The organism is Actinomadura sediminis, from assembly GCF_042675525.1.
Lineage (GTDB): Bacteria > Actinomycetota > Actinomycetes > Streptosporangiales > Streptosporangiaceae > Spirillospora > Spirillospora sediminis.
Genome location: NZ_JBHTJA010000032.1, coordinates 1 through 56,189, shown reverse-complemented (window position 1 = coordinate 56,189; position 56,189 = coordinate 1). Strand labels below are relative to the sequence as shown.

Below are 56,189 nucleotides of genomic sequence, written 5' to 3'. Positions count from 1 at the left end.
GGGCCGTGATGTAGGCGGACGGTTACGGCCATGGCGTCGACGCGGTGGCCGAGGCCGCCGGTGCCGGGTGGCTCGGGACGACGAGCGTCGCGGAGGTGGCCGCGCTGCGCGCCGCGGGGTTGCGGGTACCGATCCTGCTGCTCAGCCGCGTCGACCGTCCCCGGTAGGCCGCCCCGCCGGGGACCGGACGTATCGCGGGCGTATCGGAAAACGCATACGCCGCCGCGACGGCCGCCCGGCTTCAGTGGAGGCACGGACCGCCGAGGTCCGCGCCGTGGGCGCCGTGCCCCCGGAAGGCGATCACGAAAAGGGAGCACACCGTGACCGATGGCGGAGAATGGGACCGGCGTTCGCTGCTCCGGGGCGCCGCCGTGGTGGCCGGTGCCGCGGCGACCGCACCCCTGCTGGGCGGGACGGCCGCCGCGCGAACCGGCACCGGTGACGCGGACGCGCTGTTCAGGGCCGGGAAGTTCGAGCAGGCCGCCCGCGCCTACGAGGAGATCCTCAGAGCGGACCCGACGAACGTGCACGCGGCACGGCAGCGCGGCCACGTGGGGCTGCTCGGCAACGAGTTCGCCGCCGCCGAGAAGTATCTGACGAGGGCTCTCGAACTGGCGCCGGGCGACAAGCAGACGAACCAGCTCCTGGGCGACTGCCACACGCGGCAGGACAAGTTCTCCCTCGCCGTGCCGCGCTGGCGGGCGGCCGGCGAGGACGTCTACGCCCGGTGGTTCGCGGCGGTCCGCGGCGAGCCGTACCAGGTCCACGGCGACATCGGCCGGGTGCCGTGGCGGCAGCTCGACCCGCCGATGGTGGAGGCGTCGGTCAACGGCGGACCGCCGAAGAGCTTCATGTTCTACACCCGCGTCCCCTGGCTGGGCCTTTCCGCCGAAGCGGCCGAGGAAGCGGGGCTGAGCGCCGTCACCAGCCAGAAGATCGAGTACGCGGGCCGCACGATATGGCAGTACTTCGGGGTGCTCGACTCCTTCGCGCTTGGCGGCATCGAACTGCGCAACGTCCCCGTGCAGTGGTCGGACGGCGGTGGCGCGCACGCCCAGCCCAACGACGGCATCGTCGGCACGTGGGTCCTGTACCACTTCCTGACCACCATCGACTACGCGGGCAGGTCGCTGATCCTGCGCCGCCCGACGCCCGAGGCGCGCGCCGACGCCGCCCGGACGGGCGCGAAGCCCCTGCCGTTGTGGCTGGCCCGTGAGCACCTGCTGCACAGCCGCGGCAGCGTCGCCGGCTCCGGGCCACGGGTGGTGGCGCTGGACATCGGCGGCGTCGGCGAACAGGTCGCGGGCATGTCCGCGGAAACGGCCAGGCGGCTGCGGATCCGAATCGACCACGACCGCCCGCTGGAGGCTTTCGCCGGCGGGCAGCCGGTCGTGAGCCACCCCTGCTATCCGCGGACGGTCCGGCTCGGCGACGCCGTCGCCGAGCACGCCTACTGCTACGCGGACTCGGGCGGCGGGACCGGCGGCTTCCGGGCCGCCGAGGCGGGCAAGGGCTCGCCCGGCGACTACGGGTTCGACGTGCTGGCCCACTTCTCGCACAGCTTCTACAAGCCGTACAACATCACCCTCGACTTCACCGGCATGAACGTCTACATCGCGCGCGGCGAGGCCGCCTGACCGCCGCGACCGCGGACCGGGACGGGCGGCGGCGAGGTCTTCTCGCCACCGCCCGTTACTCCGGTCGTCCGCCGCCAGGGCCGGGGCGGCTCACCGTGGTGGGATCCCCGGACGGTCGTTCAGCCGATGGGCTCCAGGGTCGGCGGGGCGTCGTCGCTGAACTGGGTGCGGTAGAGGTCGGCGTAGCGGCCGCCCGCGGCGAGCAGCTCGTCGTGGGTGCCGCGCTCGACGATCTCGCCGGCCTCGACCACGAGGATCAGGTCGGCGGCGCGGACGGTCGACAGCCGGTGCGCGATCACCACGGCGGTGCGGCCGTCGAGGGCCTCGGCGAGGGCTTCCTGCACGGCGGCCTCGGACGTCGAGTCCAGGTGGGCGGTCGCCTCGTCGAGGATCACGACCCGCTGCCGGGCCAGCAGCAGCCGGGCGATGGTGAGCCGCTGCCGTTCGCCGCCCGACAGCCGGTAGCCGCGCTCTCCGACGATCGTGTCGAGGCCGTCCGGCAGGCTCTCGATCAGCGTGTCGAGCCGGGCGCGGCGCAGGACCTCCCACAGTTCGCCGTCGGTGGCCTCGGGGCGGGCGAGCAGCAGGTTCTCCCGGATCGACTCGTGGAACAGGTGCCCGTCCTGGGTGACCATGCCGAGCGTCCCGCGGATCGCGGCGAACGACAGGTCGCGGACGTCGACGCCGCCGAGCCGGACGGCGCCCGAGTCGACGTCGTACAGGCGCGGCAGGAGCTGCGCGATGGTGGACTTCCCGGCGCCGGACGAGCCGACGAGCGCGACCATCTGCCCCGGTTCGGCCGTGAACGAGATGCCGTGCAGGACCTCCTGGCCGCCACGGGTGTCGAGGGTCGCGACCTCCTCCAGCGACGCGAGGGACACCTTGTCGGGCGACGGGTAGGCGAAGCGGACGTCGTCGAACTCGATCGACACGGGCCCCTCGGGGACGTCCCGCGCGTCGGGCTTCTCGGCGACGAGCGGCTTCAGGTCCAGCACCTCGAAGACCCGCTCGAAGCTGACCAGCGCGCTCATCACCTCGACGCGGGCGCTGGCCAGGGCGGTCAGCGGCGCGTACAGGCGGGTCAGCAGCAGTGCGAGCGCGACGACGGCGCCGGCGTCCAGGTTGTCGCGCAGCGACAGGTAGCCGCCCAGCCCGTAGACGAGCGCGAGCGCCAACGCGGACACCATCGTCAGCGCGGTGATGAACACGTGCTGCACCATCGCGGTGCGGACGCCGATGTCGCGGACGCGGCGGGCCCGTGCGGCGAACTCGGCGGACTCCCGCGCGGGCCGTCCGAACAGCTTGATCAGGGTCGCGCCGGGCGCGGAGAACCGCTCGGTCATCTGGGTGCTCATCGCCGAGTCGTGCGCGACGGCCTCGCGCTCCAGGCGGGCGAGGCGGCTGCCCATGCGGCGGGCGGGCAGCACGAACAGCGGCAGCAGCACCAGCGCGAGCAGGGTGATCTGCCAGGAGATGCCGACCATCACGCCGAACGTCAGCGCGACCATCACCAGGTTGCTGACGACGCCCGACAGGGTGTCGCTGAACGCGCGCTGCGCGCCGATCACGTCGTTGTTGAGGCGGCTGACCAGCGCGCCCGTGCGGGTGCGGGTGAAGAACGCGACCGGCATCCGCTGGACGTGGTCGAACACGGCGGTGCGCAGGTCGAGGATGAGGCCCTCGCCGATGCGGGCCGACAGCCACCGGTTGGCGAGCCCGAGCCCGCCCTCGGCGACCGCCAGCGCGGCGATCATCCCGGCGAGCCACAGCACGGTGGACGTGTCCGCACGGTCGTTGATCGCGTCCACGACCCGCCCGGCGAGCACGGGCGTCGCGACGGCGAGGACCGCGAGGACCACGCTGAGCAGCAGGAACACGGTGATGGTGCGGCGGTGGGGGCGGGCGAACGCGCCGATGCGGCGCAGCGTCGCCCTATTGAAGGGCCTGCGGTCCTGGGCGTTGGCCGCGTGGTGCAGCGACATCCACGCGGTGACTTCCATGTCCATGCGTTATCCCCGTCATCTGAGATGCTCCGTTGGGAACATCATCAGACCTCAAGAAAACTTGAGGTCAAGCTCGGCCGCCGTGCCCAGTGTCGCGCGGGGGTCCGACAATTCGCGGAGGGACGGTTCATGGACGTCGCGAGGCTGCGGGCCGACACACCGGGATGCGCGGAGGTGACGCACCTCAACAACGCCGGGGCCGCGCTGCCGCCGCGTCCGGTGCTCGAGGCGGTGACCGGCCACCTCGCGCTGGAGGCGGCGATCGGCGGTTACGAGGCCGCGGAACGCGAGGCGTCGGCGATCGAGCGCTTCTACGGCGCGGTCGCGGGCCTCGTCGGCGCCCGCCCGGACGAGATCGCGTACGTGGAGAACGCCACCCGCGCCTGGGACATGGCGTTCTACGCGATCCCGTTCGCCCCGGGCGACCGCATCCTGACGACGTCCGGCGAATACTCCAGCAACGCGATCGCCTACCGGCAGGTCGCCGCCGCGAAGGGCGCGCGGGTCGAGGTCGTCCCGGACGGCCCGGACGGCACGATCTCCCTGGAGGCCCTCGACGCCGAACTGGCGAAGGGCGGCGTCCGGCTGGTGTCGCTCAACCACGTCCCCACCCACAACGGGCTGGTGAACCCGGCCGCCGAAGTCGGACGCCGCTGCGCCGAGCACGGCGTCCTCTACCTGCTGGACGCCTGCCAGTCGGTGGGGCAGCTCGCCGTGGACGTCCGCGAGATCGGCTGCGACATGATGTCGGCGACCGGCCGCAAGTTCCTGCGCGGCCCCCGCGGCACCGGGTTCCTGTACGTCCGGCGGGAGATCGTCGCCGCCCTCGAACCGCCGTTCCTGGACCTGCGGGCGGCCGAGTGGCGCGCCCCCGACTACGAGCCCCGCCCGGACGCCCGCCGCTTCGAGACCTGGGAACGGTTCACCGCCGGGCAGCTCGGCCTCGCCGCCGCCGCCGACTACGCGTCCGCGCTCGGCATGGACGAGATCGAGAAGCGGGTCACGTCCCTCGCCGCGACCCTCCGCGGCGAGCTGAGCGCCCGTCCCGGCACGTCCGTCCTGGACCGGGGAACGCACCGGTCGGGGATCGTGACCTTCACCGTGGACGGGCACGAACCCGAAGCGATCAAGCAGGCGGCCCGGGAACGGGGGATCAACGTGAACGTCACCAGCCCCGCCGCCCACGGCTACGCCCCGGACGCCGTCCCCGAGGCCGTCCGGGCGTCCGTCCACTACTACAACACCGAGGAGGAGATCGACCGCCTGCTGGCGGCCCTCCCCTGAACACGGACGCGCCCGGCGGGGGCCTTCCGCCTCCCGCCGGGCGCGCGCCTGGCGACCTCAGGTGTTCGGACGCGCCGCGCTGATGTCGGCGAGCGCCGAAGCGGAGTCCTTCTCCACGGCCAGGTCGCCGATGGACACGATGCCCACCGGCCGGCCGTCCTCCACGACGGGCAGCCGCCGGACCGCCCGCTCGCGCATGATCTGCGCGGCCCTGTCCACCGAGTCGTCCGGGCCGATCGTCGCGGTGGCGCTGCTCGCCAGCCCGCCGATCTTGATCTCCTTCGGGTCGCCGCCGGCGGCGAGCCCCCGTACCACCAGGTCGCGGTCGGTGACGAGGCCCTTCATGTCGTCGCCCTCCGCGACCAGCACGGCGCCGATGTCCTCGTCGCGCATCGCACGGGCCACGGTGACGATGTCGAGCTCCGGCGACACCGACGTCGGCGAACCGGTCATGATGTCGCGAATCTTCCTGGCCATCCCTTTACTCCTCGAACCTCGCGGGTACCCGGGACGATTCGGCCCCTACCCGTGAGAACCGGGCTCACTCATCCCGTCCTGAGCTGGGCGAACAGCTCCTCCGCGCGCTTCCCGTCCACGACCAGCCGATTGGGGTCGGCGGGCGCCCGCACCACCGGCACGGTCTCCAGCCGGACGTCGTCCGCCCCGACCCCGCCCATGCCGTCCGCGAGCTCCAGCAGCCCCCTCGCGTCCAATCCCGGCTCCGTCTCGGCCGCCCCCGCGACCGCCGCCGCGAACCTCGCGAACGTCACCGGGTCCCTCCGCAGCTCCGCGACCCGCGCCGCCAGCGCCGCCAGGAACTTCTGCTGCCGCTCGATCCGCGCCAGATCCGCGCCGTCCCCGAACCCGTACCGGGCCCGCACGTAGGCGAGGGCCTGCCGCCCGTCCAGCCGCTGCCTGCCCGCCGGCAGCGACAGCCCCGCCCTCGGGTCGTCGATCGCCTGCGGGACCGTCACCTCGACACCGCCGAGCGCATCGACGATCCCCCGGAACCCCTCGAACCCGACCGTCACCGAACGGTCGATCCCGACGCCCGTCAGCGCCTCGACCGTCCGCACGGTGCACGCGGCGCCCCCCGCGGAGAACGCCGAGTTGATCAGCGCCCGGCGGCCGCCCCCGCACTCCGGGACGTCCACCAGCAGGTCGCGGGGGAAGCTCACCACGCGGACCGCCCCCCGGCCCTTCGGGACGTGCGCCATCATCAGCGTGTCCGACCGCGCCTCGTCGCCGCCCCGCCCGTCGGATCCGATCAGCAGCACGTTGAACCCGTCCGCCGTCCCCCGCTCCGCCACGGCCGCCTTCCCTCCGTCGCGCAGCAGCACCGGCACCAGCACCGCCGCCGCCGTCACCGCCGCCACCACGCCGAGCAGCGCCCACCGGCCCGGACGCCTCCGCCGCCCGCCGGCCCGCAGCAGCCGCTCCCGTTGCCGCACCAGCGCCGCCGGCGGCTCGTGCTCCAGTTCCCGGCCGAGGCCGCGGATCAGCTCCATGTCGTCCACGGTCACTCCTCCTCGTGCATCGGGTTGGTGTCGCCGAGCGCCGCGCGCACCTTGCGCCGCGCCCGGTGCAGCCGCGACCGGACCGTTCCGACCGGCACGCCCAAGGCGTCCCCGACCTGCTCGTACGTGAAGTCGGCCCACGCCACCAGCAGCAGCACGTCCCGGTCCTTGCGCGGCAGCGCCGCCAGCGCCGCGGCCAGCGCCGGACGCACCGCCGACGCCGTCACCCCCTCCGCGACCCGCTCCGCGGGCCCCTCCGCGGGCCCGTCCACCGGGCTGCGCCGCAGCGCCCGGTATCGTGCCGCCTCCGCCCGGTGGTGCCGCGCGACCAGCTTCGTCGCGATCCCGAACAGCCACGGCCGCGCGTCCGGCCGGGCCAGGTCGTAGCGGTGCCGGGCGCCGAACGCGGCCAGGAACGTGTCCCCCACCACGTCCTCCGCCGCCTGCGGCCCGAGCCGCCGGGACACGTACCGGTAGAGCATCGCGGAGTAGCGATCGAAAAGCGCCGCGAACGATTCCGGCTCGGTGAGCGAAGACTCTATGAGCTCACTGTCGATCATCGGAGCCGCTGGAGGTGCGGTCATCGTGGCAACCATGGCATGTGCGCCGGCCTTCCCGTGCGGGGGCTCTGTCGGGCACGTCTCTCCGCGTCGCCGCAAAGGAGTTCACGGTTCTCGATCACTAATTTGTAACGCGTCCGAACCATCCCGCTCGTCCGGGCATCCTCATCACTGCACGGGGGCATCGGCGATCGGCCGCTCCACCCGCACGCCGGAACACAACTCGAAGAGGAGCGGCTCGTGACCGAGACCCCGGACGCGCCGGAGACCGCCGAACCGGCCGACCGCGCGCCCGCCCGCACGCCCACGGCGGAGTTCCGCGTCCCGGACGTCACGGAGACCCGCGACGACATCGCCGTCCGCCGCCCCGAGGCCGCGACCACCCGGGCCGAGCGCCTCCCCGCACCGCCCGAGGACGGCGACACCAAGGCACCCGACGACCCGGCCGCCGGGGACGACGGGGACGACGGGGCGAGCGCCGCCGACGAGCCGTCCGAGGACGACGACCGTCCGGACGCGTCCGAAGCGCGGGACGACGCGCCACCGGCCGACGACACCCCCGCCGCCGAGACGTCCGACCACGGCGAGACCGACGCCCGCACCAGCGACGGCCGGGCGGCCCCGCATGCGCCGAGCGAGCCCGAGCCGGGCACGCCCGTCCCCGGCGGGGGGACGCCACCGGCATCCGACGCGCCCGCTTCACAGCGCGAGGACACACGGGAGGTACCGGACGACCACGGCGATGAGGCGAACGCGCAGCGCCAGGCCGCGCCGGGCAACCCCGCGCGGCCCGCCTCCGCCCCGTCCGAGGACGACGCGGCCACCGAACATCAAGGAACGCGCCAAACGCAGAGCAAGCCCAGGGAAAGCACCCCCGACACGTCCGAACCCCACGGCGAGACGCCGCCGGGCGACGACCGTCCCGGTGGGACCGCGGCAGACGCGCGACACCAGGCACCCTCGCGCCGAACGGACGAACCGGGGCCGCAGAACGCCGGTCCGGGACGTGCCGAGCCGACGCCGCACGAATCCGGGGAAAGCACCCCCGACGCGTCCGGGTCCCACGGCGAGACGCCGCCGGGGGACGACCGTCCGGGCGGCGATGCGGCGGACGGACGGCAGCAGCAGCGGCCGCGCCGGCCGAGCGCGCCGAGGGGCCCCGCGAACATGCCCGCGCCGCAGGCACCGAGCGATCCCGAACGGCGTGGCCCCCGCGGCGACGCGGCGGGCGCGTGGCAGCAGGCGCCGCGCCGACCGGACGAGGCAGAGGCCGACCAGCGCGCAACCGGCACAGGCGGCCGGACGACAAACGACCCCGGGCACGGCGGCCCCGACACCGCCACACCCCCCGCCCCGAAGCCCCCCGCGCACGACCGCCCCGGCGGCGACAGGGCCGGCACGTGGCGGCAGGCGCCGCCGCGCCGACCGGACGAGGGCGAGCGGCACGCGTCCAGAACAGGCGGCCGGACGGCATCGGACGCCCCCGGCAATGCGACCGCCGCACAACACCAGGCACCACCGCAGGCGCCGAGCGACCCGCAGCACAGCGGCCCCGACACCGCCACACCCCGCACCCCGAAGCCCCCCGCGCACGACCGTCCCGGCGGCGACAGGGCCGGCACGTGGCGGCAGGCGCCGCCGCGCCGACCGGACGAGGGCGAGCGGCACGCGCCGGGTGAGTCCGGGGAGCGTGCCGCCGACGCGGCCGCGCCGCACGGCGAGGCGTCGGCGCGTGGGCGTCCCGGCGAGGGTGCGGTGGGCGTGCGGGAGCCGGGGGTGCCGGAGGCCGGGCGGACGTTCGTGGACGTGCCCGCGCCGGTGGCGTCGCCCCCGTACCGGGGGGACGTGCACGACGGGGAGGGCGGTCTCGTCCGGTTCGTCGGGTTCGAGCCGGTCGGGGACGCGACGCGGCAGGACGTGCCGCGGATCGCGGAGGCGCCGGAGGGCCCGGAGGACGAGCGGGCGGGGCGGCGCGTGTGGCCGTGGGCGCTGGTCGCGGTGCTCGTGGTGGTGATGGCGGTCGTGACGGCGCAGCTGGTGCGGCCGGTGCCGGCGCCGGAGCTGCGGCTGACGATCGCGGCGGAGCACACGTTCCCGGGGGCGGCGCCGCAGTTGCCGTGGCCGGGGTCGGGGCAGTCGGCGGTGTTCGTCGAGGGGCTCGGCATGATGGGGACGTCCGGCGACGCCGTGCCCGCGCCGACGGCGAGCGTCGCGAAGGTGATGACCGCGTACGTGTACCTGCGGGATCATCCGCTGCGGCCGGGCGAGCCGGGGCCGACGCTGGCGGTGTCGCCGGAGGGGGTCGCGGAGATGCCGATGCGCCGGCAGCGGGGCGAGTCGCTGCTGGGGATCACGCAGGGGCAGCGGCTGACGCAGCGGAAGGCCCTCGAGGCACTGATGATCATCTCCGCGAACGATGTGGCGCACGAGCTGGCGAAGTGGGACTCGGGCAGCGTGCAGGCGTTCGTGGCGAAGATGAACGCGGCGGCCCGTGAGCTGGGGATGACGAACACGACGTACACCGACCCCAGCGGCTACGACGCGGGGACGGTGAGCACCGCGGCGGACCAGGTGAAGCTGCTGCGGGCCGCGATGGACGTGCCGGCGTTCGCGGAGATCGTCAACCAGCGGACGTACGTGCCCGCGAACGGCGGGCCCGTTCGGCAGGGCGGGAACTTCCTGCTCGGCCAGTTCGGGGTCGTCGGGGGCAAGACGGGGTTCACGGACGCGGCGGGCGGGAACTTCGTGTTCGCGGCGCGCAAGGACGTGGCGGGGGTCCCGACGCTGATCGTCGGTGCGGTGATGGGGCAGCGGACGGCGAGCGCGGCGGGTGCGGTGTCGGCGGCGGGCGGGCTGGTGCAGGCGGCCGAGGGGGCGTTGACGGCGGCGACGCTCGCTCAGGCGGGGGCCCGGGTCGCGGTGGTCGACGACGGGCTCGGCGGGACGACGCCGGTGCGGGCGGCGGCCGCGGTGACGGTCGTCGGGTGGCCGGGGCTGACCGTGGACGTCGCCGCGCAGGGCGATCCGCCCGCGGAGGCCGCGGCGGGCGAGGAGACGGGCACGCTGACGGCGGGCGCCGCGGAGGTGCCGTTGCGGTTCGGGGACGCCTATGACGGCCCGTCCCTGGTCGATCGGCTGACGAGGCTGGAGTAGCCGGGGCCGTCAGGCGCGGTGGACGGAGAAGCGGGTGAAGAGGGCGGCGAAGGCGGCCCCGTCGGTCTCGACCGTGATTCCGGACAGGCCGGCCGGGAGGGGGTCGGGGTCCACGATGTCGAGGGTCTTGACGCCGTCCACCCAGAACACGAGGCGGACGCCGCGTTCGACCGTCTTGCACAGCGCCTTGAGCTCGTGGCGGGCGCGGTCCTTCGGCCGGACGCGCGCGGAGCCGAGCGACGACGTCTCCGCCTTGCCGTATCGGCTGATCTCCGTCCTGCCGTCGGGCGACAGCATGAAGCCGTAGCCGACGGTGGAGGCCGCGGCGTCGTCGTTGCGGCACGTGACGCCGGCCTGGGAGGCGGCCGGGGCGGCCCCCTGGAAACCGACCCGTGCCGTGATCAGCATGTCCGCGAGGGGCGCGTGCGACGCCTCTATCGTCGACCCGGATCCGGCGGGGTGCCGTACTCGTATCCGGCGGGGACGTAGCGGATCTCCTCGTCCTCCGTCCATGCGCGGCTGCTCGCGGGGAGCGTGGCCTCGTGGACGAAGTCGGTCTCGTGGACGAGGTTCCGGGCCGGGGGCGGGCTGTCGTAAGCGTCGGGCGGGGAGGTGGAGGCGGCCGTGCCCACCCCCGGCGATGAGGACGCGTTGCCCTCTTCGGAGCCCGCCGCCTGCAGGGCGATCACGCCGGCGAGCGCCATCGCGAGGGCCGCCGTGACCGCGACGGCGGCGCCGGCCGCGAGCACGCCCGGGTGCCGCCAGAGGCGCGGCGGCTCCCGCCGCCCCCGGCCGACGGTGGGCGGAGCGGGCGGCGGTCCGGAGGGCGGCCCCGGAGGGCGGACCGGACGGCGGAGCGAACGACGGGACGGCCGCCGGGGCGGGGCGGACGTCGCCGTCCGGGCTGACGAGCAGGTCGATCAGCTCGCGCGCGGTGGGCCGCAGCGCGGGGTCCTTGGCGAGGCAGCGGGCGATGACGGGACGCAGCGCCGGGGGCACGCCGTCGAGCCGCGGCTCCCCGTTGGCGATGCGGTTCATCAGCGCGGCGAAGGTGGGGCCGGATCCGAAGGGCGGCGTCCCGGTGGCCGCGTAGACGACGGTGCCGGCCCAGGCGAAGACGTCGGACCGCTCGGTCGGCGGCCGGCCGTCGATCCATTCGGGCGCGAAGTAGGCCGGGGTGCCGACCATCTGGGTGTTGGTCTCGGCGTCGATGGCGCGCGCGATGCCGAAGTCGACGACGCGGGGGCCGTCCGGGCCGAGGAGGACGTTCGCCGGTTTCAGGTCGCGGTGGACGATCCCGGCGGAGTGGATCGCGGCGAGCGCGCTGGCGGTGTTGACGGCGAGCCGGACGAGCGCGCCGCCGTGCAGCGGGCCGTCCTCCTGCACCCGTTGCGCCAGCGAGGGGCCGTCGATGTACTCGCTGACGACGTAGGGCCGGTCGCCGCGCGTCGACGAGTCGAGCACCGCCGCGGTGCAGAAGGGGGCGACGCGGCGGGCGGACTCCATCTCGCGGAGGAATCGCGTGCGGGCCGCCGGGTCGGACGTCTTGAGGACCTTGACCGCGACGCGCTGCCCCGTCTCGTCCTCGCCGAGGTAGACCACTCCCTGGCCGCCCTCGCCGAGGCGTCCGGCCAGACGGTAGGGCCCGATCGAGGCCGGGTCGTCGGCGCGGAGCGGAGATGCGGCCATGGACATCCTTCCAAGCCCCGCGCGCAAGGCGGATCACGACGAAACTGCTTCCCCGCCCGCATGATGCCACAGCGGTATCGCCCGGTTGGCCCGCTTCCGAACGGCGACCATCCCGGTTCAGGCCGGTTCGTTCTGGTTCAGGCCGATTCGCCCGACCCGCCCGCCGGTCATGCGTACAGCGCCGACAGGTACCTGACCAGCAGGGCCTCCCGGGTGCCGGGCGGCAGGGCGTCGAGGACGGTGTTCACGACGGCCATGCCGCCGGACGGCCCGGCGCCGGCGGACGCGAGCAGTTCGGCGAACTCCGCGTCGGTGAGGGCGTCGAGGTCCAGGCCCGCGATGGCGTCCACGAGCCCGTCCGGGACGGGCGGAGGCCCCGCGGCGCGGGCGGCCTTCGCGGCGGCGGCGAGCGCGTCGAGGAGCGCGCCGGGGTCCGACACCCCGGTGATCGTGAAGTGCAGGTTGGCGGGGATGCCGCGGTAGGAGAGCTGGGGCTGGAAGAACCAGCCGCGGGCGCGGGCCTCGTCGGCGAGGACGAACACGTCGAGTCCGGGGTCGGCGGAGGCGACGGCGACGAGCGGCACGATCGGCGAGCCGAGGACGCGCAGGCCGTCGGGGAGCCCGGCGGCGATGCGCTCGGCCGCGTCCATCGCGCGGACGGCGAGGTCGCGGTAGCCTGCGGCGCCGACGGCGTGGAGGGTGGCCCAGGCGGCGCCGAGGGGGCCCGCGCTCTTGCTCGACTGGACGCCGGAGTTGATGACCGTGTAGCCGGGCCATTCGGCGGACGCGAAGTAGGCGCGGCGGCGCAGGGCCGGGTCGGCGAACAGGACGACGGACGCGCCCTTGGGCGCGTAGCCGTACTTGTGCAGGTCGCACGACAGCGAGGTGACGCCCGGGACGGAGAGGTCGAACGGCGGCACGGGCCGTCCGGCGTCGCGCAGCCACGGCAGGACCCAGCCGCCCACGCAGGCGTCCACGTGGCAGAGGACGCCCGCGGCGGACGCGATCGCGGCGATCTCGGGGATCGGGTCCATGACGCCCTGCGGGTAGGACGGCGCGGACGCGACGACGAGGACGGTGCGCGGGGTGACGGCCGCGGCGATCGCCGAGGGGTCGGCGCGGAACCCGTCGTCCACGGGGACGGGCACGGCTTCGAGGCCGAGGTAGTGCGCCGCCTTGTGGAAGGCGGGGTGCGCGGTGACGGGCAGGACGATCTGCGGTCTCCCCTCGACCGGACGGGCGTCGCGCGCGGCCTTCACCGCGAGCATGATCGACTCGGTGCCGCCGCTGGTGAACACGCCGGTGCCGCCGCCGAGCCGGTCGGCGACGGCGCCGACGACCTCGCGTTCGAGGGCGACGATGCTGGGGAACGCGGTGGGGTCGAGGCAGTTGACCTCGAGCATCTCCCGGTAGGCGGCGGCGGCGAGGTCGTGCACGGCGTCGCGCCCGGTGTCGTAGACGTACGCGGTGACCTTGCCGCCGCGGACGGGCAGGTCGGCGGCGCGGAGGGCGGCGAGCCGGTCGAGCAGTTCGGGGGCGGGGCGGCCGTCCTCAGGGAGCGTCATGCGGGTTCCTTGCGGTGTGGGCGGCGGCGAGCCGCCGGTAGGCGAGCAGCGGCGGGACGCTGAGCAGCAGCAGGGCGGCGGGGACGAGCGTGAACCCGGCGGCGAGGCCGGTGAGCGCGGAGTCCGGCTGGACGACCGGGGTGTCGAAGTCGGACGAGCGGAACGAGCAGGCCGCGAGGATCAGCGCGAACACGCCGGGTCCGAGGGCGAGCGCGCCGGTCTCGGCGGCCGTCCACAGGCCGGTGAACGCGCCGGACTGGGCGTGCCCGGTGCGTCCGGCGTCGGCGTGGACGGTCTCGGGCAGCAGCGCGAGCGGCAGGAACTGGGTGGCCGCGTAGCAGACGCCGACGGCGGCGCCGACCGCGAGCACGGCGGCCGCCGAGGCGACCAGCGGGAACAGGACGGCGACGAGGACGGCGAACGCGACGAGCGCGGCGACGTAGCAGGCGACGGCCCCGTACCGGCGGGCGAGGAGCCGCCACATCGGTACCGCGACCGCGCTCGGCGCGACCATGCAGACGAACATCGCGGACGTGAGCGCGTAGTCGTCGAGCCGGTAGGTCGCGACGTAGGGGGCGCCCGCGAGCATGATCGCGACAGCGAGGGTGTGCAGGACGTACGCGGTGAGCAGCGCGAAGAACGGGCGGTTGCCGCGGGCGGTGCGGAGCGCGGCGCGCAGGCCGAGCGCGTGCGGGCCGGGGCTGGACGGGATCCAGCGGGTGGCGAGGGTGCTGCCGAGCAGGGCGGCGGCCATGACGGCGCCGACGGTGAGCCCCATCAGCGCGTGCCCGGCGCGGCCGCCGCCGGCGGCGTCGGTGATGGCGGGGGCGAGGCCGCCCGCGACGAGGATGCCGACGGTGAGGCAGACGACGCGCCAGGCCATCGCCCGGCCGCGTTCGGCGGGGTCGGCCGAGATCTCGGCGGGCAGCGCCACGTAGGGGACCTGGAAGCAGGCGAAGGCGCTCGCGGCGAGGAGGAACGCGAGGCCCGCCCAGGCGGCGGCGAATCCGGGCGAGTCGACGGGGACGGCGAACATCGCGGCGAACAGGACGGGCAGCGTGCAGGCGCCGGCCGTCAGCAGCCGGGTGCGGCGTCCCGTCCGGACGGCCTCACGGTCGCTGGCGGCGCCCACGACCGGGTTCAGCAGGACGTCCCAGGCTTTCGGCAGGACGAGGACGGCGCCGGCGACGGCCGCGCCGACGCCGAGCACGTCGGTCAGGTAGTAGAGCAGGAGCAGCCCGGGGACGGCCGAGAACACGCCCGTCCCGACCGAGCCGACGCCGTAGCCGAACAGGCGCGCGCGTGTCAGCGGGACGGCGGTCGCCGTCGCCGCCGGGGCGGTCACCGCGCGTCCCCGGGCAGCCCCAGGGCGGACGCGACGAGCCGGTGCAGGTGGGCGCGGAACCGCGCGAGCTCGGCGGCGTCGTCCATGCCGCGGCGGCGGCCGTCCGTGTCGAGGACGCCGCCGCGCGCGAACCCGTGCGTCGCCCAGATGACCGTCCAGACGGCGTACTCGACGTCCACGCCGTCGTCGACGACGTCGCGGACGGCGTCCACGACGAGGTCCATGAGCGGCCGGACGTAGAGGCTCTCGAGGTGGGCGACGTCGGCGGCGTCCGACAGCCACCGGTGCATCCACAGCGCCGGGATCGCCGGGTTCGCCGCGCAGAAGTCGACGTACCGGTCGACGAGCCCGAGCAGCGCGGCCCCGCCGGCGCCTCCGGGCGGGGCGTCCCGGCGGAGGTCGGCGACGGCCGTTTCGAGGGCGGCGCGTTCGGCCTGGTGGGCGCGTTCCATGACGGCCAGGTACAGGTCCCGCTTGCCGCCGACGTGGTAGGCGACCGTGGCGATGTTGAGCCCGGCCGCCTCGGCGATGAGCCGGGTGGAGGTGCCGTCGTAGCCGAGGGCCGCGAACAGCCGGGTGGCGACGTCGAGGATGCGCTCCCGGCCGGAGTCGCTGGTCATGCGCCGACGGTAGCCCCCCGGCCCGCCTTGGTCAATCGCTTGATGGAGAGGGTGCGGTGAGCCAGACGGTCAGCGCCATCTCCATCTCCAGCCGCGCCTCCGGCTCGTACAGGCGCTCGCCGAACAGCTCCTCGAGCTGGTGCAGCCGGTACCGGACGGTCTGCGGGTGGACGTGCAGGCGGGTGGCGACCTCGGTCGCGTTGAACCCGTTCTGCAGGCACGACAGCAGCGTGCGCATCAGCCGCTCGCGGTGCCGGGGCCGGACGGACCGCAGCGGCGCGAGCCGCAGGTCCGCGACCGCGCGGACCAGTTCCTCGTCCTTGAACACCACCAGCGCCGGCATGTGGTCGGCGCAGCGGATCAGCCGGTCGGACGGCAGGATGCCGCGGCGCGCGAGCGGCAGCGCCTCCCGCGCCCAGCGCAGCGACTTCGCGGCGTCCTCGGTGCGGACGGTCGGGCCCATCGCGGCCACCCAGTTGCGCAGCGCCGTCTCCAGCATCCTGCCGCGCCCCGGCCCCTCCGGGTCGGGCACCAGCAGGCACGGTTCGCGGCGGTTCACGTCGGACAGGACGTCCGGCGGCAGCGACGGGTGCGAGAACGGCTGCCGGCCCCGCTCGTACAGGACGACCGCCGCGACCGTGCGCGGCACCCGCCACTGCGCCAGCCGCGCCAGGTCGGCGACCGCCTGGGACGACGCGGGCGGCTCGGCGAGCAGCATGTCGAGCAGCCGGCGGCGGCGGTGCTCCAGCTCGCCCGCCTCCTGCTCGCGGGCCTTGGTGTAGCCCTCGGTGGCCGCGCGGGCGATCTCGTCCAGGAACGCGAAGATCGCCTCGGCGAGCGACGCGAGGGTGTGCCGCGACATGTTGTACTGCTCGGACTCCGCCGCCAGCCGCCGCCACGCGACGCGCGCGCCGAGCCGCATCGACGTCTGCAGGATGTCGAGGCTGCGGCCCTCCCGGGCCTCCGCCCAGCCGATCTCCCGGTAGACGGCCGCGACCTGCTCCCACGAGCTGTTCGGGTCCATGATCAGGTCGACGAACTGGCGCAGCGCGCCCTCCACCGCGAGCCGGACGAGCCGCGCGTACTCCTCGTCCTGCGGGCGGGAGTACTCGGGGATCCCGGCGAGGATCTCCTCGATCATCTCTTCGGCCAGCGCGTCCAGGTGCGGCCGGAAGATCTCCGAAAGCTCGCTGGGCACGCCCGCCCAGGGTTTGAGCGGCGAGCGCTCCTCCAGGGTCGTGGTCACGGTTCCACCTCCCGCCCCCACGGTGTCTAGGGGACGCTCCGGAAGCTACCGATCACACGCGGCGCGGGCTTTACCGTCGGCGACGCAATGCGTCGCGAGGGTTGTCACCCCGATGACAATCGGCCCGGCCGCAGGGCCCCGTTCGGGCGCCCCGATCGGCCCGCGCGCGCTATTCGCCGCCCGTCCCGTCCGCCGCCGCGGGCGGTTGCCCCGCGAGCGCCCCCGCGAGCACGAGCCGTCCCGACGTGCGGACGATCGCCGCGACCTCGTCCGCCGGGCGGTGCAGCGACGCGACGCTGACGAGCGCGGCGAGCAGCACGTGCCCGAGCACGACCTCGACGTCCTCGCGCTGCGGCACCGGGTCGCCGATCGCCGCCGACAGCCGGTCCCGCAGGAACAGGAACACCACGTTGCGGGAGTCGTCGACGCTCGAGTCGTCCGCCGTCACCGCCTGGATGATCGCCGAGGTGAGGGTGACGTTGGCGGCCGCGACGTGCACGATCCGCTCCAGCAGCGCGGTGAGCCGCTCCACCGGCGTGTCCCCGACCGCGAGCGCGTCGATGTCGTCGGTGACCCGGTGCGCCCAGGTCGCGGCGACCTCGGTGAGCAGGTGGTCCTTCGTGGCGAAGTAGCGGTAGACGGTGGCGCGCGCGACGCCCGCGCGGTCCGCGACGTCGTGCATGGTGACGGCCGCGTACCCGCCCTCCACCGCCAGGTTCCACGCCGCGTCGATCAGCCGCTCCCGCCGCGCCTGCTGGTCCTTGGTCAGCGTCCGCGTGACGGTGAACCGCACATCCGCGCTCACAACGCCTCCTCGCCGAGATCGCCCCCATTGTTCCGCAGATCACCCCCTGCCGCGATCACCGGCCTCCGTCCGCGGCGCGAACCGGGGCCCGGGATCGCCCCCACCGGCGGGACCTCGCGATCCGGCGTGCCGGGGACGGCCGCGGCCGGACGGCGCCCCGCGCGCCGCCCGGCCGTCCGGCGTCAGTTCCCGCAGCGGAAGATGCCCCACCTCAGGCGGCCGTGCTCGCCGCCGTCGATCCAGTTCCGCAGGCCGGTCTTCATGTGCTCGAGGTAGTCCGCGCTGATCTTCCGCGAGATCTCCGCCTCGCGCGCCTCGGTCTCCCGCAGCACCCGCCCGTAGTGCGTGACGAGGTGCCGGGTGAGGTCCTCGAACTCGACCGACAGGCCGAGCCGGGCCAGCTCCCGCCGGTAGAAGCCGGGCGAGCCCATCGTGTCGAGATGCAGCCGGTCGAGGATGGGACGCAGCGCGTCGCGCGCGCAGCCGTCGGCCGCCATCGGGTCGGTGAAGACGAACTCGCCGCCCGGCTTGAGGACCCGGACGATCTCCTCCAGCGCCCGGATGCGGTCGCCGCCGTGCAGCAGCGCGTCCTGCGACCACACGACGTGGAAGGCGTTGTCGTTGAACGGCAGTTCCTCGAACGAGCCGTCGACCACGTCGATCAGTTCGTCGAGTCCCTGCTCCTTGTTCGCCGCGCGGTTGCGCGCGTTCTCGACCTCGCTGAGGTTGAGGCACGTGACCTTGCAGCCGTGGGTGCGGGCGAGGTACCGGGCCGAGCCGCCGAACCCGGCGCCGACGTCCAGGACGTGGACGTCCGGGGTCAGGTTCAGGCCCGCCGCCATCCGCTCGACCGTCCGGCCGCTCGCCGCGTCGATCGTGTCGCCGTCCTCGTAGACGCCGACGTGGATGTGCTGCCCGCCCCACACCGAGTGGTAGAACGCGTCGGCGTCGTCGGAGTTGTAGTAGTCCCGCGCGGTGCTGACCGCGGGCGAGTAGGAGCCGCTCACATCATCTTCCCGGTACGTTTTCTCCGCCACGTGAATGAAGAAGTCGGGGTCGGCCTCGTGGTAGGTCTTCTGGAAGTCCCCGAACGTGTCGACCCGCTGGAAGCCGACCTCGCGCATGAGCCGCCGCATGTAGTTCTTCCGCAGCGGGAACATGTTGAGGGCGTACTCGCTCCCGTCCGGGAAGCGGTACCGGAACCGCGCGAGGCCCTCGTCGACGTACTCGGGCTCGGCGGTGACCTCCTCGCCGCAGTAGTAGTACGAGTGCGTGCTGCTGAACCCGTCGTCCAGGATCGAGTCGTAGTTGCGCTGGTCGATGATCAGCACGCCGTCGTGCTTGAGCATGGCGTAGAACTCCGCCAGCGCCTTGCGCCTGTCACGTTCCGAGAACAGGTGCGTGAACGAGTTCCCCAGGCAGATGACGGCGTCGAACTCGCCGTGCACGTCCCGGTTCAGGTAGCGCCAGTCGGCCTGCACCACCTTGAGGACGTACTGGCCGTAGGCGAAGCCGTTCTCGAACGCCTTCCGCAGCATCTCCTGGCTGCCGTCGGCGCTGACCGTGTCGAAGCCCTCCTGCACGAGCCGCACCGAGTGGAACCCGGTGCCCGTGGCGACGTCCAGCACCCGCTTGACGCCCCGTGCCTTCAACTGGTCGATGAAGAAGGTGCCCTCGCTCTCGTAGCGCCTTCTCCAGTCGATGAGTTCGTCCCACTTCTCCACGAAGCCGTGGACGTACTCCTTCTCGTAGTGGTTGGTGTCGCGGACCTCGGTCGGATTGTCGCCGAAATCTTGACGCTGAATCGGTCTGCCTCCCTGTGCGCGGCCCCGATACGACTGTGAGCGACTAGCTGGACACGTACCGTCGTCACGTTCGGCATGCCGACCACCACATTCAGTGACAGCCAGCCACGAACGTGACATTCAGGGCGAACGTTAGCCCTGCGCACAGGTTTCTATAAGGGGGTCCCGAGGTACTTTTCACTAACACGGCGTGTGATCAGCGCAACATCGGCCGATCACCGCGCGGACGCCGGCCGCCCCGCGGCCGGCGTCCGCGCACCCTCCGGGCGTCCTCGGGCGGCCGGCGCTCACCGCGCGGTGAGCCGCACCACCGGGTACTCCCGGTCGCTCTTGGCCTGGTACTTCGCGATGCGCGGCTGCGCGGCGGCGATGACCCGCCACGCCGCCTCGCGTTCGGCGCCCTCCAGCCGCTCCGGCGTCACCGGGACGGCGCCCCGGCCGGCCACTTCGATCGTCGCCCGGTCCGGGTTCGCCATCAGGTTGGCGAACCAGTCCGGGTGCCGGTTCCCGCCGCCCGACGCGACGACGAGCCGCGCGTCCCCGTCGGGGAACCACGCCACCGGCGTCTCCCGGGGCTCCCCGCTGCGCCGCCCCACGGTGTTCAGGATCAGCACGTCCATCCCCATGGTCCGGCCGCGCCCGCGCCGGATCTTGCGGGTCACGCGGGCGTTCGCCTTGTGCTGCATCCACCGCGACACCGCCCCCGGACCGTCGCTCCTGCCTCCCGCCATCGTCCCGCTCCCGCCGCTCGGCTTCTCCTCCATGCCCAGAACGGTAGGCACGGGCCGGTCATGGGCACTTCTCGATTCCTGACCGATCCGACCACGAGACCCCGGACGGCGCGTCCAGCGCGGGGGCCGCAGCCCGCCCGCGCGCCCCCACGGTGCGGCGCGGACCCGCCCGGACGGCGCGCGCATGCCCCCCGTGTCGCAGGGCAGGAATCGGGCCTATGAGCGATGCCGACGCCGTGGAGACGACACGGCGGCCGCTTCCGCCGCGCCCGGACAGCCCGGCGCTGGCCCGGAGGTTCGTGCGCGGCCGTCTGGCCGGGAAGGTCCCCCCGGACACCGTGGACACCGCCGTGCTCGTGATCAGCGAGCTGGTGACGAACGCGGTCCTGCACGCGCGGACCGGGATCCAGGTGGCGGTCCGGGCGGTCGGCGGCGGCGTCCACGCCCGGGTCACCGACCGCGCACCGCATCGCGGGCTCGTGCCGGGGCGCCGCCACCCCTACACCGACACCGGCCGCGGCCTGTACGTGATCGAGCGGCTCACGGACCGGTACGGGGTCGACACCGGCGAACGGGGCAAGACGGTGTGGTTCGAGCTGGGCGACCCCCGCGCCCCCGCGCCCGCCCCGTCCGGCTGGGGGCCTCCCGACCCGCCCGACGGGGCCCGCCGCACCGTGACGCTCGCCGACGTGCCGTGGGAGCTGTGCATGGCCGACCGGCAGCATCGGCACGCGATCCTGCGCGAACTCCTGCTCGCCGCGGCGTCCGGCGACCCCCTCGGAGTCGGCCCGGACGCCCTCCACACCGCCCACGACGCGAACAACATGCTGAGCGCCTGCCTCGCGGCGGCGGACCGGGGCCCCGACGCCGACATCCGCACGGTCGCCCTGTCCGTCCCCGCGGACGCCGCACCGGCGCTCGGCACGCTCCGCGACGTCCTCGACGCCGCCGAGGACGCCACCCGGACGGAGGCCCTGCTGAGCCGTCCCGCCCTCCCCCAGAGCACCGCCCTGCAGAAGTGGCTGCTCGACGAGGTCATCGGCCAGCTCGACGAGGACCGGCCCCCCACCGCGTGGACGGTGGCGTCCCGGGACCCGACCCCGCTGCCCTGGGACGCCGACCAGGTGCGGGAGAGCAGGCTCCCGACCGTCGCCACCGACGACCGGAACCGCATCACCGCCGTGAACGAGGCGGCCGCGGACCTGCTCGGCTGGGACGCCGGCGACCTCGTCGGCCGGCGGCTCACCGTCCTCATCCCCGAGCACCTGCGCGACCGGCACATCGCCGCGTTCACGTCCCTGCTGCTCACCGGCCGGCCCCGCATCCTGGGCCGGCCGGTGCCCCTGCCGGCCCTGCACCGCGACGGCAGCACCGTCCCCGTCCGCCTGCTCATCCAGAGCCAGGAGAAGGACGACGGGCGCACCGTCTTCGTCGCCCACCTCATCCCCCGGACCACCGCGTCCCCGCCCGAGGCCCCGGACGGCGGCGACACCCGGTGGCCGGAGGAACCCCGCGAGCCCGCGAGACGCGCGCGCCGCCCGACCATGGACCTGTCGCCCATCGAACGGCTCTCCCTGCTGACCGACAGCGAGCGGGCGCTGAGCAGCGCCCAGGACCTGGTGCAGGGCCTCCGCCAGGTCGGCCGGATGCTGACCCGGCGGCTGGTGGACTGGTGCGCGGTGGACCTGCTCGACGAGCACGGCGAGGTCGAACGCGTCCTCGTCGTCCACCACGACCCCGCCCTGCCGTCCCCCGCCGCCTACGAGGGCCGCTTCCCCCCGCTCACGCACACCGCGCGCGGCCCGCTCGCGCGGGCGCTGCGCGGCGCGGGCCCGCTCGTCCTCACCGACGCCACCGCCTACGGCGACGGCCCGCTCGACGCCCGGTACGCCGAGCTGTTCGACCGGCTCGGCGCCGGCAAGGCCGTCATCACCCCGCTCCGCGCCCGCCGCGACGTCCTCGGCGCCGTCACCCTCGGCCGCCTCAGCCCCGACCTGCCCACGCAGGCCGAACTGGAGTTCGTCCAGGACCTCGCCCACGGGATCGCCCTCGGCGTGGAGAACGCCCGCCTGTACGACCAGGCCCGCAAGGTCGCCGAACGCCTCCAGCAGTCACTGCTCCCGCCGCTGCCCGCCGCCGAACACCTGGAACTCGCCGCACGCTACGCGCCGTCCACCATCACCGCGCAGGCCGGGGGCGACTGGTACGACGGCTTCGTCCTCCCGAACGGCGACCTCGCCCTCGCCATCGGCGACGTCGCGGGCCACGACATCGACGCCACCGCCACCATGAGCCGGCTCAGCGGCATGCTGCGCGGCGCCGCCGTCGTCTGCCGGGAACCCCCCGAGGAGGTCCTGCACCACCTCGACATCGCGAACCGCCTCCTCGCGGAGGAGGCGACCGCGACCTGCATCTACGCGGTCGTCAAGGGGGCCGGGGCGGACTGCGTGCTCGTCCACTCCTCCGCGGGCCACCCCCCGCCGCTGCTCACCACGCCCGACGGCGCCACCCGCTACCTCGACGGCGGCTCCGGCCTCATGCTCGGTACCGGCGTCGACCTGCCGCGCCCCTCGGCCCGCACCCCGCTGCCCCCGCACTCGACCGTCCTGCTGTACACCGACGGCCTCATCGAACGCCGCGACGAACCCATCGACGCGTCCCTCCAACGGCTCCGCGAGCACGCCGGCGCCCTCGCCCGCGCCCCCCTCGGCGTCTTCTGCGACGAACTCCTCATCCGCCTCGGCGCCGACGGCACCGACGACATCGCCCTCATCGCCCTCCGCCCCACCCCGTAGCCGCCACGGCCCCGGCCTCAGCGGAACGGCCGCTCCCGGCGCCGCCCGGTGAGGAGCGAGCGGCCGAACGCGTAGGCGAACACGGCGGACAGCACCCCCAGAAGCCCGCAGAAGACGTCGACGAGGACGATCGCGACGATCGTGCCTGCCGCACCCGCGGACCGTCCGAACGCCCGGTCCGGCTCCGTGCGCAGCCGGCTCTCGTAGCCGGGGACGAACCGCGCCTTCTCCGTGCGCCCCACCGTGCAGCCGTCCGACACCTCCACGCGAAGGTCCGTGCGGACCGGGCCACCGCCGGCCGGCAGGAACGTGCCGACGCACTGCCGCGCGCTCGTCCGGTGCCCGCTCCCGCGCCTCTCGCCGGTCACCGTCAAGGTGCCCGGCTCCCCCGCCCAGCCGTAGGCCGCACCCACGGACCGTCCGCCGTACCAGGAGATCTCGTAGACGATGCTGAAGAAGAAGTAACCCAGCAGCACGGAGATCACCAGCCCGGCGACCTTCACCCCGCGTTCGATGACACTCTCCTCCTCAGGCCCTCACCATGCGACGTGCCCGAAGGGCACCGGGTTCCGGCGGACCCGGACAGTGGGCGGCACCGGCCCACCCGACCTCACGCACCGATTCACCCCCCGGGCTGCGGGCCGTCCGGCTCGTCCTCGCGCACCGCGCACGAGCTCGTCCACAAAGGGTCTCCGCCGGTGAGGTGCTCCTCATAGAGGGCGACCTTGTGGGCGATGAGGGCGAGGCAGTGGTTCAGCTCGTCGATCTGGGCGATCACGCGGTCTCGGTGGCGCCGCATGAGCGCGAGTCGTTCGGGGGCGGTGGAGTCGCCCTCCCGGACGAGTGCCGCGTAGTCGCGGATCAGCGGCAGGGGCATGCCGGAGGCACGGAGCCGGATGCACAGGTAGAGCCAGTCCAGGTCGTCCTGGGTGTAGACCCGGCGCCCGCCGACGCGGCGCACGGGACCGAGAAAGACCCCCTCCTTCTCGTAGAAACGGAGGGTGTGAACGCTGAGGCCGGTGCGTTCGGCGGCCTCGCCGATGCTGAACGTGCGTCGCGGCATGGCCCGAGCCTACGAACTTGAGCTAGAGCCGACTCTAGGATCTAGCGTCCACCGCATGACCGACACTCCTGTCACCCTCATCACCGGCGGCTCGAGCGGGATCGGGGCGGCCGCCGCGCGCCTGCTGCTGGACCGCGGCCACCGGGTCGCCGTCACCGGACGCGACCGCGCACGGCTCGACCGTTTCGCCGAGACCTGCGCGGACGCGTCCGCGCTGCTGACGTTCGCCGCGGACGCCGCGGACCCCGAGGCGGTCCGGTCGGCGGTCGACGCGACCGTCGCAGAGTTCGGGCGGCTCGACACGGTCGTCGCCAACGCGGGGATCGCCGGCCACGACGGCGTCGTCGACGGTGACCCGTCCCGCTGGCGGGAAATGGTGCTGACGAACGTCCTCGGCCCCGCGCTGCTGATCCGGGCGTCGGTGGAGCACCTGAAGGCGACGCGCGGGCGAATCGTCCTCGTCGGAAGCGTCGCCGGGTTCGTCAACACCCCCGGCAACCTTTACGGCGCCACCAAGTGGGCGGTGACGGGACTCGCCGAGAACACCCGCCGCGCGGTGACCGCCGACGGCGTGGGCGTCACGCTGATCGCGCCGGGACGTGTGGAGACACCCTTCTGGGACGGACTCGGCCGACTGCCCGAAGGTCCTCTCCTGACCGCCGAACAGACCGCCGACTCGATCGTGTGGGCCGTCTCCCAACCACCCGGCGTGGACGTCAACACCGTCGTGGTCCGCCCAGTCGGCCAACCCGTCTGACCCGCTGCCCGCCGGGCCGAGTGGCGACCCGCGCCCGCTCCTCACGCGGCTCGGCGCCGCCCTCTGTACCACCCCGTGAGAAACACCGTGGCCGCTAACGGCCGTTACGGTATGAACCTGCCCGAACCGGGTGCGACGCACCGGCGGGCGTGCGCGGCGGACGGTGAAGGCGGGGTGGCGAGACGGTGGACGGGATCGCCGGAGGCCGGGCGTGGCGACGGGTCCTCGCGGCGGTGATCGGCACGCTGCTCCTGCTCACCGCCTGGCAGGCGGTCGAGGCGTGGCGCGCCGTGCAGGCCCACGGCGACTGGCGGAACAGCCGGGCGTGCTCCGCCGCAGCGGGCCCGGAGTGCCGGGAGACGGTGCCCGCGCGAGTGGCGGGACGCGAGAAGGACGTCCGCCTGCGATCGGTCCACTACCGGCTGCACCTCCGCGTGACCTCGGACGCCGCCGCCGGAGACCGCGAAGGCACCGGCCGCGTGTACCGGGTGCGGGTGCTGGACGACGACGCCTGGGAGCGCGCCGCGCCGGGCGACCGCGCGGAACTCGTGCGCTGGCGCGGTGAGATCCGCGCACTACGGCTGGATCCCGGTGGCCCGCGGCAGGAGATCGTCCAGACCCCGCGCCATCCCTCCCGGCTGCCGGCGTTCCCGACCGGGCTGGCCGTCCTCATCGGCGGTTTCGCCGCGACCCTGGCCTGGCTCATGGTGGCGTACGGCCGCAGGACCGCCGGCGGAGTCCCGCGCGGGATCACCTCCCGGGGAGATGCGACGTGGTATCCCCTGGTGCCGGCGGCCTCGCTGCTGGTCGGCACCGCACTCGCCGGCACCGGCGGCGCCCTCGCGGGCCGGACCAACGGATGGCAGGCTCCCGACCCCCCGCAGATCCTGCTGTACGCGGCCGTGGCGGCAGCCGCGTGCGTCCCCATGCTCACACTGGTGTGGCTATGGCAGCGCAGGACCTTCCGGAAGGCGTACACCTCGCCGCGCACACCGCGGACCGAGCGCACCGTACGGGCGGTGGTGTGGGGCGACGACGACTTCCACCGGCCCGGTTACGACGGCCTCCTCATCGGCCCGGATGGGGTCCTGGCCAGCACCCCCTCCCCCGGTGTCCGGGTCGCCCCGCACCCGCTCCCCCGGGACCTGGCCCTCGACCGCATCCGGGGCCCGCGCCCCGGCGACCACGTCGGCATCGCCGACTCCGTCCAGATCGTGGCGGACTGCCGGACCCCGGACGGCCGCGCCCTCCACATCGGCGCCGACCACACGGACATGCGCTGGATCCACGGCGCCCTCCGCGCGGGAGAACGGCACGACCTCTGAACGCCCCGCCCGCCAGTCGGGCGCGGGCCGTCCGCACCGGCGCCGTTCAAGCCACTCCAGTGGCCCGTGTCCCGCAGCCCCGATCGCGTCCTCCAACGCACCCGCCCCCGTCCCGTCACATGCAGACGCCTCAGGACGATCGTTGTGCAGACCTTCGGCACCGGTCGCTGAGCGGCGCTCGAGGCCGCCCCTGGAACCTCTATCATTCCGAGGTGACCGGATTTGACGATCTTGAAGCGTTCGAGGGGCTGGGCGCCTCCGCGCTGCCCGCACGTCAGCAGCGGATCCTGGTCACCATTCGGGACTGGGTGGTCAGGTACGGGTACCCCCCGAGCACGCGCCAGATCGGTGACGCCGTCGGCCTGCGGTCCACGTCGTCGGTCTCACGGCATCTGGCGAGCCTGGAGGAGAAGGGGTTCCTGCGGCGCGGCGCGTCGGTCTCCCGGCCGATCGACGTGCGGGCGTTCCTGCGCGAGGGCCCGGAGGAGAAGCCCGACGAGGCGGTGACCGTCCCCATGGTCGGCCACATCGCCGCGGGCACTCCCATCACGGCCGAAGAGCACGTCGACGACACGCTGTCGCTGCCCCGCGAGCTCACCGGGCGTGGCACCGTGTTCGGCCTGCGGGTGCGCGGTGACTCGATGGTCGACGCCGCGATCTGCGACGGCGACATCGTCGTCGTCCGGCAGCAGCCCGAAGCCCACTCGGGGCAGATCGTCGCGGCGATGCTCGACGGCGAGGCCACCGTCAAGGTGTACCGGCGCCGCGACGGCCGCGTCCTGCTCGAACCGCGCAACCCCCGCTACGACGTCATCGACGGAGACGGCGCCGTCATCCTGGGCATCGTCGTGTCCGTGCTCCGCAGCATCTGACCGTCCGCCGCGACCGGGGCCGACCTCGCGGAGCGGCCGTCGGGGCGGCCCGGGCACAGATTCGAGGGCGGCCGGGGAGCCCGCCGCCGGGATTGGCTTGAAACCGGCGCTCGTCGGCCGAACGACCGCTCACGCGCCGGCGGGCGAGGCGGCGATGCTCGGAGGAACGCCAACGGCACCCCGCATCGATCCGACGAACGGAGCATGTAATGCAGCTGACCAGGCAGGCCATCGTCGGCGCCTTCGCGGTCCCGGCCCTGGCCTTGGGAGCGGGGCTGCTGACCGCCGGCCCCGCCGGCGCCGATTCCACGCGTTGCAAGAGGTTCTACGTCTCCGGCGGCTGGGGGTGCTACCAGTCGAAGGGCGACATCGTCCGGGTTCACGACACCAAGTGGGACGGCAGCGCGGTCCGCGTGGTGTGGCGCACCGCCGACGGCCGCAAGGGCAGGTGCTGGGACCCGGACAGCGAGGGCGACGCGAGGAAGTGCAACTACAACTTCAAGGAGACCTACAAGGGGCGGGACAACCTGATCACGTACCAGGTCCAGGCCGTCGACGGCGGCGAGGTCTGGGACACCAGCGGCTGGCAGGGCGTCTCCACCTGACGCGCCATGGAGGGGGCCGCCGAACGCGGCGGCCCCCTCCGCCGTCCCCCGGCCGCTACGGCCGCACGACCGCGTAAGGAGAACACCCCGCGCACGGTTCGCCACGGCCGTGCCGGGCGGCGGCTGTTCTGGCCGGCCAGACCGTCCATGAGGGAGGTGCGGACACGCGCTGGAGAAGCTGTTCGCGCTGGCGGTGGTGACGCATCAGTACATGGAGCAGGAGCTGACCGACCGCGGGTTGTCGAGGGCGCGAGCGACGGTCCTGTGGAACCTGCGCCACGGCGAGCCCATGACCCAGCGGGCGCCGGCCGAGGCGATCAGCGTGTCGCCGCGCAACGTGACCGGGCTGGTGGACGCGCTGGAGGCCGACGGCTTCGTGGCACGAGCTCCCCACCCAAGCGACCGCCGCGCCACGCTGGTGCCGCTGACCGGCAAGGGCGACGCCGCCATGAACGGTTTGCGCGGCGAATACGACCAGGGCGCTGCCAGGCCGTTCGATGGGGTGGCCACGGCCGACCGCGTGCCCGGCCCGGTCACGGGGATCCTGGTCGCCCGGGTCATGGTCTTACGCGAATCGCAGTACGGGTCCATGATCCCTTCGGGCTGGATATGGCTAACGTCACTCCGCAGGGGCCACCGGACGACCGTCCGGCCCGGTGGCGGCGTGCGGCCAGAGCGCGGACTCGTCCCGTCTCAACCTCGACACCTCCTCCATGCGGTCGCCCGGGATGACGACCTGGGTCACATCGACGGCCTTCTCGTCCTTCGCGCTGTAGCTGATGCGGGCGATCTCCCAGACGGGAAGCTCGGCGGGAATCAGCAGCAGCTTGGTCTCCTGGACGGTCGGCATCCGCACCCGGCGCCGTTCAAGCCACTCCAGTGGCCCGTGTCCCGCGGCCTCGATCGCATCGATCCACGCACCCGGCCCCGTCCCGAACGGCTCCGCGACCTCGGGCACCTCACTGCTGATCCTTGGATGAATCCAGGTCGTCGAGATCTGGAAGGCCGGTTCCCCCTCCGGCCCCGTCACACGCAGACGCCTCATGACCGTCGCGCCGACCGGCACGTTCAGCATGTGGGCGAACCGCGGGTCCTCGATCGGAGCCTCGCCGACCTCGGGCTCGACATGGTGCACCCAAAGTTCGTTCCCCATCGCCGCCGGGAAGCTGTACCCGGCCGCGAACTCCCGCCCGTCCCGCACATGCCGCGTATTCCGCCGAACCACTGCGGTACGCATGATCACCCTGCGCAACTTTTTCTTCTTTCATCGAATCAACCTGATGCCATCATGCTGCCGAATTGGCACGGTTGCATGAGCTCTTGTAAACGCCAGGCAACCCGACCGGCGTCACCAGCAGACCCGTTTCCTCCAGCACCTCCCGCTGCACTGCGGCATTGATGCCTTCGTCCTGCTCAAGGATCCCGCCGGGAGCCTCCCAGCACCCGTTGTCCCGACGCTGCACGAGGAGGGCGCGGCCCCTTTCGTCCACAACGACCCCGGCGGCACTGACCGAGTGACGACGTCCGGCATGGCGCGCCACGTCACCAGAGGTCGAAGGGACGCACCTGGACGCCCTTGCTCAGCCAGGGCTCCGGGGACTCACCGGACGAGAGACGTTCGAGCCAGCGGAGCTGCTCGACGAAGTACGCGTGGGATGACGTTCCCTCACCGAACGCGATGATCGGCCCGTGCGTGCCCCGGCGACCGTGCCCGTACATCATCACGCGCACTACGCCGTCGATCTCCTCCATCGCGAACGAGCATGGGAAGTTGAACAGGAAGAGCCTCAAACGCGGCGCCCGGTCCGAGGCCGCTCGAAGTGGGCGGAGGATTTCCCGGACGTAGCGTTCCGGGTCCTCCATCGCAGCGTCTGCCGGTTCGATGCGGTACCTGTCCTTACGCGAATCGCAGTACGGGTCCATGACGTAGACGTTGACGTCCATCGTCCGCGCCTTCTCCTCCAAAACCGGCAGGACGGCGTCGCTCACATAGAACGACCTGGTCAACCCGAAGAGGTTGACGCGTTCGCGCGCCCCCAAAAGCCGGTCGACGAGATCTCGCTCCGACTCCTCGCTGGTGAACGGGAACGCGTCGATGATCCCTTCGCGCTGGATGTGGCCGACATCGCCGGGACTGTGGTCGGTGCCGAACCCGAGGCGGTCCGGCCTCGTCCGGTACAGGCGGCAGAAGTACTCGATCCGCTCGTCGCTCGGGCGCCGGTCTCCCAACTCCCAGCGGCAGAGCACGGACGCGTCGATGTGCGGCGGCTGCAGGCCGTCAGCCTCGTACAGGGCGTCGAGCCGGGCGGACACCTCGCTGCGGTCGTAGCCGCTCGCCAACCGCCACGCCTCCAACGGTGTGACGTCCGGGAGGCTCCGAACGACCTTCTCGGCGATCGCTTCCGTCGTCAGGCCACGACGGATGCCGTCCAAGCGGATCTCGCCGGCCGCCCGCTCCATCTGTCGACGCCGCTGCGCATTTTCCCTGGTCGTGGCCATACTTCCCTCTTGATTGTCGTTGCACGTCAATCAGATTGACGTGGATTGCCATAGCAGTTGTTGTCACTCAACGGCAATCATCTCGAGTGTAGGCGCCCCGCGAAGCGATGAGAAGGAGACAGCCGTGATGAGCCGCGACCAGCCGACGAACAACCGGAACGCTGAATGAGTACCGGGACAGCGACCTCACGCCCACTGAATTTGACCTGCCTCGCCACGCACACAACTCCTGGATATGTCCGGACGCTCGCGACATTTCGGCTCAACGAGTGGGGGTTGCTCGGGATCGCGGACGACGTGCAGCTCGTCACCAACGCGCTGCGGTGCACGCCGGACCGGGAGATCCGGGTCCGGCTCACGCGAGAGCCCGGCTCGGTACTGCTGGGTGTGTGGGACTCCTCGGACGAGCTGCCGATCGCCAAGCGCACCGCGGAGTCCACGTTGGACGACCTCGTCCCCGATCCGCTGGCCCTTGACGCCGGGCATGGCGCCGGTACCGGCGGCCGAGGGCTGCCGATCGTCGAGGCCCTGTCGACTCGATGCGGCGTGGATCGGACCCGTCCGCACGGCAAGTGGGTGTGGTCACGGATCTCGGCCTGAATCAGCACATCGTCCGATCACCGGAAGGTGGACACCATGGGACGCGTACGTCCGCTGGGCGTTCGTGGGGAGTGGCGCGGGCCGAACTGGACCACGCGTCGAAACCGCGCCGCCGTCGTCCGGCATCTCGATCTGCTCGCGGTCGCGCTGAAGCCGAAGGGCTATCGGTGCATCAAGTTGTACCGAGCCGACCAGTTCCCCGTTCCGCTCTCGCTGTTGTGGGTCTTCGCATGCGGAACGGACAACGCCGTGGGGGTGGCTGTGGGCGTCCGGGCCATACCCGGAAACGCGTGGGGCTACTACGAGGCAACCCGTGGCAGGCACGGCTATCTGTCCCCCTGTGGCGACTCGAAGACGGCGGCCGAGCAGGTCGACTCCATTCTCAAACACCGGATGTTCCCGGGCTCCTGGTGAGCCTCGAATAGGAGGAAGTTCGCGATGAATGACAGTCCTCTGGTCAACCCGGGTGACCGGTTCCCGCTCGGGCTTCCCGGGCATGTCGTGCCGATCAGTCCGGCGACGCCCACGGAGGCCGACCGTCCATGGGGGCTGGACCGGGCGGTGCCGCCTGTTCCCGTCCAGGCCATGGGCAAGCACGGGAAGCCCACCGGCACCAGAAAGGTTCCCCGGGCGACCACGTACACCGACGACAGCGTCACCCGGAAGGACACCGTCACCGAGACGGTGACCGACTGATGTCCAGACCGGTAGTGCTCATGCTCGCCGAGCAGGACGACGCCGAAGCCGTCTACGTCGCTGACGCGTTGGTGCTGCGCGGTGCGCGGGTGGTGTGGTTCGACACCGCGTGGTTCCCCGCTCGTGCGGACATGACCGTCCGTCTCACGAAGAATGGTTGGCGCGGGGAGATCGCCTGCCCTGACGACGCCATCCTGCTGGACGACGTTCTGGCGGTGTACTACCGCCAGTCCCAGCCGTTCTCCTTTCCGGAGACGTTGAGCGAACCGGAGCGGCGGTTCGCGTCCGTGGAGGCTCGGTTCGGGTTCGGCGGGTTGTTCATGTCCCTCCCGACCCGCTGGGTTTCGCACCCGGCGCGGCTGGCCGACGCCGAGTACCGTCCGCTCCAGATGGCGACGGCGGCACGATGCGGGTTCCGCGTCCCGGCGAGCATCATCACGAACCGTCCCGACGACGCCCGTGGCTTCGCTCGTTCGGGTCCGGGCGTCGTGTACAAGGCGACGATGCACAAGCTGATCAGCGAGGACGCGCAGGTCAAGCTGATCTACACGACGCCCGTCACCTCGGACGAGATCGACGATCGGGTCGCCACCACGCTGCACCTCTTCCAGACGAACGTCCGCAAGTCGCATGACGTGCGGGTGGTCGCCACTGGCGACGGGCAAGTGCACGGGATCGCCATCCGCACGGACGATCCGTCCGGACGCCAGGATTTCCGGGTGGCGTACGACTCGCTGACGTACGAGGTCACCGACGTTCCCCGGGACGTGGCCGGCGCGTGCCGCGCCTACCTGCGGGCACTCCGTCTGGAGCTTGGTGTTTTCGACTTCGCCGCTACCGATGACGGTGCATGGTGGTTCCTCGAGTGCGGACCCGGCTCCCAGTGGGCCTGGCTTGAGGACGAGACCGGGGCTCCCATCGCGAACTCGATCGCCGACACGCTACTTGGAGCGGCCGTATGACCAGCGCCCTCGATGGCTGGCGTGTCCACGCCGCCGCCCTCGCCGATCGGCTCGTGCGGCAAGACGTCGTCACGGACTCGGCGTGGCGTGAGGTCGTCGCGTCGGTGCCTCGGCATGCGTTCGTCCCCGCGTTCTACGACGACGCGTCCGAACTCGTCCGCACCGGTGATCCTCGGTGGCTCGATGCCGTCTACAGCGACGACACGCTGGTGACGCAGCGCAAGGAGCATCCCGAGCAGCCCGGGTTCGCGTGGTCCACGAGTTCGACCACGCGGCCGAGCCTGATGCTCCGGATGCTGGAGCTTCTCGTCGTCTCCGACGGCATGACCGTCCTCGAGATCGGCACCGGGACCGGATACAACGCGGCCTTGCTGTCCGAACGGCTCGGGTCGGAGAACGTCACGTCGATCGACATCGACCCGGAGCTGATCGAGGCCGCTCGGGGACGACTGGCCGATGCGGGGTACGTCCCTCGTCTCGCGGCGCGTGACGGCGCGCTGGGATGCCCGGGGCGGGCTCCGTACGACCGGGTCATCGCGACCGTCGCCTTCGAGCGCGTCCCGTATGCGTGGGTCGAGCAGGTTCGTCCGGGCGGGGTCGTCCTGGCCGACGTCCGTCCACGGGGCATGACCTGGGCAGGAGCGCTCGCGCGGCTCACCGTGGGCGGGGACGGGACGGCGAGCGGGCCGCTCGTGAGCTGCACCTGGGGATTCATGTCCGCGCGTCCCGACGTATCACGACCTGGCGCACCGGAGGCGGTCCACATCGACGCGACGTCCGTCCGGAGCAGGACGAGCGAGGTCGGCGCGGACGCGCTGAACACGCCGGGCCTGTCGCTGCTGATCTGGCAGCGGCTACCGGGTATCAACGCCTTTCCCGACACCGACCGCACGCGGATCACGACGCCGGACGGCTCGTGGGCGAGGGCGTCCGCGAGCCGTCCGGCGGACATCGAGTACGGCGGGCCCACGGACATCTGGACACGGGTCGAGGAAGCACACGCCTGGTGGATCGGGCACGGGCGACCCGGTGCCGAGGAGTTCGGGCTCATCGTCGGGCCGGACGGGCAGTGTCTCGAACTTCGGTCGGTGGACGGCCGTAGTTGTGCGCTTGGGGATTTGGGATAGTCGGCGAGTGGTCAAAGTGTGGGTCGTCGTGGCGGTCGGGGCCGTGTTCGGTGCGGTGACTTCGTTGGTGAACGCGTTGTCGAGCCCCTACACCGCCGTGGGCGCGCCGGTCGCCGACACGTTCGTCGGGCCGATGCTGGAGTTCGTGAGCCTGGTCTTGGGCGTCGGGTGGTCGTGGGCGGCGCTCGCCGTGGGGGTCGGGTGGCTCGCGCGGCGGCCTCTGGCCGGGGCTCTCGCTGGGGCGGGGGCTCTGGTCGCGGCCACTGCGGCGTACTACGTGCTCGATCCGGTGCTCCGCGAGGAGCCGTTCGGATTGCACGCGGGCGAGCTGGTGTACTGGGCCGTCGCCAGTGCCGTGTTCGGTCCGCTGCTGGGCGCGCTCGGGAGCCGCATCGGACGGCCCGGGCCCCTCGGGCTTCTCGCGGGGCTGGTCGTCCCCGCGGGTGCGGCCCTGGAGATGCTCGTGTTCCGTGCGCCGCATCCGCTCGTGCCGCTGTCGGCCGCGGAGCAGGTCGCGCGGTGGAGCGTGGTCGCGGCCGCCGTGGCGGTCGCGGGCGTCCTGGTCGTGCGGCGGTTCGCGCGGTTGTGAGCCCGTCCGGGTTCGCCGGACGGGCCACGACGGCGGTCAGGTCGCCAGGGCCCGGCGGCGCTCGGCCCACTCGAGGGAGTGCCGGATGGCGTCCTCAATCGTGTACTCGGGCTTCCAGCGGAGCAGGTCCCACGCCTTGTCCGGACGGACGAACGCGCCGACGACGTCGCCGGGGCGTGCGGGCGCGTCCTCGGCGCGGAACGCGTCGCCGACGACCTCGCGGAAGGCGGTGACGAGTTCGCGGACGGTGGTGCCGCCGCCGGTGCCGAGGTTGATCACCTCGTAGCCGGGGTGGTCGGACAGCGGCGGGACGACCGTGTCGAAGCGGGTCGCGGCCTCGTGGAAGGCGCGGGCGATGTCCCACACGTGGATGTAGTCGCGGACGGCGGTGCCGTCGCGGGTCTCCCAGTCCACGCCCGTGATCTTGAAGGGGACGCCGAGTTCGTAGGATTCGATCATCTTGCCGAGGGCGTGGGTGGGCTTGCTGCTCTGGAGGCCGGAGCGGAGCCGGGGGTCCGCGCCGATGGGGTTGAGGTAGCGGAGCGAGATGACGCGGAGGCCGTGGGCCCGGCAGAGGTCCCCCAGGAGCAGTTCGGCCATCATCTTCGAGCGCGTGTAGGGGTTCTGCGGGTCGAGGGCCGACGTCTCCGAGACCGACAGGTCCGGTTCGGGCCGGTACATGCCCGCGGTCGACGCGAAGATCATCCGGTCGGCGCCGTTGCGGATCAGGTGGCCGGCGAGGTCGAGGGTCTTGGTGAGGTTGACCCGGTAGTAGCGCTGCGGGTCCCGCATGGAGTCGGGGACGACGATGAGCGCCGCGCAGTGCACGGTGGCGATGATGTCGGGGTGCTCGCGGAAGATCGCGTCGACGAGGTCCCCGTCGCCGATGTCGCCCCGGTAGAAGATCTTTCCCTCGGTGAACTCCGGCCGCCCGGTGACGAGGCTGTCGAGCACGACGGGCGTCACCCCGTGTTCGGCGAAGACCGACGCGATCGTGCTGCCGATGAAGCCGGCTCCCCCGGTGATCAGGACTTTCATATGGCGTTCCCCTGAAGCCAGTGCCTGGACACGCACAGAATCCGCAGGGTGACCGAGGCGGTCAACGCCGGTGTCCGAGTCCGGACGGGCGTGAACCGGGGCGGGGCGCCGGGCGTCCGCGCACGGTTCCTGTTCCGGGGCGGCGAAGGTACAGCGTTTGGGGGATCCGGACGGGCGCCGGAGGCGGCATGGTCGTGGGATGCGACCCATCCGCGTCCTCATCGTGGACGATCACACGCTGTTCGCCGAGGCGCTCGCGGCCCGGCTGGGCCGGGAGCCGGATCTGGTGATCCTGCCGATCGCGGCCGACGCCCGGCGGGCGCTGGCGCTGACCGCGACCGAACGCCCGCACGTGGTGGTGCTGGACATGACGCTCGGTGCGGAGAGCGGCCTGGACGTGCTCGACCGGTTGCGGGAGTCGCATCCGGACGTGCGGGTGGTGGTGCTGACGGCGATGAGCGAGCTCGACGTGCTGGTGCAGGCGGTGCGGCGGGGCGCGGTGGGGTGGCTGTCGAAGACGGAGGGCGCGGAGCTGGTGGCGCGGGTGATCCGGTCGGCGGCGCGGCGGGGCGGGTGGATCCCGCCGGACGTGCTGGGCGAGGTGCTGCGCCGGCTGGCGGGCGGGGCCGAGGAGGAGCGGCTGCCGGAGCTGACGCCGCGGGAGCGGGAGGTCCTGCAGTGCATGGTGGACGGCCTGGGCCGTGCGGAGATCGCGGAGCGGCTGGGGCTGTCGGCGAACACGGTGCGGACGCACACGCAGAACCTGCTGGCGAAGCTCGGGATGCATTCGGCGCTGGAGGCGATCACGCTCGCGATGCGGGCGGGGATGCGGCCGCGGGACTGATGCAAACGGCGTAGACCGGGGTCGTCTTTTGGGCGATTTCGCGCGGTTACGACGTTCTTACGCTCGGCCTGACGAGGGCGGAGGGAAGATCGTGGAACTCGACGAGGTCGCCGCGCGGGTGGGTCGCCGTTACTGGGCGCTCCTGCTGGTCCTGACCGTGGTCCCCGTGCTGGTCGTGGGGTACGTGATGAACGGGCGCGAGCCGCCCGCGGTCGCGCAGACCCGGATCGAGGCGAGCGGCAGCGTGACCGACGCGGCCGTCGGGGACGCGGGCGTCAGCATCGTGGTCAGCCAGGTGACGGCGTACGCGACGAGCCGGAACCTGCTGACGGCGGTGCTGAAGGAGCAGAAGATCGACCGGTCGCCGCGGGAGCTGGCGAAGAGGATCGAGGTGACGGGCCTCGGCACGGCGACGATCGTGGAGCTCTCGGTCGAGGACGCCGACCCGGAGACGGCGCGGAAGCTGGCGGACGCGATCGGCGGCGCGGTGGTCGGGCAGATCAACGAGTCGAACCGGGGCGCGCTGAACGAGCGGATCGACGAGATCAACGACCGGGTCCGGGACCTGGAGGAGAAGCTCGCGCCGCTGGCGCGGGAGGCGTCGGGGCCGGTGCCCGACGTGGGCGCGATGAACGAGCGGGAGCGCGTCCAGGCGGAGCTGACGGATCTGCGGTCGAGCCGGGCGGAGCTGACGTCGGAGCTGACGACGGCGGGTTCGGCGTCGGTGGTGCAGCCGGCGGTGATCGCGCCGGAGTCGGACCCGATGGTGATGCTGGCGGCGATCGCGGGGCTGGTCGGGCTGGTGCTGGCGATCCTGGTCGCGGTGACGGCGGAGATGCTGCGGCCGACGGTGCCGGGGCAGCGCCGGGTGGCGCGGCGGCTCGGCGTGCCGCTGCTGGGCCGGACGGATCGCGGGCCCGAGGGGCTGGCGGATCTCGGGCGGCGCACGCGGCTGGCGGCCCGGCGGGCGGGCGTCGCGCAGATCACGCTGGTCGGGGCGCCCGGCCCGCTGCCCGCCGAGCTGGTGTCGACGGTCGCGTCGGCGGTGTACGGGGACGAGACGAAGCTGGTGGAGGCCCGTCCGGACGAGCCGCGGCCGGAGGACGGGGGCGGGGACGGGCCGGCGGTGAACAGCGGCGGGCCCGGCGCGAAGCGGACGAGCACGTCGGTGGTGCGGGCGGGCACCGCGGTGATGGCGACGAAGCCGGGCGACGTCGCGCGGCGGACGCCGGTGCCGTCGCGGGAGCCGTGCCACGTGCACGCGTTCGAGGACGTCGACCCGGCCGCGGCGGCGGCCGCCGGGGTCGTCGTCGTGGTCGGCCCGGTCACCGCGGTGTCGGGGCTGGAGACGGTGCGTGACCTGGTGGCGGCGTCGGGGTGGCCGCTGCTGGGGGTCGTCGGTACCCGGAAGATCAAGAGGTAGGGCTGATGAGTTCCGTTCCCTTCACCGTTCCGTCGCTGGCCGGAGAGGTCTCCGACGCCGTCGTCAAGGTCCTGGACTCGGGGTGGATCACCACGGGTCCGCAGACGAGCCAGTTCGAGCAGGAGTTCGCCGACTACCTGGGCGCGGCGCATGTCGTGGCGGTGGCGTCGTGCACGAGCGGGCTGGAGTTGTCGCTGCGCGCGCTCGGGCTGCCGCCGGGGTCGGCCGTGCTGACGCCGAGCCTCACGTTCTGCGGGGCGATCAACGCGATCCTGCACGCGGGGCACCGTCCGGTGCTGGTGGACGTCGAGGAGGACACGCTCGTCCCGGGTGCGGGGACGGTCGCGGCGGCGGCGGGCCGGGTGGACGCGGCGGCGATGGTCGTGCAGAACCAGGGCGGCTATCCCGTGGACGTCGCGGCGCTCGCCGACGCGGCGGGGCTCGACCGGACGCGGGTCGTCGAGGACGCGGCGCACGGGCCGGGCGCGGCGCGGGACGGGGCGCCGGTGGGTTCCGCGTCGTTCGCGGCGTGCTTCAGCTTCTACGCGACGAAGAACATGCCGATCGGCGAGGGCGGGGCGGTCGCGTCGAGCGACCGGGAGTTCGCCGACCGGGTGCGGGCGATGCGGCTGCACGGGATGTCGAAGGACTCGTGGCGCCGCTACCTGCCGGGCGGGAGCTGGCGCTACGACGTGCGGGCCGTGGGGCTGAAGGCGAACATGACGGACGTCCAGGCGGCGATCGGGCGGGCGCAGCTCGCGGCGCTGCCCGGCTGGCAGCGGCGCCGCGCGGAGATCGTCGCCGCGTACGACGCGGCCCTCGCGGGGCTGCCGGGGCTGACGCTGCCGCAGCGGGACCTCGCCGGGATCACGCACGCGTGGCACCTGTACCAGGTGCGGGTGCCCGACCGGGACGCGGTGAGCGCCGAACTGGAGGAGGCCGGGGTCGCGACGTCCGTCCATTTCATCCCGGCGCACCGGATGACGGCGTACCGGGAGATCCTGGGCGCCGAGGAGTGCGCGTCGGTGCCGGTGACCGAGCGGATCGCCGGGGAGCTGCTGTCGCTGCCGCTGTACCCGGGGCTGACGGCCGACCAGGTGGACCGGGTGGTGTCGGCGCTGACCGGGGCGCTGCGGAGCCGGGGCTGACCGTGCGTCGTTTCCTGCCGCGCCGCCGTCCGGCCCCCGCCGTCCCGGAGCCCGCCGGCCCGATGGCGCTGCTGCTCGGACGGGACGAGGTCGTGCTGGCGGGCCCGCGCGGGCGGCGGCTGGTGCGTGGCCGGCGGGTGCTGGTGACGGGGGCGTGCGGGCCGGTCGGGGCGGCGCTGTGCCGGCGGGTCGGGCGGTACGGCCCGGCGGCGCTGTGCCTGGTCGACACCGACGGCGGGGGGCTGGACCGGCTCGGCCGCGAGTTCGCCGGGCTGCCGGACGGGACGGTGACGGTCGCGCGGGCCGGGGTGCGCGACGCGGCCCGCGTCGACCGGGTGGTCGCGATGGCCCGCCCGGAGCTGCTGTTCCACACGGCCGGGCGGCGGGACCTGGCGGCGGTCGAACGGGACCCGTGCGGGGGCGTCGCGGACAACGTCCTCGGCACCCGGCACGCGGTCGACAGCGCGGTGCGGCACGGGGTGGAGCGGCTGGTGCTGGTGTCGTCGGAGCTGGCCGCCGACCCGACGTCGGTGCTGGGCGCGACGCTGCGGCTCGCGGAGCTGCTGCCGCGCGCGGCGACGGGCGGCCCGACGTGCTTCGCGGCGGTCCGCGTCGGCAGCGTGCTGGACGGCGGCCCGCCGCTGCGGCGGCTGGCCCGGCGGATCTCGGCGGGCGAGGCGGTGACCGTCCCGCATCCGGCGGCGGCGCGGAACCTCATGACGGTGGAGGAGGCGGCGGGGCTGCTGCTGGAGGCGGCGGCGCTCGCGGAGGAGGCGGAGACGTTCGCGCTGGACGTCGGCCGTCCCGTCCCGGTCGTGGACCTGGTGCACCGGTACGCCGAGCAGTTGCGGCTGCCGGAGGTGACGATCCGGTTCAGCGGTCTCGGGCCCGGCGAGAAGCTCGCGGAGAAGGCGTTCGCCGACTCCGAACGCCGGCTCCCGACCGTCCACCCGAAGATCTGGGCGACCCGGCCCGCCCCGCCACCGGCCGGGCTTCCCGCCCTGCTGGACGCCCTGGAGGCCGCGGCGGGCGCGGGCGACGCGCGCCGCGTGCGGCTGCTGCTGCGTCGGCTGCTGCCGGAGTACCGCCCCTCGTCTGCTGTGAGGTGCCCGTGAGCACGGACCGGAAGCTGCGCGTGGCCACGGTGATCACCCGGTTCAACGGGGGCGCCGGGCAGGTCGCGCTGAACGGGATGCTGGCGCTGCCGGACGGCGCCTACGAGCGCGCGATCGTCACCGGCGGCGTCGGCATCGACAGCCGGGCGTCCGGGAGCGGCCGGGGCGGGGTGCTGTACGGGGACGAGGCGGTCGCGAACGCGGCGGCCGGCGACCTGACGCCCCGCGCGCACACGGCCGGGATGGAGATCGTGCAGGTGGGGCCGCTGGTCCCGCAGATCTCGCCGCGCGACGACGTGGCGGCGCTGCGGACGCTCGAGGCGGTGCTGCGCGAGGGCCGCTTCGACGTCGTCCACACGCACAGCGCGAAGGGCGGCGTGATCGGGCGGGTCGCGGCGGCGCGGGCGGGTGTGCCGCGCATCGTCCACACCTGGCACGGGTTCCCGTTCAACGAGTTCCAGTCGTGGGCGCGGCGCCGCACGTATATAGGTCTGGAGCGGATCGCGGCGAAGCGGACGGACGCGTTCCTCGCGATCGGGTCCGAGACGGTGACGACGGCGCTGCGGCTGGGCCTGACGACGCCGGAGCGGGTGCGGCTGTCGTGGCCCGCGGTGGACGTCGCGGCCTACGCGGCGGCGCCGGGCTCGCGGGCGCGGGCGCGGCGGCGGCTCGACCTGCCGCTCGGGGTGAAGGTCGTCGGGTCGGTGGGGCGGCTGACGTTCCAGAAGGGCCCGGAGGTCTTCGCGGAGGCGATCGCGCGGCTGCCGGGCGACGTGTTCGGGCTGTGGGTCGGCGGCGGGCCGATGGCGGACGAGCTGGAGCGGCTGACCGAGCGGCTCGGGATCGGCGAGCGGATGCGCTGGCTCGGGCACCGCGACGACGTCGCGGCGGTGCTGCCCGCGTTCGACGTGCTGGCGATGGCGTCCCGCTGGGAGGGGCTGCCGTGCGTGCTGGTCGAGGCGATCGGCGCGGGGATCCCGCTGGTCGCGACGGCCGTCCCGTCCAACCAGGACCTGGTGCTGGCCGGGGAGACGGGGATGCTGGCCCCGCCGGAGGACCCGGCGGGGCTGGCGGCGGCGGTCACGGTCCTGCTGGACGATCCGGTCGCCGCCGCCCGGATGGCGGCGCGGGCCCGCGACCGGGTCGGCGACTGGTTCTCCCCCGCGCATCTCGGGACCGTGCTGGACGAGACCTACCGAGGGGGCTCGCGGCGGCCATGACCACGATCACCGAACGGCCGCCCGTGCGGGCGGCGCCGGACGGCGGCGGCCCGGCCCCGCTGCGGAACCGGTGGCGGCCGGAGGCGGTGCTGCTGTCCCTCGGGATCGCGTCGCTGCCGATGCTGATGCCGGCGGGGCTGCCGCCCGGGCCCGGCAACACCGGGCTGCCCGACCTCGCCCTCGTCGTCCTGACGGTCGCGACGCTGCTGTGGGCGGGCACCCGGAGGGTGCCGGTGCGGTGGCCGTTCCTGCTGCCGACCCTGCTGACGATCATCGCGGGCGGCGTCGCGGCGTACGTGAACCAGGCCGGTCTGCTCACCCTCGCCAAGGACCTGTTCGTCCTGTTCTGGGGCGTGTGCGTCGCGAACCTCGGCCGCGACCCCCGGCTGCTGCGGGTCGCCCTCCGCGCGTTCACCGGCTTCGGGACGTGCTACGCGATCGTGATGATCGCCGGGTTCGTCCTCGGCGTCGACGCGCTGTCGGGCAAGCAGCCGGACGGCATGCGCGCCATGTTCACGTTCGGCGACGCGAACTACGCGTCGAACTGGTTCATCTGCGTGTTCTTCATCGTGCGGGCCACGCGGACGCCGCGCACCGCCTGGAAGCGGTACGCGGTGCTGGGGGTCCTGCTGGTCGCCGAGCTGCTCACCGGATCCAACGGCGGCCTGCTGTCGCTGCTCGTCGCGCTCGTCCTCGGGCACCTGTTCCGGCTGTTCCGCGAGGGCCGCGCGTACCGGGCGGCGGCCACCGGCTGCCTCGCCGCGGTCGTCGCGGGCGGCGCCGCCGCGGTCGTCACGACCGTCGACATCGAGCCGCTCCTGCACCGGATCAGCGCGGTCCACCCGGTGCTGCGCGACTCGATCGGACGGACGACCGACTCGAGCACCGCGACGCGCGGCACCGTGTTCGCCACGACCGCCGACATGCTCGCCGAGCAGCCGCACCCGTGGGGCATCGGGCCCGGCGAGACCGTGAACGCGATGATGGACCGGCAGGAGACGTACGTCCGCGAGGCGCACAACGACTACATCGCCTCGACGCTCGAACGCGGGTTCCTCGGCGGCGTCGCGCTGATCGCGCTGGTGTTCGCGCTGCTGCTGGCGTGCGCGCGGATCGGGCGGCGCGGCGCGCTGACGGGCGAGTACGCCCGGCTCGTCCCCCGTCCGGAGCTGTTCGGCGCGCTCGTCGCCGTCTTCCTGATCTCCGGGATGTTCTACGAGACGCTGCACTACCGGCATGGGTGGGCGGTCTTCGGGCTGATCGCGGCCCTGCACCTGTTCGGGCGGCGGGAGTCCGCGGACCGTCCGCTCGCCGCGGTCGGGGACGGCCGATGACCGACACCCGCAGGCCCGACCCCGCCGTCCCGCCCGAGCCCGTCCCGCCCGAGCCCGGCCCGGCCGGTCCCGGCCCGGAGGCGGGACGGCTGCGGCGGCGGCTCGTCGCGCTCGTCGCGGGCAACATGGCCGGACGGGTCGGGGCGCTCGCGTCGCTCGGCGTCGCGACGGTGATGGTCGCGCGGATCGGCGGGCCCGCGCTCGTCGGCGCGTTCACGCTCGTCCGGATCCTGCCGGGACTGCTCTGCCAGCTCTCCTCGGCGGGCCTCCCGGGCGCCGCCCCGTACTTCCTCGCGCGCGACGCCGAGGACCAGCGCCGCGTCCGTCCGACACTCGCCGCGCTCACGGTGCTCGGCGCGGTCGCCGCGGGCGCCGGCTGGCTGCTGCTCAGCCCGGCGGTCCACGCGGTGTTCTTCCAGACGTTCGGATTCTGGATCACGCTCGCCGCCGCCGCGCCCGCGTTCACGCAGACGTTCGTGTCGGTCGGCAAGGGCCTGCTGCAGGGCACCGGCGACCAGGCGGGCGCGAGCCTCGCCATCGCCGTCGAGGAGTTCGTGTTCCTGCCGATCTACGGGATCATCCTCATCGGCTGGTACGGGCCGGGCGCGCTGATCACCGGGCTGGTGCTCGCGGACGTCGCCGCCGCCGCGTGGATCGTCCGGCGGCTCGCCCGCGGCGGGTTCTTCGCGGGCTGGGGGCGGCCCGACGCGCGGCTCGGCCGCCGCATCGCCGGATACGGCCTGCGCGGATACGTCGGGCAGCTCATCGACCTGCTCCAGCTCCGGTTCGACATGGCGCTGCTCGGCGCGATCGCCGGGCCGAGCGTCCTCGGCGTCTACACGGTCGCGAGCAAGTTCGCCGAGCTCGTGCAGCTCCCGGGCCTCGCCGTGAACTACGTCCTCTATCCCGACTTCGCCAAGGACGACCGGGCGACCGCCGCGCGGCGCACCGCCCGCCTCGTCCTGCCCGTGCTCGGCGTGTCCGCGCTGGCCGCGCTGCCGCTCGCGCTCGTCGCGGGGACGGCGCTGCCATGGGTCTTCGGCGACGTGTTCGACGACGCGGTGGTCCCCACCCACATCCGCCTCGCGGGCGTCGTCACCTTCGGCGTGACCGGCCTGGTCATGGCCTACCTGTACGGGGTCGGGCGGCCCGGCGCCGCGTCCACCGGGCAGGCGATCGGCCTGGTGGTCGTGGTGGTGCTCGGGGTGCTGCTGATCCCGTCGCACGGAGCCACGGGCGCCGCGATCGCCACGTCCGTCTCCTTCGTCGCCACCACCGCCGCGCTGCTGCTCTGGTTCCGGCACGTCAGGGATCTGGACGCCCGGGACCGGCGGGCGGCCGCAGAGAAGGGGTGATCGCATGTCCGAGGACCGCACCGACCTGCCGAGCAGGCCCGTCGAGCCGTCCGGCGGCGTCGCGCCGTCCCGGCCCCGTCGGGTACTGGACGTCGCCGGCGCCGCCGCCGGGCTGCTGCTGCTCGCCGTCCCGCTGCTGCTGATCTACCTGCTCGTCCGGCTGTCGAGCCGGGGGCCCGGGGTGTTCCGGCAGACCCGCGTCGGCCAGGGCGGGCGCCCGTTCACGATGTACAAGTTCCGGACGATGCGGCAGGGCGTCGGCGGGCTCACGGTGACCGCGACGTGCGACCCGCGGCTGACCCGGATCGGGAAGCTGCTGCGGGAGTGGTCGCTGGACGAGCTGCCGCAGCTCGTGAACGTCCTGCGCGGGCAGATGACGCTGGTCGGGCCGCGCCCGGAGACCTACGACCTCGCCGTGCACTACGACGCGCGCTGCCGGTGGATCTTCGACCACCGGCCGGGGCTGACCGGCCTGTCGGAGGTGCGGTTCCGCGACTTCGACGTGCTGCCGCCCGGTGAGGAGGTCGACCTCGTCAACTACATCCGCGAGATCGTGCCCGCGCGGGTCGCGGTCGATGCGGTCTACCTGCGGGACCCGTCGATGCGGGCGACGTTCCGGGCCCTGTGGGACACCGTCCGGCACGTCCTCGGGTTCACGCCGCCGCCGCTCCGGGTCGGGGCGGACGGCGCCGTCGAGGAGGTCCCGGAGGGCGGGCGGCCGCGCGCGGTGCCCCCGCCGGACGACCGGACGCCTGAGCCGCTCGCGGACCCCGCCCGGCGGCCCGCCGAGCCGTTCGCGGAGCCCGCGGAGGAACCGGGGCCCGCGGCATGACCCGTCCGCCGAAGCAGGGGCCCCGCGGAGCGGAGGCGGCACGAGCGGAGGCGGCACGAGCGGAGGCAGCGGGTCGCTCGGGGCGGTGCGGGCGGTCGCCCCCGCCCTGACCCCGCTCGAACGACCGTTGAACGATCTCGGGGGGAGAACCGGATGGACGTGCGGTACAAGATCGGCGCCGCCGTGGTCGCGGCCGCGGTGGCAACGGCCGGGCTGCTGCTCGGGGCGCGCGCGATGGACCGCTACGAGCCCTACACCGGGCCGCCCGCGACGCCCGGCACACCGCCGGCGGACGCGGACCCGACCCGCCGCATCGCGCTGAACACCGAACCCGCCGACTACCCGCGGCTGCGGGAACTCGGCTACGACCTGGTGGACATCCGCCCGGACCCGTCGCTCGTCGCCGGGATCCCGCACGGCATGCAGGCGATGATGTGGGTCGGCAACTTCCACTGCGGCGACTTCACGCTCGGCTACGACGCGTTCACCCGCGCCGTCCGGACGTACGGGCGCGACCCGCGCGTCTACGGCTGGTACCTGTCGGACGAGCCGAACACGGGCGAGTGCCCGGAGGTCGCCGGGGAGATCGAGCGGCGCGCCGACTTCCTCGAGGAGCACGCGCCCGGGCAGGTGTCCTTTATCTCGCTGACCGACTTCCCGATGGGGCCGGTGACGCCGCGGAAGGTGAACGTCGACATCGTCGGCCTCGACCCGTACCCGTGCCGGGGGGCGGTCGAGCCGAAGCAGAAGTGCGACATCGGAGCGATCGACCGGATGGTCCGGATGGCGGACCGGGCGGGCGTCCCGCGCGGGCGGGTCGCGCCCGTCCTGCAGGCGTTCGGGCAGGAGTGCTCGTCCGGCGACAAGCAGTACTGGCTGCCCACCGAGGACCAGTTCCGCGCGCTGCTGCGCCGCTGGGACCGGCTCGTCCCCGCCCCCGCGCTGGAGATCACCTACACGTGGGGCCGGCAGGAGGAGTGGGCGTGCCCCACGCTCGCGGACGCGTCCGGCGGCGAGCACCCCGACCTGCAGAGCATCGTCAAGGCGCGCAACACGGGCCGCCCGTGAGTCCTACGGAGCGGCCGCGGGGGCGCCGTTGGTGTCCGTCACCGCTCCCTCGGGCGCGTTGCTCGGCAGCGGAACCTCGACGGAGCCGATCGTCACGGCCGCCCATTCCATGAGGCCGATGACGACCACGAGTCCGACGATGAGCAGGCCGAGCCTGGTGCGGTTGAAGCCGCGCACCTTATCACCCCTCAAACGATCACCGATAGCACCACAATAGTGGCAAATCCGGGTCCGGATGCTCACTCCGGTGAGCATCCGGACCCGTCCCTCGACGCGGGCCCCGGGGCGGAAGGGGGCCGGGGGCGCGCGAGCGGGCCGTCAGCCGATCCGGCGGCTGGTCAGGTTCGCGGCGCGGGCGTTGACGCACTCGCCGGTCGCCAGGTCGAACGCGAAGTTGTGCGCGAGGCAGTGCACCCGCCCGTCCCGGACGATCGCGCCGACCGCCAGGTCCTCGCCCGCGTGCGGGCAGTACCGGGGGATGTCGTAGCGGCCGCCGTCCCACTCCACGGTGATCCGCTCGCTCCAGTCGCGTCCCGTCTCGTACGCCTCGACGGCCTGCAGCGCGGGCGCGTTCGCGTGCTTGAGCAGCCCCACGAGGTGGTCGTTGTAGACGTCCGGGTCCCGGTACAGGCTGAGCCGGAACGAGATCAGCAGGTCCTCCCACGCCATCCTGCCCGACAGGACCGCCTCGACCCAGCGGCCCGCCGTCGTGATCCGGTAGTGCGGGCGGACGTCCGCGCCGGCCTCGGCGACCGACACCCCCGCCGGGGACAGGTTCACGTCCCACGTCCCGCCGTTCGGGCCGGTCACCTCGAACCGCACCACCATCGCGATCTGTTCCAGGAAGTAGTCGCTGAGCCCGCCCAGGTACTTGAAGTGGGCGGCGAACCGGTCGAACAGGCCCGGCTCCGGCTCGGGGTTCTCGGCGAACACCCGGGCGACGTACGGGGCGCGGTCGGCCGCGTACCGCTCCAGGTACTCGGCGCGGTCGGCGTCCGCGAACGAGAACTCCGCCGACACCGGGTCCCGGACGATCTCGCCGGTGCCGAGGTCGAGGGAGTCGCCCGGCTTGAAGTGGTCGAACCGCTGCGCCGGCAGGTGCTCGCGCAGCCACACCGTCGCCGCCTCGGGGTCGCAGAACGCGCCGTCCTTCTGGTCCAGGACCCGGTTCAGCGGCGCGACCTCGGCGTCCAGGAAGCAGGGCGGGCCGGCGAACGGGACGGCCAGCTCCGGCGCGGTCTGCCGGACGAGCCGCTGCACCGACCGCAGCTTCGACACCCGCTTGCTCATCGAGATCTCCGCCATCTCGGCGGCCGGGTACTCGTAGCAGATCGGATGCCAGGACGCCCCGGACGCCTGCAGGGCCATGACGTCCAGCCGGTCCCCCGCCATGTGCTTCGCCCGGCGCGCCTGCGCCGCGGTGAGCCGGGCGTCGTTGCCGTGCAGCACCGACCGTCCGTCCACGACGAACAGGAAAGCGGCGTCATGACACATCGGCGATAGTTCCGGAATCACGGTCATCCAGGACCCACGGGAGTCGAGCGGAAATTTCTCCCACGGTGCTATCTCTATTACCGGACGGTCGCCCGCGACCGCCGCCATCCGTTCACGGAACGCCGGTCCCGGGTAGCGCGGAATGAGGATTCGGGTCCGCGCCGGTAGCCGGCCGATGACCCACGGGTCGAAATGATCTAGATGCTCGTGCGAGATCGCGACCCAGTCGGCGTCCAGGAACCGGTCGGCGTCCAAGTGATCGTTTCTCGGATACTGGTGCCAGGCCCCGAGAAACGCCCCGGTCGGCGCGAGCCAGGGGTCCGCGAGCAGGCGGAACGCCCGGGCCTCCAGCGAGACGCCCGCATGTCCGAGAAAAGTGACCGTCGGCATACCGCGACTGTCCCTCCGCCGCCGCCCCGCCGCACCCGGCGTAATGCGCAATACGGCTACGCCGTAGGCATGACGGAAATGTCAGACGAGTAAGCGACAATCCTTCCGAGACGCCGAACCAATGTCCCGCGTTCACCGACAGATGTGCATGACCACTACCGGTCAGCTACAGGACGGTTGCGGCCAAATTACTGGACACCACGCGTACACCGGGTGACCGTCGATACGGTGCTGGTGATAACGGACGGGGGTCCTTCATGAACGACGGGCGGTCGCGGGCGATTCCGCTGGACGCGCCCGCGGGCGCCGCCACGCTCACCGGCGCGCAGGTCCGGGAGTTCGTCTCCCGCTCCGCGCGCCCGCGCGCGGCGTCGTCCGCCGAGGGCGACGCGCTGTGGCGGCGACGCCTGCGGCACGACATCCGGCACGAACTGGGGACGATCATCATGCTGGCCTCGGCCGTCGCCGTGGCCGACGACATCGGCGACGCCAGCCGCGCCCGCGTCGAGCAGCTGCTCGGCGAGACCCGCTGGCTCGACCACCTGCTGCGCCGGCTCGACGGGGACGACGACGACCACCTCCCCGGCCCCGAGCGCGTCCGCGTCGATGAGCTCACCGCCGAGGTCGTCACCGGGATCAAGCTCTCCACCACCCGAGAGGTCTGCTACGACGGCGGCGAGGCGTGGGCCCACATCGACCCGGTCGCCCTGTGGCGCGCCGTCCGCAACGTCCTCGACAACGCGTGCCGCGTCGCCCGGAGCCGCGTCGACGTGCACGTCACGGCCGACCAGCGCCGGGTCACCGTCCAGGTCGACGACGACGGCCCCGGCTTCGGCGCCGCCGGCACCGCGGCCCGCGGGCTGGCGTCCCTCGGCCTCGGCATCGTCCACGACCTCATCTCCGGGTACGGCGGCGGCCTCGAGATCCGCACCTGCGAGATGGGCGGCGCCCGCGTCCGCCTGCTGCTCCCCGCCGCCCCCGACCCGGACGACTGGCGGCCCCACCCGTGAGAGTGCTGATCTGCGACGACCACGCCGTCTTCGCCGACTCGCTGTCGCTCGTCCTCGCCGACGCCGGGCACACCGTCGTGGGCGTGACCTACTCCCCCGCCGACGCGCTGCCGCTGCTGCGCGCCGGCGGGGCCGACATCTGCCTCATCGACCTGCGGTTCCCGACCGGCACCGCGCTCGACTGGATGCCGCGGCTGCGCACCGCCGCGCCGCACACCCGCTTCGTCGTCCTGACCGGCTTCCTCGAACACCCGGTCCTGGACGCGGGCGTCGCGGCGGGCGTCCGCGGCTTCGCGCACAAGGGGCAGCAGGCCGGCGACGTCCTCGACGTGCTGCGCCGCGTCGCCGCGGGCGAGACCGTCGTCGACCAGGGCCTCGGCCGCCCCGGCGCCCGCCCCCGCGGCGACGCCCAACGCGTCGCCCGGTTCCTCACTCCCCGCGAACGGGAGGTCCTCACCCGGCTGGCCCGGGGCGAGTCCACCCAGGCCCTCGCGAAGGCCATGGGCGTCACCCGCAGCACCGCGCGCAGCCACGTCCAGAGCGTCCTGAGCAAACTCGGCGTCCACTCGCAGCGCGAAGCCGTCATCGAGGCCGCCCGCCACGGCCTCGTCAGCGTCGAGACCGGGGAGTGGATCGCGGGCTGAACGCGACCGGGGCCCTCCGGCACTTCCGCGATGCGGTGTCCGTTGGACCCGGCACGCACGCACCGGCGGACGGGAACCCATGACCGACACGACAGACCGACCGACCCGGCTCATCGACCTGGACGCGGGACGGGTGGAGTACCGGCTGGACGAGCGCGGGCCCGCGACCGTCCTGATGCTGCACGGCGGCCACATGCGCGCCGGGATCGCCCTGGGCGAGCGGGTGTTCGCCGACGCCGGGCACACGGTCCTGGCCGTCTCGCGCCCCGGCTACGGCCGCACGCCGCTGTCCACCGGGACGACGCCGGACCGGTTCGCCGACGTGCTGGCCGGCCTGTGCGCGCGGCTCGGCATCGGCTCCCTGGCGGCCGTGGTGGGCCAGTCGGCGGGCGGGCCCACCGCCCTGGCACTGGCCGCGCGCCACCCCGAACTGGTCGAGCGGCTCGTCCTGGAGAGCGCGGTCGGCCCGCTGCCGTGGCCCGCCCGGCGCACCCGGCTCGCCGCCGCCGCGGCCTTCCATCCCCGGACCGAAGCGGCCACCTGGTCGCTGGTCCGCGCGCTCGTCCGCCGCGCCCCCGGTCTCGTCCTCCGGGGGCTGCTGGCCGACCTGAGCGCCCGCCGCCCGGCCGAGGTGCTCGCCGCCCTGGACGGCCCCGCCCGGGCCGCCCTGCTGGGGCTGTTCGGACGCATGCGCTCGGGGTCGGGGTTCGGCAACGACGTGCGCGTCATGTCCGCCCCGGACGGCGCCCGCCGCAGGGCCGCCCAGGCGGCCGGGCTGCGCCGCCCGACCCTGGTGATCGCCTCGCCCGACGACGGGTCGGTGCCGTACGCCCACGCCCGGTCCCTGGCCGACGCCGTCCCGGACGCGCGGCTCGTGGCCAGTGCCGCGCCGAGCCACCTCATCTGGTTCGGCGACGCCTACCGCGACACGGCGACCGCCATCACCGATTTCCTCACCGGGCCCCGCGGCACGGGAGCGGACCGGGTACGCCCGGGGGCGTGACCGTGCTCCACCGGACGCCGCGGCCGCGCACCTGCCGTGGGTCGCGGGTCAGCCGTCGTGGGCGGGGAGCTCCACGGTCACCGTCAGGCCGCCTTCCGCGCGGGGGGAGGCCGTCGCCCGGCCGGCGTGGGCTTCGGCGATGGCGCGCACGATGGACAGGCCGAGCCCGCTGCCGCGGTCGGAACCGAGGCGGTCGCCGTGCAGGCGGCGGAACGGCTCGAAGATGTTCTGGACCTCGTAGGCGGGCACCGGCGGGCCCGTGTTGGCGACCAGCAGCTCGATGCGGTCGTCGCGCCTGCGGGTGGTCGCCCAGAGCTCGCCGCCCGCCCGGTTGTGGCGCAGGCCGTTGTCGACGAGGTTCTGCACCAGGCGTTCGAGCAGGATCGCGTTTCCCGCCGTCGGCGCGCCGTCCAGGAGGCGATGGACCGTGACGTCCTTGGCCGCCGCCTCTTCCTGCGAGCGGTCGAGGGCGTGCTCGACCACGTCCATGAGGTCCAGGGGGCTCCCGTCGAGGACGGTGCGCTCGCCCTCCGCGAGGGCGAGGAGCCCTTCGATCAGCCCGGCGACTACGCGGAGACGGTCCTCTACGACGTGTTCGTCCGGAGTTTCTCCTGGTCGAGGTCCGGCTACCCGCACCCCTGGACGGAGTCCTTCTACCATTTCCCGAGCGCGTCGCGGCCCGACGCCGACTTCCCGCTCATCGGCGGCGGAACGTCGTCCGGCGCCGCCCGCCGCTACGAACACGGACCCGCGGGGACGCGGGTCGTCGAACCGTACGCCGCGCCGCTGCGCTGGTACCAGCGCAACGTCCGCGTGCCCGGTACGGTCCTCGGGCTCGTCACCGCCGCCGGCGCGGCGGGGCTGCTGCGGCGCCGCACAAGGTCCCTCGATGCGGGGCTCCTGTGGACGACCGGATTCGCGCTCCTGGCGATCCCGCCCGCCAGTACGGACTTCGACTACCGCTACCTGCTGCCGGCGACTCCCCTGCTGTGCACGGCCGCCGTCCTGGCATGGCGACCGCGGGCCGGACACGGCGGACCGGGCACGCCCGGACGCACACCCGTGCCGGGCGTCCGGGGGACGCGGTCGGGCCGGGGTTCGGTACGCCCGGGGGCGTAGGCGGGGTGTCTCCCGGCAGGCGACGTGGGGGCGGGGGCGCTGACCTACTGTTCGATACATGAGCACTCAGCCGCACGCGCCGGCGCGGGGGCAGTGGCCGCGGCCGAGGGAGTGGCCGGTGTGGGTCGTCCCCGTGTTCCTGGCGTTCTTCCAGGTCATGGGGTCGCTCGGGGCGCAGCAGGAGCCGCCGGAGGGGCCGCGCAACCACGGTCCGTGGAGCGAGCAGGGGCCGCCTTGGGCGGACGGGTCGATGGACATCGGCAACACGCCGCTCGACCCGCTCGGGCTCGCGCTGCTCGCCGGCGGGCCCGCGCTGCTGCTGTTCCGGCGGCGGTACCCGCTGTTCACGCTGGCGGCGGTCGGCGCGGTGACGGCCGTGTACTTCCTGCGCGCCTACACCTACGGGCCCGCCCCGACGGCGCTGGGCGTCGCGGCGTTCGGCGCGGTCATGGCGGGGCACCGGCTCGCGGCCTGGGCGGGGACCGCGCTCGGGCTGGCCGGGTTCTTCACGCTCACCGCGCTCATCGGCGTCCCGCTCGCGGAGCGCGGTGAGCCCGGCCCGGTGTTCCCGGTGGAGGAACCGACGGCCGGCGGCATGACGATCTTCATCGGGTGGGCGCTCGTGGTGCTGATCGGCGGCGAGCTCGTGCGGATGCGCGCGCAGCGGGCCGCCGAGAGCGCGCGGACGCGCGCGGAGGAGGAGAAGCGGCAGGCGAGCGAGGAGCGGCTGCGGATGGCCCGCGAGCTGCACGACGTGCTGGCCCACAACATCTCGATGATCAACGTGCAGGCGGGGGTCGCGCTGCACCTGATCGACGACGATCCCGGGCAGGCGCGGACGGCGCTCGCGGCGATCAAGGAGGCCAGCAAGGAGGCGCTGACCGAGATGCGGTCGGTGATCGGGGCGCTGCGGGCGCAGGGCGAGACGGCGCCGCGCTCGCCCACGGCCGGGCTCGACCGGCTGGACGAGCTGCTGGCGCGGGCCGCGTCGGCGGGGCTCACCGTCGACTCCGAGGTCACCGGCGAACGCGGGACGCTGCACGCCGGGACGAGCCTGGCCGCGTTCCGGATCGTCCAGGAGGCCCTGACGAACGTGACGCGGCACGCGGGGCCGGGCCCGGTGACGGCGCGGGTCCGCATCGCCTACCGTGAACAGGAGATCGAGGTGCGGGTCGAGGACGACGGCCGCGGGGTGTCGCTGCTGGACGACCGTCCCGCGGGCAGCGGGATCCACGGGATGCGGGAGCGGGCCGCCGCGCTGGGCGGTACGTTCGAGGCGGGCCCGCGGCCCGGCGGCGGGTTCGCCGTCCGCGCCACGCTGCCCCGCGACGCGCCGGACGAGCCGCCCGGGAGGGACGCCCAGTGATCAAGGTGCTGCTGGCCGACGACCAGATCCTCGTCCGCGCCGGGTTCCGGGCGCTGCTGGACGCGCAGCCCGACATCGAGGTCGTCGGCGAGGCGAGCGACGGCGAGGAGGCCGTCGCGCAGGCGAAACGGCTGCGTCCCGACATCATCCTGATGGACATCCGCATGCCCGGTCTCGACGGCCTCGCCGCCACCCGGCGGATCGCCGAGGACGAGCGCCTGGACGGCGTCCGCATCGTCATCCTGACCACGTTCGAGCTCGACGAGTACGTGTTCGAGGCGCTGCGCGGCGGCGCGAGCGGGTTCCTGGTGAAGGACACCGAGCCGGTGGAGCTGATCCACGCCGTGCGGGCCGTGGCGGCGGGCGACGCGCTGCTGTCGCCGAGCGTGACCCGGCGGCTGATCGCCGAGTTCGCGGCGCGGGCCAAGGAACCGGCGCCGTCGCCGCACCTGAACTCCCTCACCGACCGGGAGCGCGAGGTCATGGCCCTCGTCGGGGAGGGCTTGACGAACGAGGAGATCGCCGCCCGTCTCGTCGTCAGTCCCGCGACCGCGAAAACGCACGTCAGCCGCACGATGGTGAAGCTCGGCGCCCGCGACCGGGCGCAACTCGTCGTGTTCGCCTACGAGTCGGGGATCGTCAAGCCGGGCTGGCTGCCGTAAATTTCACTTCTTCGAGATTGGCTGTCGCGCCGCCGTGGCGACATGACAGGGTGGATCGAGCACGATGGGAAGCGGGGGAGCCGGGCGGCGACGCCGTGACCGAGCAAGGGAGTCCGGTGCCGAACGACACGAGGATCCTCGCCGTCGACGACCGCGAGGAGAACCTGACCGCGCTCGCGGCGGTGCTCGACGCGCTGCCCGTCGAGGTCGTGACGGTCACGTCCGGCCCGGCGGCGCTCAAGGAGCTGCTCGACGGCGACTTCGCGCTGATCCTGCTCGACGTCGTGATGCCCGAGATGGACGGCTTCGAGACGGCCGCGCACATCAAGGGCCGGGCCCGCACCCGGGACGTCCCGATCATCTTCCTCACCGCGGCGGGCGACGCCGGTGAGGAGGCGTTCCGCGGCTACTCGGCGGGCGCCGTCGACTTCCTGACCAAGCCGTTCGACCCGTGGCTGCTGCGCGCCAAGGTGTCGGTGTTCATCGAGCTGCACCGCCGCAACCTGGAGCTGCGGCGGCAGGCGGCGCTGCTGCAGCGCACCCTCGGCGATGACGGCGAGGAGACGGCGGCGCGCTGCGACCGCCTGGTCAGGGCCTTGGACGAACGCCTCTCCCGCGTCGAGGACGACGTCGCGCACCTGCGCCCCGACGAGACGGCCGGGGACGTCCCCGACGTGCTCCACGACCTGGCCGACCACGTCGCCGACCTCCGCCTGGCGCTCGACGCCTTCTCCGCCGGCAACTGACCCTGCGTCCCCCTGGCCGCGGGCGCTCCCGCGGGTCGGGTGGTGGTGCGGGCTTACGCTGAGCGCGACCCTCAGTAATCACTTACTGTGACGGGCGGCGCGCGGGACCGGAAGGCCCGCAGGGCGGGCGATTCGCAAGATCACACAGGTCAGGGCCGCTTTTCGGGCGTGACCGAATCCCAGATTCCGGGTTGTCGAAAGTAAGTACTTAGGAGTAACTTGCACTCTACGTCACGCCCGTGACCCCCATCACGCGGTGTGCGCACCCCCGCCGTCGACCCCCGGGAGCAGATCCATGTCCGACTCCGCCGGTGCGCCGCTCGGGCGCGTCCGCTGGAAGCGTTTCGCGGCCGTCGCGGCCCCCGCCGTGATCGGTGCGGGCGCGATGGTGTTCATGACCGCCCAGGGCTCCGTCGCGTCGTCGTTCGCGGTCTCCGGCGGCAGCTTCAAGGTCAGCGCCGACCGCCTCGTGGGCTCCGGGTTCGTGCAGTACGGCGGCGTGGACACCGACGGGAAGGGCGGTGAGCATCCGGTGCAGGTGTCCGCCATCAAGAACGCGAAGATCACGAACATGTGCCAGTCGGTGAAGGTCGGGCCGTTCACGCTGCGGCTGACCGCCGGAACGGACGGCACCCCGGTCGAGGCGACGAACCTGGTGCTGGACGTCGCGCAGCTCGAGGCGGACGCGACGTTCTCCGGCATCGAGATCGGGCGGGACGCGAGCACGCTCGACAAGGGGCCGTCCGGCTCGACGGGCGCGGCCGGGATGTTCGGGCAGCAGGCCGACCGCATCGAGCTGCGGAACGTCCGGCAGACGGCGTGGGCGACGACCGCCGGGACGTTCAAGCTCAGCGACCTGCACATGACCCTCGGCGACGAGTGCTTCTGAGGGCCATGAACTCCCCCGCACCCCACGGGTTCCGCCGCTGGCGGCGGACGCGCCCCTTCTGGGGCGGCCTGCTCGCCGTCGCCGGCGGCGTGGAAATCGTCCTGGTCCCGCTGGCGCCGATGCCGGTCACCGTCCACCAGGGCATGGCCGGGGTGGCGAGCTGGCTGATCGGCGCGCTGCTGGTGACGGCGGGCGCGCTGCTGTGGTTCCAGCCCGCGCAGCGGTCGTTCTTCGGCGTGCTGGCCGTGCTGCTGGCGCTCGCGTCCTTCCTGACCTCGAACTTCGGCGGCTTCTTCGCCGGGCTGCTGCTGGGCGTGCTCGGCGGCGCCCTCGGCTTCGCGTGGTCGCCCGCACCGGAGCCGCCGCCGGCCCGGGACGCGACGGGCGCGTGGGACGTCCCGCGCGGCGGACGGCTCACGGCGCTCGCCGTCCCGCTGGCGCTGCCCGCCTTCCTGGGCGGGCACCTCCTGGCTCCCGGCCCCGCCCCGTCCGCCGCCGCGCCGGACGCGGGCGCGGGGCCGCGCGTCTACCTCGGCGCGGCGACGCTGCGCGCCCGCTCCCTGACGATGACGGGCCTCAGCTACGACGGCGTCGCGCGGCTGCCGTCGTCCGCCGGGACGGTCGAGGCGCTGAAGTTCTCGATGGCGAAGGCCGTGCTGACGGACGTCGACCAGGTCGCCGGGCGCGGCGGCGGCGCGTCCCGCACGACGACCGGGAGCCTGACGCTGAACGGCCGCGTCGTCATGTACACGACGAAGATGTCGGCGAGGCTGCTCGGCGTGCCGGTGACGTTCACGCCCGCGCATCCGCCGCCGCTGACGCCGCCCTACATGGTGATGACGGACGTGGTGTCGGAGCGCCCGTCCGTGCGGGCGGACGGCGCCGCGATCGACGGGCTCGGCATCTCCGCGCGCGCCTGATCCAGCGCGCCCGTCCCCATCTTGCCGCGGATGATGAGCGCGCCGGCGATCACCGCCACGACGACCAGGACCGCCGCGACCGTCACGATGATGATCGTCTTGCGGCGTTCGCGCGCCTTCGGGGTGTTGCGGGACGGCCGCGAGACCGGCGGCGGCGACTGCTGCCGCCAGTCCGACTGCGGCAGGCCCCACGGCGGCGCCGACTGCCGCGGCGACGGCCCAGGAGGCGGCGTCGAGGACGATCGCGGCTGCGGCGCGGACGGGGACGCGGACGGGGACGCGGACGGCGACGCGGACGGCGACGTGGACGGGCGCGGCTGCGGCGTCGACGGGGACGGGCGCTCCGGCGACGGCTGCGGCGGCGGGGGCGCCCACTCGGTCTCCACGAGGGTGCGCGGCTCGCTCCGCCGGTCGTCGCCGACCTCGGTGACGTCGACCTCGGTGACGTCGGCGTCGCGCGGGTCGAGGACCCGCGGGTCCATGACGGTCTCGGCCGCGTCCTCCCGGGTCTCGTCGTCCACCGGCCGGGACGCGGGCCCCGGGCCGGGCCCGGGACCGGGCAGGAAGCCGCCGGACGGCCGGTCGGTCACCGTCTCGTCCGTGAGCGTCCGGGGCGGCGCCGGGACGGACGGGCGCGACGGCGGCCCGCTCTGCGACGGCGGCACGCCCCGCGACCGCGACGGCGGCCCCGCCTGCGCCGGCGGCCCGCCCTGCGACGG

General features: G+C 73.7%; 54 protein-coding genes and 2 pseudogenes. 34 read left to right on the top strand and 22 right to left on the bottom strand.

Annotated elements, in window-relative coordinates:
• Positions 1-26 precede the first annotated feature (26 nt).
• Both ACFQ11_RS17610 and ACFQ11_RS17605 read left to right on the top strand, forming a co-directional pair.
• Positions 27-167 (top strand): annotated as a pseudogene (locus tag ACFQ11_RS17610) (alanine racemase); the annotation flags it as partial.
• Positions 168-320: 153 nt separating this feature from the next.
• The gene (locus ACFQ11_RS17605; RefSeq protein WP_378299802.1) at positions 321-1,637 is read left to right on the top strand and encodes a tetratricopeptide repeat protein; all 1,317 of its coding nucleotides are present in this window, start codon (positions 321-323) and stop codon (positions 1,635-1,637) included.
• 119 nt (positions 1,638-1,756) lie between these two features.
• Here the strand turns inward: ACFQ11_RS17605 and ACFQ11_RS17600 are convergent, their stop codons facing one another.
• Entirely contained in the window at positions 1,757-3,643 is a 1,887-nt protein-coding gene (locus ACFQ11_RS17600) for an ABC transporter ATP-binding protein (protein ID WP_378299800.1), read from the bottom strand.
• 126 nt (positions 3,644-3,769) lie between these two features.
• Here ACFQ11_RS17600 and ACFQ11_RS17595 point away from each other — a divergent pair, with 126 nt between their 5' ends.
• Positions 3,770-4,924 (top strand): aminotransferase class V-fold PLP-dependent enzyme, encoded by a 1,155-nt coding sequence (locus tag ACFQ11_RS17595; RefSeq protein ID WP_378299797.1) that lies wholly within the window; start codon positions 3,770-3,772, stop codon positions 4,922-4,924.
• A 57-nt stretch (positions 4,925-4,981) separates the two neighbouring features.
• Here the strand turns inward: ACFQ11_RS17595 and ACFQ11_RS17590 are convergent, their stop codons facing one another.
• The 3 genes from ACFQ11_RS17590 to ACFQ11_RS17580 form a co-directional block, all read right to left on the bottom strand.
• A complete protein-coding gene (locus ACFQ11_RS17590) occupies positions 4,982-5,401 on the bottom strand; it encodes a CBS domain-containing protein (RefSeq protein WP_378299795.1) in 420 nt (139 codons plus the stop codon).
• Positions 5,402-5,469: 68 nt separating this feature from the next.
• Positions 5,470-6,432: an LCP family protein gene (locus ACFQ11_RS17585; protein ID WP_378299822.1), complete on the bottom strand. Its 963-nt coding sequence runs from the start codon at positions 6,430-6,432 to the stop codon at positions 5,470-5,472.
• An 11-nt stretch (positions 6,433-6,443) separates the two neighbouring features.
• On the bottom strand, positions 6,444-7,001 hold the full coding sequence (locus ACFQ11_RS17580) for an RNA polymerase sigma factor (protein WP_378299793.1): 558 nt from the start codon (positions 6,999-7,001) through the stop codon (positions 6,444-6,446).
• A gap of 240 nt (positions 7,002-7,241) precedes the next feature.
• Between ACFQ11_RS17580 and ACFQ11_RS17575 the strand changes: the two genes are divergently transcribed.
• A complete protein-coding gene (locus ACFQ11_RS17575; protein ID WP_378299791.1) occupies positions 7,242-10,154 on the top strand; it encodes a D-alanyl-D-alanine carboxypeptidase family protein in 2,913 nt (970 codons plus the stop codon).
• Between the two features lie 9 nt (positions 10,155-10,163).
• On the opposite strand, the gene ACFQ11_RS17570 is transcribed toward ACFQ11_RS17575, so the two are convergent.
• The 8 genes from ACFQ11_RS17570 to ACFQ11_RS17535 form a co-directional block, all read right to left on the bottom strand.
• Positions 10,164-11,843: a serine/threonine-protein kinase gene (locus tag ACFQ11_RS17570; protein ID WP_378299789.1), complete on the bottom strand. Its 1,680-nt coding sequence runs from the start codon at positions 11,841-11,843 to the stop codon at positions 10,164-10,166.
• A gap of 167 nt (positions 11,844-12,010) precedes the next feature.
• Positions 12,011-13,408 carry a pyridoxal phosphate-dependent decarboxylase family protein gene (locus tag ACFQ11_RS17565; protein ID WP_378299787.1) on the bottom strand — a complete coding sequence of 466 codons (1,398 nt, stop codon included), beginning with the start codon at positions 13,406-13,408 and terminating at the stop codon, positions 12,011-12,013.
• A complete protein-coding gene (locus ACFQ11_RS17560) occupies positions 13,395-14,753 on the bottom strand; it encodes an MFS transporter (protein WP_378299785.1) in 1,359 nt (452 codons plus the stop codon). The genes ACFQ11_RS17565 and ACFQ11_RS17560 overlap by 14 nt, the downstream gene beginning before the upstream one ends.
• Positions 14,750-15,373: a TetR/AcrR family transcriptional regulator gene (locus tag ACFQ11_RS17555; RefSeq protein ID WP_378299783.1), complete on the bottom strand. Its 624-nt coding sequence runs from the start codon at positions 15,371-15,373 to the stop codon at positions 14,750-14,752. The genes ACFQ11_RS17560 and ACFQ11_RS17555 overlap by 4 nt, the downstream gene beginning before the upstream one ends.
• 31 nt (positions 15,374-15,404) lie before the next feature.
• Positions 15,405-16,619: a PucR family transcriptional regulator gene (locus tag ACFQ11_RS17550; protein ID WP_378299781.1), complete on the bottom strand. Its 1,215-nt coding sequence runs from the start codon at positions 16,617-16,619 to the stop codon at positions 15,405-15,407.
• Between the two features lie 169 nt (positions 16,620-16,788).
• A complete protein-coding gene (locus ACFQ11_RS17545) occupies positions 16,789-17,424 on the bottom strand; it encodes a TetR/AcrR family transcriptional regulator (RefSeq protein WP_378299779.1) in 636 nt (211 codons plus the stop codon).
• 182 nt (positions 17,425-17,606) lie between these two features.
• Positions 17,607-19,229, bottom strand: a complete 1,623-nt coding sequence (locus tag ACFQ11_RS17540) for a glycine/sarcosine N-methyltransferase (protein WP_449193568.1) — start codon at positions 19,227-19,229, stop codon at positions 17,607-17,609.
• Positions 19,230-19,516: 287 nt separating this feature from the next.
• On the bottom strand, positions 19,517-19,993 hold the full coding sequence (locus ACFQ11_RS17535; protein WP_378299775.1) for a nitroreductase family deazaflavin-dependent oxidoreductase: 477 nt from the start codon (positions 19,991-19,993) through the stop codon (positions 19,517-19,519).
• A gap of 185 nt (positions 19,994-20,178) precedes the next feature.
• Between ACFQ11_RS17535 and ACFQ11_RS17530 the strand changes: the two genes are divergently transcribed.
• Positions 20,179-22,755, top strand: a complete 2,577-nt coding sequence (locus tag ACFQ11_RS17530) for a SpoIIE family protein phosphatase (protein ID WP_378299773.1) — start codon at positions 20,179-20,181, stop codon at positions 22,753-22,755.
• Between the two features lie 17 nt (positions 22,756-22,772).
• Here ACFQ11_RS17530 and ACFQ11_RS17525 read toward each other — a convergent pair whose 3' ends face one another.
• Positions 22,773-23,258 carry a hypothetical protein gene (locus ACFQ11_RS17525; RefSeq protein WP_378299771.1) on the bottom strand — a complete coding sequence of 162 codons (486 nt, stop codon included), beginning with the start codon at positions 23,256-23,258 and terminating at the stop codon, positions 22,773-22,775.
• Positions 23,259-23,377: 119 nt separating this feature from the next.
• Complete coding sequence (locus ACFQ11_RS17520) at positions 23,378-23,818, bottom strand: MerR family transcriptional regulator (protein ID WP_378299769.1); 441 nt, start codon at positions 23,816-23,818, stop codon at positions 23,378-23,380.
• Positions 23,819-23,873: 55 nt separating this feature from the next.
• Between ACFQ11_RS17520 and ACFQ11_RS17515 the strand changes: the two genes are divergently transcribed.
• The 5 genes and pseudogenes from ACFQ11_RS17515 to ACFQ11_RS17495 form a co-directional block, all read left to right on the top strand.
• Entirely contained in the window at positions 23,874-24,575 is a 702-nt protein-coding gene (locus tag ACFQ11_RS17515; RefSeq protein WP_378299767.1) for an SDR family oxidoreductase, read from the top strand.
• 185 nt (positions 24,576-24,760) lie between these two features.
• Positions 24,761-25,900, top strand: coding sequence for a hypothetical protein (locus ACFQ11_RS17510; protein ID WP_378299765.1), 1,140 nt, complete (start codon positions 24,761-24,763; stop codon positions 25,898-25,900).
• A 167-nt stretch (positions 25,901-26,067) separates the two neighbouring features.
• Positions 26,068-26,772 carry a transcriptional repressor LexA gene (gene lexA / locus ACFQ11_RS17505; protein WP_449193567.1) on the top strand — a complete coding sequence of 235 codons (705 nt, stop codon included), beginning with the start codon at positions 26,068-26,070 and terminating at the stop codon, positions 26,770-26,772.
• A gap of 209 nt (positions 26,773-26,981) precedes the next feature.
• Positions 26,982-27,377: a hypothetical protein gene (locus ACFQ11_RS17500; protein ID WP_378299761.1), complete on the top strand. Its 396-nt coding sequence runs from the start codon at positions 26,982-26,984 to the stop codon at positions 27,375-27,377.
• Positions 27,378-27,588: 211 nt separating this feature from the next.
• Positions 27,589-27,777 (top strand): annotated as a pseudogene (locus ACFQ11_RS17495) (MarR family winged helix-turn-helix transcriptional regulator); the annotation flags it as partial.
• Positions 27,778-27,996: 219 nt separating this feature from the next.
• On the opposite strand, the gene ACFQ11_RS17490 reads toward ACFQ11_RS17495, so the two are convergent.
• From ACFQ11_RS17490 to ACFQ11_RS17480, 3 genes are read right to left on the bottom strand one after another with little or no spacing between them, the layout of a single operon-like run.
• Positions 27,997-28,614 (bottom strand): UTRA domain-containing protein, encoded by a 618-nt coding sequence (locus ACFQ11_RS17490; RefSeq protein WP_378299759.1) that lies wholly within the window; start codon positions 28,612-28,614, stop codon positions 27,997-27,999.
• Positions 28,615-28,663: 49 nt separating this feature from the next.
• Positions 28,664-28,918 (bottom strand): NUDIX domain-containing protein, encoded by a 255-nt coding sequence (locus tag ACFQ11_RS17485; RefSeq protein ID WP_378299757.1) that lies wholly within the window; start codon positions 28,916-28,918, stop codon positions 28,664-28,666.
• A 1-nt stretch (position 28,919) separates the two neighbouring features.
• Positions 28,920-29,876, bottom strand: coding sequence for a helix-turn-helix domain-containing protein (locus ACFQ11_RS17480; RefSeq protein WP_378299755.1), 957 nt, complete (start codon positions 29,874-29,876; stop codon positions 28,920-28,922).
• A gap of 276 nt (positions 29,877-30,152) precedes the next feature.
• On the opposite strand from ACFQ11_RS17480, the gene ACFQ11_RS17475 reads away from it, so the two are divergent.
• The 6 genes from ACFQ11_RS17475 to ACFQ11_RS17450 are packed head-to-tail and all read left to right on the top strand — an operon-like array spanning position 30,153 to position 33,850.
• The gene (locus tag ACFQ11_RS17475; RefSeq protein WP_378299752.1) at positions 30,153-30,476 is read left to right on the top strand and encodes an ATP-binding protein; all 324 of its coding nucleotides are present in this window, start codon (positions 30,153-30,155) and stop codon (positions 30,474-30,476) included.
• 36 nt (positions 30,477-30,512) lie between these two features.
• Complete coding sequence (locus tag ACFQ11_RS17470; RefSeq protein ID WP_378299750.1) at positions 30,513-30,890, top strand: hypothetical protein; 378 nt, start codon at positions 30,513-30,515, stop codon at positions 30,888-30,890.
• A 24-nt stretch (positions 30,891-30,914) separates the two neighbouring features.
• Positions 30,915-31,172: a hypothetical protein gene (locus tag ACFQ11_RS17465; protein ID WP_378299748.1), complete on the top strand. Its 258-nt coding sequence runs from the start codon at positions 30,915-30,917 to the stop codon at positions 31,170-31,172.
• Between the two features lie 20 nt (positions 31,173-31,192).
• Positions 31,193-32,134: an MvdC/MvdD family ATP grasp protein gene (locus tag ACFQ11_RS17460; RefSeq protein WP_378299746.1), complete on the top strand. Its 942-nt coding sequence runs from the start codon at positions 31,193-31,195 to the stop codon at positions 32,132-32,134.
• Complete coding sequence (locus ACFQ11_RS17455; protein ID WP_378299744.1) at positions 32,131-33,261, top strand: methyltransferase domain-containing protein; 1,131 nt, start codon at positions 32,131-32,133, stop codon at positions 33,259-33,261. The genes ACFQ11_RS17460 and ACFQ11_RS17455 overlap by 4 nt, the downstream gene beginning before the upstream one ends.
• Before the next feature lie 7 nt (positions 33,262-33,268).
• Positions 33,269-33,850: a hypothetical protein gene (locus ACFQ11_RS17450; protein ID WP_378299742.1), complete on the top strand. Its 582-nt coding sequence runs from the start codon at positions 33,269-33,271 to the stop codon at positions 33,848-33,850.
• A 36-nt stretch (positions 33,851-33,886) separates the two neighbouring features.
• Here the strand turns inward: ACFQ11_RS17450 and galE are convergent, their stop codons facing one another.
• Entirely contained in the window at positions 33,887-34,888 is a 1,002-nt protein-coding gene (galE, locus tag ACFQ11_RS17445) for a UDP-glucose 4-epimerase GalE (protein WP_378299740.1), read from the bottom strand.
• A gap of 199 nt (positions 34,889-35,087) precedes the next feature.
• Here galE and ACFQ11_RS17440 point away from each other — a divergent pair, with 199 nt between their 5' ends.
• The 9 genes from ACFQ11_RS17440 (at position 35,088) to ACFQ11_RS17400 (ending at position 45,227) form a co-directional block, all read left to right on the top strand.
• Complete coding sequence (locus ACFQ11_RS17440; RefSeq protein ID WP_378299738.1) at positions 35,088-35,732, top strand: response regulator; 645 nt, start codon at positions 35,088-35,090, stop codon at positions 35,730-35,732.
• A 91-nt stretch (positions 35,733-35,823) separates the two neighbouring features.
• Positions 35,824-37,155, top strand: a complete 1,332-nt coding sequence (locus ACFQ11_RS17435; protein WP_378299736.1) for a YveK family protein — start codon at positions 35,824-35,826, stop codon at positions 37,153-37,155.
• A 5-nt stretch (positions 37,156-37,160) separates the two neighbouring features.
• Positions 37,161-38,303: a DegT/DnrJ/EryC1/StrS family aminotransferase gene (locus tag ACFQ11_RS17430; protein WP_378299734.1), complete on the top strand. Its 1,143-nt coding sequence runs from the start codon at positions 37,161-37,163 to the stop codon at positions 38,301-38,303.
• 2 nt (positions 38,304-38,305) lie between these two features.
• Positions 38,306-39,418 carry a polysaccharide biosynthesis protein gene (locus ACFQ11_RS17425; protein WP_378299732.1) on the top strand — a complete coding sequence of 371 codons (1,113 nt, stop codon included), beginning with the start codon at positions 38,306-38,308 and terminating at the stop codon, positions 39,416-39,418.
• The gene (locus tag ACFQ11_RS17420; RefSeq protein WP_378299730.1) at positions 39,415-40,638 is read left to right on the top strand and encodes a glycosyltransferase; all 1,224 of its coding nucleotides are present in this window, start codon (positions 39,415-39,417) and stop codon (positions 40,636-40,638) included. The genes ACFQ11_RS17425 and ACFQ11_RS17420 overlap by 4 nt, the downstream gene beginning before the upstream one ends.
• Entirely contained in the window at positions 40,635-41,972 is a 1,338-nt protein-coding gene (locus ACFQ11_RS17415) for an O-antigen ligase family protein (protein ID WP_378299728.1), read from the top strand. Before ACFQ11_RS17420 ends, ACFQ11_RS17415 begins: the two co-directional genes overlap by 4 nt.
• Positions 41,969-43,327, top strand: coding sequence for a lipopolysaccharide biosynthesis protein (locus ACFQ11_RS17410; protein ID WP_378299726.1), 1,359 nt, complete (start codon positions 41,969-41,971; stop codon positions 43,325-43,327). Before ACFQ11_RS17415 ends, ACFQ11_RS17410 begins: the two co-directional genes overlap by 4 nt.
• 4 nt (positions 43,328-43,331) lie before the next feature.
• Positions 43,332-44,159: a sugar transferase gene (locus ACFQ11_RS17405; protein ID WP_378299724.1), complete on the top strand. Its 828-nt coding sequence runs from the start codon at positions 43,332-43,334 to the stop codon at positions 44,157-44,159.
• Positions 44,160-44,312: 153 nt separating this feature from the next.
• A complete protein-coding gene (locus tag ACFQ11_RS17400; protein ID WP_378299722.1) occupies positions 44,313-45,227 on the top strand; it encodes a hypothetical protein in 915 nt (304 codons plus the stop codon).
• Between the two features lie 3 nt (positions 45,228-45,230).
• On the opposite strand, the gene ACFQ11_RS17395 is transcribed toward ACFQ11_RS17400, so the two are convergent.
• Entirely contained in the window at positions 45,231-45,404 is a 174-nt protein-coding gene (locus ACFQ11_RS17395) for a hypothetical protein (protein ID WP_378299720.1), read from the bottom strand.
• Positions 45,405-45,545: 141 nt separating this feature from the next.
• On the bottom strand, positions 45,546-47,111 hold the full coding sequence (locus tag ACFQ11_RS17390; RefSeq protein WP_378299718.1) for a Rieske 2Fe-2S domain-containing protein: 1,566 nt from the start codon (positions 47,109-47,111) through the stop codon (positions 45,546-45,548).
• Positions 47,112-47,368: 257 nt separating this feature from the next.
• On the opposite strand from ACFQ11_RS17390, the gene ACFQ11_RS17385 reads away from it, so the two are divergent.
• From ACFQ11_RS17385 to ACFQ11_RS17375, 3 genes are all read left to right on the top strand, one after another.
• Positions 47,369-48,121 carry a sensor histidine kinase gene (locus ACFQ11_RS17385; protein WP_378299716.1) on the top strand — a complete coding sequence of 251 codons (753 nt, stop codon included), beginning with the start codon at positions 47,369-47,371 and terminating at the stop codon, positions 48,119-48,121.
• Complete coding sequence (locus ACFQ11_RS17380) at positions 48,118-48,765, top strand: response regulator transcription factor (protein WP_378299714.1); 648 nt, start codon at positions 48,118-48,120, stop codon at positions 48,763-48,765. The genes ACFQ11_RS17385 and ACFQ11_RS17380 overlap by 4 nt, the downstream gene beginning before the upstream one ends.
• Positions 48,766-48,844: 79 nt before the next feature.
• Positions 48,845-49,768: an alpha/beta fold hydrolase gene (locus ACFQ11_RS17375; RefSeq protein ID WP_378299712.1), complete on the top strand. Its 924-nt coding sequence runs from the start codon at positions 48,845-48,847 to the stop codon at positions 49,766-49,768.
• A gap of 48 nt (positions 49,769-49,816) precedes the next feature.
• On the opposite strand, the gene ACFQ11_RS17370 is transcribed toward ACFQ11_RS17375, so the two are convergent.
• A complete protein-coding gene (locus ACFQ11_RS17370) occupies positions 49,817-50,257 on the bottom strand; it encodes a sensor histidine kinase (RefSeq protein WP_378299710.1) in 441 nt (146 codons plus the stop codon).
• Here ACFQ11_RS17370 and ACFQ11_RS17365 point away from each other — a divergent pair.
• The 6 genes from ACFQ11_RS17365 to ACFQ11_RS17340 all read left to right on the top strand — a co-directional run bounded on the left by ACFQ11_RS17365 (position 50,240) and on the right by ACFQ11_RS17340 (position 55,470).
• Positions 50,240-50,887: a hypothetical protein gene (locus tag ACFQ11_RS17365; protein ID WP_378299708.1), complete on the top strand. Its 648-nt coding sequence runs from the start codon at positions 50,240-50,242 to the stop codon at positions 50,885-50,887. The two genes, ACFQ11_RS17370 and ACFQ11_RS17365, sit on opposite strands and share 18 nt — an antisense overlap.
• Before the next feature lie 58 nt (positions 50,888-50,945).
• Positions 50,946-52,253, top strand: a complete 1,308-nt coding sequence (locus ACFQ11_RS17360) for a sensor histidine kinase (RefSeq protein ID WP_378299706.1) — start codon at positions 50,946-50,948, stop codon at positions 52,251-52,253.
• Positions 52,250-52,915 carry a response regulator gene (locus tag ACFQ11_RS17355; RefSeq protein WP_378299703.1) on the top strand — a complete coding sequence of 222 codons (666 nt, stop codon included), beginning with the start codon at positions 52,250-52,252 and terminating at the stop codon, positions 52,913-52,915. Before ACFQ11_RS17360 ends, ACFQ11_RS17355 begins: the two co-directional genes overlap by 4 nt.
• A 116-nt stretch (positions 52,916-53,031) precedes the next feature.
• Complete coding sequence (locus ACFQ11_RS17350; RefSeq protein WP_378299701.1) at positions 53,032-53,661, top strand: response regulator; 630 nt, start codon at positions 53,032-53,034, stop codon at positions 53,659-53,661.
• Between the two features lie 295 nt (positions 53,662-53,956).
• On the top strand, positions 53,957-54,550 hold the full coding sequence (locus ACFQ11_RS17345; protein WP_378299699.1) for a DUF6230 family protein: 594 nt from the start codon (positions 53,957-53,959) through the stop codon (positions 54,548-54,550).
• Between the two features lie 5 nt (positions 54,551-54,555).
• Positions 54,556-55,470 (top strand): DUF6114 domain-containing protein, encoded by a 915-nt coding sequence (locus ACFQ11_RS17340; protein ID WP_378299697.1) that lies wholly within the window; start codon positions 54,556-54,558, stop codon positions 55,468-55,470.
• Here the strand turns inward: ACFQ11_RS17340 and ACFQ11_RS17335 are convergent.
• On the bottom strand, positions 55,377-56,060 hold the full coding sequence (locus tag ACFQ11_RS17335; RefSeq protein ID WP_378299695.1) for a hypothetical protein: 684 nt from the start codon (positions 56,058-56,060) through the stop codon (positions 55,377-55,379). The two genes, ACFQ11_RS17340 and ACFQ11_RS17335, sit on opposite strands and share 94 nt — an antisense overlap.
• Between the last annotated feature and the right edge of the window lie 129 nt (positions 56,061-56,189).

Bases quoted from the DNA above. Each gene is read 5' to 3' on its own strand.
- ACFQ11_RS17360 (WP_378299706.1), top strand. From the start codon at position 50,946: ATGAGCACTCAGCCGCACGCGCCGGCGCGGGGGCAGTGGCCGCGGCCG.
- ACFQ11_RS17375 (WP_378299712.1), top strand. From the start codon at position 48,845: ATGACCGACACGACAGACCGACCGACCCGGCTCATCGACCTGGACGCG.
- ACFQ11_RS17340 (WP_378299697.1), top strand. From the start codon at position 54,556: ATGAACTCCCCCGCACCCCACGGGTTCCGCCGCTGGCGGCGGACGCGC.
- ACFQ11_RS17455 (WP_378299744.1), top strand. From the start codon at position 32,131: ATGACCAGCGCCCTCGATGGCTGGCGTGTCCACGCCGCCGCCCTCGCC.
- ACFQ11_RS17590 (WP_378299795.1), bottom strand. From the start codon at position 5,401: ATGGCCAGGAAGATTCGCGACATCATGACCGGTTCGCCGACGTCGGTG.
- ACFQ11_RS17430 (WP_378299734.1), top strand. From the start codon at position 37,161: ATGAGTTCCGTTCCCTTCACCGTTCCGTCGCTGGCCGGAGAGGTCTCC.
- ACFQ11_RS17490 (WP_378299759.1), bottom strand. From the start codon at position 28,614: ATGCGTACCGCAGTGGTTCGGCGGAATACGCGGCATGTGCGGGACGGG.
- ACFQ11_RS17440 (WP_378299738.1), top strand. From the start codon at position 35,088: ATGCGACCCATCCGCGTCCTCATCGTGGACGATCACACGCTGTTCGCC.
- ACFQ11_RS17565 (WP_378299787.1), bottom strand. From the start codon at position 13,408: ATGACGCTCCCTGAGGACGGCCGCCCCGCCCCCGAACTGCTCGACCGG.
- ACFQ11_RS17405 (WP_378299724.1), top strand. From the start codon at position 43,332: ATGTCCGAGGACCGCACCGACCTGCCGAGCAGGCCCGTCGAGCCGTCC.
- ACFQ11_RS17410 (WP_378299726.1), top strand. From the start codon at position 41,969: ATGACCGACACCCGCAGGCCCGACCCCGCCGTCCCGCCCGAGCCCGTC.
- ACFQ11_RS17500 (WP_378299761.1), top strand. From the start codon at position 26,982: ATGCAGCTGACCAGGCAGGCCATCGTCGGCGCCTTCGCGGTCCCGGCC.
- ACFQ11_RS17370 (WP_378299710.1), bottom strand. From the start codon at position 50,257: ATGGACGTGGTCGAGCACGCCCTCGACCGCTCGCAGGAAGAGGCGGCG.
- ACFQ11_RS17600 (WP_378299800.1), bottom strand. From the start codon at position 3,643: ATGGACATGGAAGTCACCGCGTGGATGTCGCTGCACCACGCGGCCAAC.
- ACFQ11_RS17470 (WP_378299750.1), top strand. From the start codon at position 30,513: ATGGGACGCGTACGTCCGCTGGGCGTTCGTGGGGAGTGGCGCGGGCCG.
- ACFQ11_RS17520 (WP_378299769.1), bottom strand. From the start codon at position 23,818: ATGCCGCGACGCACGTTCAGCATCGGCGAGGCCGCCGAACGCACCGGC.
- ACFQ11_RS17480 (WP_378299755.1), bottom strand. From the start codon at position 29,876: ATGGCCACGACCAGGGAAAATGCGCAGCGGCGTCGACAGATGGAGCGG.
- galE (WP_378299740.1), bottom strand. From the start codon at position 34,888: ATGAAAGTCCTGATCACCGGGGGAGCCGGCTTCATCGGCAGCACGATC.
- ACFQ11_RS17345 (WP_378299699.1), top strand. From the start codon at position 53,957: ATGTCCGACTCCGCCGGTGCGCCGCTCGGGCGCGTCCGCTGGAAGCGT.
- ACFQ11_RS17465 (WP_378299748.1), top strand. From the start codon at position 30,915: ATGAATGACAGTCCTCTGGTCAACCCGGGTGACCGGTTCCCGCTCGGG.
- ACFQ11_RS17515 (WP_378299767.1), top strand. From the start codon at position 23,874: ATGACCGACACTCCTGTCACCCTCATCACCGGCGGCTCGAGCGGGATC.
- ACFQ11_RS17530 (WP_378299773.1), top strand. From the start codon at position 20,179: ATGAGCGATGCCGACGCCGTGGAGACGACACGGCGGCCGCTTCCGCCG.
- ACFQ11_RS17385 (WP_378299716.1), top strand. From the start codon at position 47,369: ATGAACGACGGGCGGTCGCGGGCGATTCCGCTGGACGCGCCCGCGGGC.
- ACFQ11_RS17585 (WP_378299822.1), bottom strand. From the start codon at position 6,432: ATGGAGCTGATCCGCGGCCTCGGCCGGGAACTGGAGCACGAGCCGCCG.
- ACFQ11_RS17580 (WP_378299793.1), bottom strand. From the start codon at position 7,001: ATGATCGACAGTGAGCTCATAGAGTCTTCGCTCACCGAGCCGGAATCG.
- ACFQ11_RS17570 (WP_378299789.1), bottom strand. From the start codon at position 11,843: ATGGCCGCATCTCCGCTCCGCGCCGACGACCCGGCCTCGATCGGGCCC.
- ACFQ11_RS17555 (WP_378299783.1), bottom strand. From the start codon at position 15,373: ATGACCAGCGACTCCGGCCGGGAGCGCATCCTCGACGTCGCCACCCGG.
- ACFQ11_RS17390 (WP_378299718.1), bottom strand. From the start codon at position 47,111: ATGCCGACGGTCACTTTTCTCGGACATGCGGGCGTCTCGCTGGAGGCC.
- ACFQ11_RS17595 (WP_378299797.1), top strand. From the start codon at position 3,770: ATGGACGTCGCGAGGCTGCGGGCCGACACACCGGGATGCGCGGAGGTG.
- ACFQ11_RS17535 (WP_378299775.1), bottom strand. From the start codon at position 19,993: ATGGAGGAGAAGCCGAGCGGCGGGAGCGGGACGATGGCGGGAGGCAGG.
- ACFQ11_RS17400 (WP_378299722.1), top strand. From the start codon at position 44,313: ATGGACGTGCGGTACAAGATCGGCGCCGCCGTGGTCGCGGCCGCGGTG.
- ACFQ11_RS17415 (WP_378299728.1), top strand. From the start codon at position 40,635: ATGACCACGATCACCGAACGGCCGCCCGTGCGGGCGGCGCCGGACGGC.
- ACFQ11_RS17460 (WP_378299746.1), top strand. From the start codon at position 31,193: ATGCTCGCCGAGCAGGACGACGCCGAAGCCGTCTACGTCGCTGACGCG.